Here is a 49899-nt window from a genome sequence, read left to right as displayed (position 1 = left end):
GCGTGCAACGCCAGCCCGAACGAATTCGCAAGTATTTCGAGCACGGCCCTGTTCGCTATGCAGCTTGATACAAGTTCACAGGGGCCGGATCAATAACAAGCGGCGCCGGTCCGTCGCCTGGTTCTAGTGAACCCTGATCCGTGGAACTGCTCATGACCAAGATCGACTCGATTTCATCCATCGCGCCCATCGACGGCGCGCCCGTGCGCCGCACGGCGGCCGAGGCGCCGCGGCCTTCCATGTCCTCGGCGGCGCTGGCGGGCCGGCCGGCGCGCACGGCGCCGCAGGGCGCCGGAGAATGGCTGATGAACGCGCGCGCCGCCATCGAATCGGTACCGCGCGTCGACGCCGTCAAGGTCGCGCGCCTGAAGGCGATGCTGGCCAATGGCGATTTGCCGTTCGATGGCGAGCGCGTGGCCGACTGCATTCTCGATCGTCACGGGATGGTGCGTTGAGCGCCGCCGAACACGAACGCCGCCGCGCCTGCGTCGCGCGCCTCGTGGCCGACGTCGACGCCGATCTTGCGGACTATCGGCGCCTGATCGCGGTGCTCGACGCGTTGCATCGCGCGCTCGCCGGCGAGCATCTCGATGCGCTGGCCCGAACGCACGAGGCGGCGCTGCAACTGGTGAGCCGGCTGCGCACGCGCGCGCGTCGGCGGGTGCAATGCCTCGAGCAGGCGTTCGGCGCAACGTCCGCGAACACGATGGCGCCCGTGATGCGCTGGCTGGCAACCGACGCCCCCGAAGCCTACGAGACGTTTGCATCGCGCTGGACGTCGCTTCAGACGATCGCGGCGCGCTGCAAGACGATCAACGCGCGCAATCTGCGCGACATCGGTGCGAGGCTGCAGGCGCTCGACGTCGTTCTCTCCCCTATGGCCGCCACCTACGCGCCGCAACGGTAACGCGTCCACGGTCTGCCGCGCGGCAGTCGTGTCCATGGCCAATGCACCTCGACGTCGGCACGTCACCATGGCAGGGCCACGTCGCATTGCGATTTCCGCCAGCCGCCTGCACCCATGCGTCGAGCAAATCGCCCAAAACGCTTCGGGGCGCTTGGGAAAATTGTCAATTTCCCGCGATTTTGCGTCGATTTCCGATAGCTGCGCCGACAATGGGACGGTCATGTCATCAGCCACCCACGGAGGCGAAATCTTGCAAACATTCTTTTCCCAGGCGGTCGGCGTTCATGCGGCCACCCTGCAGGCGCGTGAGGCGCGCACTCGCGTGCTGGCGGCGAATCTCGCGAACGAGGCGACGCCCGGCTATCAGGCGCGCGACCTTGATTTCGCCGAACAGGTGCGCTGGCATCTCGAGGCCGGCGCGCGCGCAGACGCGCTCGGCGCCGCCGGGCCGGCCGACGCCTTGCGCTATCGCGTGCCGATGCAGACGCGCGCCGACGGCAACACCGTCGAGCTTGGCGTCGAGCAGGCGCTCTTCGCGCAGAACCTGTCGGACTGGCAAGCCAGCCTGTCGTTTCTGAACCGGCGCCTCGCCGGCTTGCACAAGATCATCGAGGGAGGCCGTTGACGATGAGCTTCCGGGAGATCGCGGCCATCGCCGGCTCCGCGATGGCGGCACAGACCATCCGGCTAAACACTGTCGCGAGCAATCTCGCAAATGCCAGTGCCGTGGCCGCGGATGCGGACGCCGCCTATCGCGCGCGCAAGCCGGTGTTCGCGACCGTACTGGGCGCGGCGCAAGGTGCGCAGCACGTACAGGTCGTCGACATCTACGAAAGCGAGGACTTGCCTCGCGTGGCGCACGAGCCGGGCAATCCGCTGGCGGACGAGGACGGGAACGTCTTTTACGCGAACGTGAATGCGATCGAGGAGATGACCGACATGCTCGACGCCTCGCGGGCGTTCCAAACCAACCTTGAAGTGCTGGCCCGCGTGCGCGCGGCGCAGCAGGAACTGTTACGACTGGGAGAGCGCGGATGACGCCAATGATCGACAGCGGTGCGGGCGACGCGGCGCGCGCCGCGGCCCGCACGGGTACGGGAATCGGGGGAGTCGGGGGAATCGGGGGAATCGGGGGAATCGGGGGGGGGCCGGGCGATAGGGGCGCCGGCGCCCGGCGAGGCCGCCAGCGACACGCGCGACATGTTCACGAAGCTGCTGGTGGCGCAGATCCGCCACCAGGACCCGCTCAATCCGAGCGATCCGGCGCAGTTCGTCGCGCAGCTCACCCAGATGAGCCAGACCGACGCCATGCACGACGTGAGTCGCCGCGTGCTCGACCAGACCAAGGCGCTCGCGAGCATGCAGGCGTTCGCGCTCGGCGGCCACGTTGGCCGTGAAGTGAGCGTAGCGGTGGAGCGCGTGGTGCGCGCCGACGGCGGCGCGGTCCGTGGCGCTGTCGAGCTGCCCGAGCACACCCGACGCGCCGAGATCGTGCTGCGCGACAGTCGCGGCGTGTCCGTGCGCAAGGCGATCGTGCCGTCGCCCAACGCTCAGACGGCGTTCCATCTCGACGACGCGTGGTTTGCCGAGCACAGGCTCGGTGCGGGAACCTACGCGATTCACGCCGAGGCGGATGGCCAGCGGCTGCCGGTGCGGGTCACCGGACAACTGACGCGCGTGCACCTGGACGGCGGACAGGCGCGCGTGGATGTCGCGGGCGTCGACAGCCGCATCGACGCCGCGAGCCTGGTGGAACTATCGGGCGGCGCGTCGCCGCACGCGAGCTAATCAAGGAGTTCAGCATGAGTTTCGATATCGCCCTGTCGGGCATCAACGCCATCAATCAGTCGCTCGAGACGATTTCGCAAAACATCTCCAACGTCGGTACCCATGGCTACAAGTCGGGCACCACCAGTTTCGCGTCGGCCATGGCGGGCGCGCAGCCTGGAGGAGTACGCGCCAATGGCACACGTTATTCGCTGAACGCGAACGGCAGCCTTCGCACGTCCGCGGACCCATTGCATCAGGCGATTCAGGGCGGTGGCTTCTTCGTGCTCAAGGAGACGAACGGCCAACGTGTGTACTCGCGCGTGGGTGACTTCAGCGTGGACAAGGACAATCGCCTCGTGGACGGCGCCGGGCGCGTCGTGCAGGGGTTCGCCGGTGGCCAGTCGAATGTCTCGGACGTGACGATCGACAAGCGTCCGGTGCCTGCGCTGCCGAGCCGGAGCATTGCCATTGCGGGGCGGCTGCCCAGCCCGCTGCCCCCGGCGCCTACGCAAATCGGCGAGGCGTCCGTGACGTTCCGTGACGCTAACGGCGACGTCGCGGTGAGAACGCTGCGCTTCTCCTCGACGGCGACTCAGGGGGTCGTGCAGGTCTCCGAAGTCAACGGCGGCAACGAAACGGTGGTAGGCACCCTGGATACGGCGACGATGGGGTTCACATCGGCTAACGCCGGCACGCTGCCCGAACTCGACTTCAGCGGCATGACGCATCAGTTGGGCGCCTTCGCCGCCAACGCGACCGAAGTCGGCGGCCGCGAGGCCGGCGAGTTCGTCCGCGCGCGCATCGAGCAGGATGGCTCGGTGGTCGCGGAGTACAGCAACGGCACGACCCAGACGCAGTACCAGCTCGCGCTTGGGGAATTCGCCAACGTCGGCGGCCTGGCGCCGGCGGACGGCACTGTCTGGCGCGAAACCGGCACGTCGGGTCTCGCGCAACTGCGCCGTCCCGGCGAGGGCGCCACCGGCGTGCTCGTGGGGAAGTCGCTCGAAGGGTCCAACGTGAACGTGACGGACCAGCTCGTGGACCTGATGTCCGCGCAGCGCAATTACCAGGCGAACACCAAGGTCATCTCCACGCAGAACGAGATGATGCGCAACCTCATGCAATCGATCTGACGCCATGGACGCCCTCATCTATACGGCGATGTCCGGAGCCCAGCGCGCCCAGGACGCGCAACAGGTCGTGGCGCACAACCTCGCCAACGCGACGACCACGGGCTTTCGCGCCAAGCTGGCGGTCGCGCAGGCGGGCGAACTGCCCGGCGCGGGACTGCCCTCGCGCCACTTCGCCATGCAGGCGCGGGCCGGCATCGACACCACGCCCGGTGTGCTCGAGGCGACGGGTCGGGCGCTCGATGTCGCCATCGACGGCCAGGGCTATCTCGCGCTCGCGGCACTTCCGGGCGACGGCGTGGACGTCGTCTATTCGCGCGGCGGATCGCTCACGCTCGACGGCGACGGCACGTTGCGATTGCACGGACGGGCGGTACTGGGCGACGGCGGGCCGGTAGTCGTGCCCCCGCATCGGGAAGTCGATATCGACGCGGACGGCACGCTCGCCGTGGCGTTCGACGGCGACAGCGAACTCGTGCCCGTCGCGCGCCTGCGGCGCGTGCTTGCCATGCCGGGTGCCATGCGCGGCGTGGGCGGCGGCGTGCTCGTGGCCGACGGCGACACGTTGCCGGGCGACGGCGTGACGCTGCGCGGCGCGCATCTGGAGGCGAGCAACGTCTCGGCCGTCGGCGCCATGGTGCAGAGCATGAACGCAAGCCGCGACTTCGAGATGCAGATGCGCGTGCTAAAGGTCGCCGACGAACTCGCCGAAGGAGGCAACCGTCTCATGCGCGCCTGATACCGGTGCAGCGCGGCATGGCCCGCATCGCGGACCGTATGGGGCGCCACATGAGAGGCCTTTGAGATGTCTGTAGGAGGCCGCGTATGTCTGTATGTGGTCCACACTCGAGAATCGTCCGACGCCCCGACTTCAAAAACTCTCTTTTCCTGACATCCGATGAATCCCGCACTTCTCATCGCCCGCACGGCGGTCCATGCGCAGGACGCGCAATTGCAGGCCATCGCCAACAACCTGGCGAACGTCAACACCACGGGCTTCAAACGCGACCGGCTCGCGTTCGAGGACACGTTCTATCGCGCTGTGCGTCCAGCCGGCGCGCGCACCCAGGCCGACAGGACGCTGCCCGGCGGTACGTACTTCGGCACGGGCGTGCGGCTGGCCGGCACGCAGAAGCAGTTCACCAACGGCGCGGAAAAGGACACGCACAACGAGCTCGACGTCGCCATCACGGGGCGTGGCTTCCTCCAGGTCGAAATGCCCGACGGCGAAACCGCGTACACGCGTGCCGGCAATCTGCGCCTTGACGTGGAGGGGCGTCTCGTGACGCAGGCCGGTCATCCGCTCGTCGGCGACATCGTGGTGCCGCCCGGCGCCCGCGACGTGACGATCAGCGCGGACGGCGAAGTGAGCGCGGTGGAGGCGGGCGACACCGAACCCACCTCACTCGGCCGCCTGTTGCTGGCCGACTTCGTGAACCCGTCCGGCCTGCAGCCGCTCGGCGGCAACCTGTTTGCGCGCACGAGCGCGAGCGGCCCCGCCATCGAAGGCAGCCCGGGCGAGGAAAACCTCGGTCTGCTGCGACAGAAGGCGCTCGAAGGTTCGAACGTCGTCGCGGTCGAAGAGATGGTGAACATGATCACGGCGCAGCGCGCCTACGAGATGAGCACCAAGGTGCTGTCGGCGGCCGACAACATGATGCAAAGCCTCGCGCAAGTCGCGCGATAACGGGGGAATACGGCAATGACGCACGGAAATGGCGGTCGTGTGCGCGATGTCCTCCCGCGTCATCGCATGGCGGGCTTGCGCACGCGCCAGACGGCGCTGGTGCGGTGGGCGCCGGCAGCGCTGGCGCTCGCGCTGGCCGGCTGCGCGGGGTTCGTGCCGCCCACGCTCGAAGAAAGCGACGACTTGCCGAGCACGGCCGAGATGTCGTCGGCCGGACAGGCGGGCGGTCTGTTCTCGCCCGGGCACGCGCTGTCGCTCACCTCGGACCAGCGCGCCTTTCGCGCGGGCGACGTACTCACCATCGTGCTGCAGGAACAGACGCAGGCGAGCAAGCGTGCGGGCACGCGCATGGACAAGCGCAGCGAGATGTCCGTCGACGACGCCACGCTCATGGGGCGGCCGCTCGTCGGAGATACGTCGCTCGGCGCGAGCCGGAGATTTCGCGGCGACACTTCGAGCTCCGCACAGAACACGTTGCGCGGTGCCATCACGGTGGTCGTGCATCGCGTGCTGCCCGGCGGCCTGCTGCATGTGCGCGGCGAGAAGCGGCTGTTCCTGAACCAGGGCGAGGAGACGGTGCGCGTGGCCGGTTACGTGCGTGCCGGCGACATCGACACGACCAATCGCGTGTCGTCGCTGCGCGTGGCCAATGCGCGCATCCAGTACTTCGGTACCGGCGCACTGGCCGACAGCAACAACCCCGGCTGGCTGACGCGCTTTTTCAACAGCCAGTTCGCGCCGCTCTGAGGACATCGTCATGTTCAGAATGCTCGGCGCGCTCGCGCGCCCGGTCCGTGCGGGGCGGCTATCCTCGCTGATGTCGATGTCGATGTCGATGTCGATGTCGATGTCGATGTCGATGTCGCGGGGGCTGCCCGCCGTGGCGGCCGCCGCGCTCGTCGCCATTGTGCTCCTCGGCACGCTTGGCGCGCCGCTCGCGCATGCGCAGACGGTGCGCAACTACGTCAACGTCGAAGGCGTGCGCGACAACCAGCTCGTGGGCTATGGCCTCGTCGTCGGGCTCGCCGGCACCGGCGACGGCCCGCGCTCGCGGCATTCGAGTCAGTCGCTGGCCAATCTGCTCAAGCAATTCGGCGTGAGCATGCCGGATAACGTGCGACTGCGCTCGCGCAATGTCGCCGCGGTCATGGTAAGCGCGACATACCCGTCCGGTTTCCTGCGAGGGCAGACCATCGACGTCACGGTGTCGTCGATGGGCGACGCACGCAGTTTGCGAGGCGGCACGCTGCTGCTCACGCAATTGCGTGCGGTGGACGGCCAGACGTATGCGCTCGCGCAAGGCAATCTCGTGGTGAGCGCCATGCAGGCCGAGGGGCGCAGCGGGTCGCGCGTTCAGAAGAACACCCCCACGGCAGGGCGCATTCCCAACGGCGCGACCATCGAGCAGGAGATTCCCATGCCGGTGGGCGAGGGCGGCGCCATGCGTCTGAGCCTGAAACGTCCCGACTTTCAACTCGCGGCGAACATCGCGGACGCCATCAATGCGCGCTTCGGCGAGCGCACCGCGCAGGCCAGGAACGGCAGCACGATCGAAGTGGTCGCGCCCGACGACGCCGACGCGCGCGTGCGTTTTCTCGCGGATATCCACTCGCTGCCGGTGCCCGGTGTGAGCCGTGTGCCGCGCGCGGTGATCAACGCGCGCTCGGGGACCGTCGTGATCTCGCGGGGCGTGACCGTGCGCCCGGTAGCCGTATCGCATGGCTCGCTGCGCGTGACGGTGAGCGAGTCGCCGATGCTGTCGCAGCCGGCGCCGTTCTCGCGCGGGCGGACCGCGCTTGCGCCGCGATCGCGCATCGACGTCGAGGAGGACGGCGCGGACATCCACGTGTGGCCGGCCGGCGTGGACCTGCAGACCATCGTCGACAGTCTGCGGCGCTCCGGCGCGACACCGGACGACGTCATCGCGATCTTGCAGGCGCTCGACGAGGCAGGCGCGCTCGACGGCGAGCTGCACGTCATTTGATCGACCGGAGGACCCCATGACACTCGCCATGACACTCGCCATGACACCCCCCATGACACCCTATCACTTGCCAATTTCCGCGTCCGGGTCGCCTGAGTACGGTGCGGGCGCACCGATTCCGCGCCCCGGTGCGGAGCTCGAGGCGGCCGCCGAGCAGTTCGAGGCGATCTTCATCGCCCGGCTGCTGGGCGAGATGCGCCGCGCCACACAGGCCCTCAGGGACGACGGCGAGGGCGCCGGCGGGCTCGGCAGGCGCGAGCGCGCGGCGGACGGCCTGCACGAATGGGCCGACACGCAAGTGGCGCAGGCGCTCGCCGCACGCCGTGCGTTCGGCATTGCCGACACCATCGTGCGGCAGATGGCGCAGCGCTGACATCACCGGAACGGAACAGGCCACTTACGATGAATATGCTCAATATCGCCACGCAAGGCGTGAAAACTGCACAGTCGCTACTCGACAACGAGGCGCTCAACATCTCGCAGATGGGAAACCCGGCGTACACGCGTCGCGAAGTTCGCGTGACTTCGCGCGCCGATGGTACGGCGCAGGCCGGCGACGCGGCGCGCGCAGCGGGCCTGGCGCAACGCGAACGGCTATGGCGCGCGGTGTCGAACGCGAGCGAGCTCGAGGTGCAGAAACCGCACGCCGAGGCGTTGCTCACCCAACTGGGCGGCAGCGACGTGGCCAGCGATCCGCTGGGCTTGCGAGACTTCATCAAGGCGCTCGATCACGAAGCGCAGACCACGGGAGGCGACGTACACGCCGACGAGGTCTTCGCGGCGTTGGGGCGCGTGGCGGAGCGGACCAGCGCGATGTTCGCGTCGCTGGCGCGCCTGCGCGGCGACCTGAACTCGGTCCGGGCGGGCGAGGCGGAAAAGGTAAACCGGCTCACGGCCAGCGTGGCGGAACTGAATCGCCTGCATCGTCTTGCCCCGGATGCGGCCGGACGGCTCGCCATCGAGGATCAGCGCGATCAGGCGCTCGGCGAACTGGCCGCGCTGCTCGACCTCGACGTGCACGAGGACGCGAGCGGTGCGTACCACGTGCTCACGCGCGGTGGGCAGCCGCTCGTGCTGGGCGGGCGTGCCGCGCAGCTCGAGGCGCAGGCGGATGGCGGTTACACGCTGAGTGCGGGCGCGTCGCGCGTGAGCGTGCCGGCCGAGGGCCTTGGCGGCCGGCTGGGCGGGCTCGATCGCTTCCTCACGCGTGAGCTCGACCGGCGCATCGGGGAGGTGACTGAAGTCGCCCGCACCGTGGCCGAGCAGCTCAACCGCGCGCATGCCGACAGGGCGACGGGGCCTTTTGCCGGCACGCCGTTGCTCTCGCTCACGAGCGGTGCGGATGGTGTGCCCAGGATGCAACGCACCATCGGGCGCGCGGAGGACCTGGCGCTGCGCGTCGACAGCGCCCAGGGAAACGGCACGACGCTGCGTCGTCTGAGGGGCGCGCTCGATGCGAGCGTCGCGCTGTCCGGGCGCTCCGGCGTCACGCTCGTCGAGGCAATGAGTGCCCTGGCGGGCGAAACCGGCCGTCGCGCGAGCGAGATCGCCGCAAGCGCCGGCTCCGCGGAAGCCGTGCTCGTGTCCGCGCGCACGCAATTTCAGAAGCAGGCCGGCGTGGACGAGACCGAGGCCGGAGGATCGCTCATGGCGTACATGAAGCTGTACCGAGCCAACGCGCGTGTGGCCTCGGTCGCCAACGAACTGTTCGACGCCACGCTCGCGATGGTCTGAGCGGCGCGCGTCAAAGGAAGACATCATGCAAGTGACCCACCTCAGCCGCTTCGAACGCGAGTACGTCCTGCGCGAGATGAAGGAACGGCTCGACCGCGCGACGGAACAGTCCCGGGCGCAAAAGCGCGTATTGCGCGCGTCCGACGACCCGGTCGATTTCGAGCGCATCGCGCGCATCGACCGCGAGCAGCAGGCCATCGCGCGCCGCACGAAACTCATCGCCGGTCTCGACGCCGACCTCCGGCACGCCGGCGCGAGCCTGCGAAGCGCGTTCGACCGGTTGAGCGCGTTCAGGAGCGAGGTGTCGATGAAGGCCGACGCCCTGCAGGTGGGCGACGCGCAGGCGAGTGCCACCCGGATTCGCGAGCTCATGCGCGGCCTTGCCGATGCGTTCAACGCGCGGCGCCCGGACGGCAGCTACGTATTCGCCGGGAGCGGCGCGCCCGTGCACGACGCGGCGGCGCCGGGCGCCGGCGTCGCCGACTTCGTACTGAGCGGCACTGCCCGTCCACCGTTGGCCGTGGAGATCGGCGAGGGGGTGTATCAGGCCAATCCCCCGCGCGTTTGGCAGGGCGTGCCCGACCTGCTCAACCGGCTCGCGGCGGCGGCCGCCGACCTGACACACGCCGCGCCTGCCGATGCGACGACTGTCCTGCGCGGCCTCGTCGACCCGCTCGACGCCCAGATCCGGCAGATTGCCGAGGTGCAGTTCACGAACGACCACAGTGCGCGGCGGCTCGAGGCGTTGAAGACGGAACATGCATTGAAAGGCGAGGTGCTGGCGAAGACCCGCCTCGCGCTCGAGGGGCAGGACGCCGCCGAGGCCATGACGGCCTGGGTGACGCTGCTTACCGCCGTTTCGACCGCGCGACAGGCGCACATCCGGGTGGGCGAGCTTTCGTTCTTCGAGGTCGTCTGATGCCGGCACGATGCGTTTTCACTGGCTGAGTTCGTCGGAGACGGTTCATGGTTGAGGCTATCCGCGATATCCCGGGCAACCCGGCGCTCGGCGACGCGCGCGCTGCCGCACGTCCATCGTCCTTGCCGCATGGGCCGGGCGCGGAGCCCGGGATCGGCGCCGCGCGGCCGAAGCAGGTAGCGGCGGCTGACGCGCCCGGGCGCACACGTGGGGCGCGACGCACTGCGGCGCCGTCGTGGCCGGTGTCGCCCGCCCGGGCGTCCTTTGACAGGCCGGACGGACTCGACAAACGGCGCGCGGCCCGCACGGCCGACCTGATTTCGCACCATGCCGCGGCCAGTCGTGCCAGCGCGGCGCTCGACTGGCTTGCCAGGCTCCACGCCGCGGCCAATGCCGCGCTCGCGACCCTCGCACGCTGGCGTGATGGCGACGCGGCGTCGCACGAGCGCGCGCAGCGTGCGCTTGCCAGCCTGTGCGCGCAGTGGCAGGGGCGGGATCGGGAAAGTCTCGGAACCGTCGACGATCGTCTGCACTTCGATGCGCGCGGTGCGGCGCCCCGGCGTTTCACCATCGACGGCGTTGCGCCGCAGCAGTGGCGCGCTTCGATGCCGGAGCGGCTGACACTCTTTCCGACCGGTCCTGGCGGCGCGGGTGTGGAGATCGATGTGTCGAACGCGTTGTCCGCGGCGGGGTTGCGCCGTCACACGGCACGTGCGCTGGCAGCCTATGGCATTACGCTGGAAGCCCCCCCGCCCGAGCATATCTGGGTCATGCGCGCCGATGGTGCGCGTTGGCCGTCGATCGCCTCGAAGTTCGCGCTCGCACAGACGGGCGGGGCGAGCCCGCCGCAAGCAACCGGCGCCGAAGCGGATGTCACGGGCACGAGCACCGCCGCATTGGTCCGGGCGGGCGTTCCCGGCGCCGCGCGCCCGGCGATCCTTCGCGATGCGCCCGATGCCATCGCACCGCATACGTGGCGGATCGATGGACGGGACACCGTCGCGCAGGTGCGACAGGCGCTCGCCTCGATGGTGCGCGCGATCCGCGCGGCGCATGCCCAAGCGAGCCAGGCCGCGCGAGTTTCGGCGCAGTCGGTCAGCCAGTCAGTGGCGGACCGGGGCTTCGCCGCTGCGCAGGGCCTCGACTACGACGCGGCGATGGCCTGCGCGACGGCTTGGACGGCGCGGCTCGGCAAGCTGCCGCCCTTTGTTGCAATGGCCCGCGCGATGCCGGACGGCGTGCCCATGTCGCGAGCCAACGTCCGCGCGCTGCTGGCCGGCTGAAGCCGTGACGGGGAGCGCACCCATCGAGAGTTGGGAAGAATCACCGCGGTGATGCATTAACAAATCCTTCGCACAGACGCCTTGATACGGTGAGGCGGGCCACCCGGCCCGTCGTCGCTCACAACACAAAGGAGCCTGAGCAATGTTGACTCTGCACACCAACGTGGCGCAAATGTCGTCGCTGAACACGCAACGCACGACCGGCGGCAAGCTGAGCGCGATCATGCGCGATCTGTCCACTGGCAAGAAGAACGACCTGTACAAGAACGACCCGGCCGCGGCCCGCATCTCGGCCATGCTGAACATGCACGCCAGCGGCACCAAGTCGGCGATCAGCAACATGAAGTACGCGCAATCGAGCGCACGCGTGGCGCAAGGCGCGCTGGACAAGGCCAATGAACTGCTGGTCACGATGAAGGACCTGGCCACGCAAGCGAAGGACGGTCTGAAGGGCGATGCCGAAAAGGCCGCGCTCCAGCAGCAGTACACCAACAACGCCCAGGCACTCAAGGCGATCTTCGACAACACGACGTTCGCCGGCAAGAATCTCCTGAAGATGGAATTCGGCGGCACCGCGACAGGCATCCTGGCGCAAGGCCAGATCGACCTGCAGGTCGGCGCGGACCGCAGCGAGACCAAGGCGCTGGACATCAGCGCGGAGCTTCAGGGCCTTTTCGCGAGCGTGGGCGACGCGACCGGCAACTTCGGCACGCGGCAGACCCGCCCGTTCGACGGCTCGACGACGGCGTTTGCGGCCATGGGCGCGGCCGACGCGGCGTCTGCCGCCGGCGCGGTGATCTCGGCACTCAAGGCGAATTCGAAAATGGCAGGCATGCTGGCCTCCGTTCATACGGCAGCCTCGGGCGGTAACAGCGCCAAGACGTGGGAGGAAGCGCTCACGGATGCGTTGATTGTCGAGCTGAACAAAACCCCTGGCGATGAAACGGCTTTCGCCAGCAGCCTCGGCGACGCCATGGAAGGCCTGAAACCCGCTGGCGCGGCGGGCGGCGCTCATATCGAGCGCGCGGAACTCGTCATGGAAGTGCGAAACGTGCTGCAATCGAAGCTGACCGCGCAAACGCAACTGGGCGACGGGGCAAGCGCCGGCACCGCGATTCAGAATCTCGAGGCAGCCATTGAAAAACTCGCGACCGTTCAGGCCAGCATCGGTGCGGCCATGATGGACCTCGACGGCCGTGAGGAAGTGCAATCGACGCTGCTGCAGAACACCAGCGAAGCCAACTCGCGTCTGAACGAAGTCGACTTCGCCGAGTCCGTGTCGGAATTGACCAAACTGCAGACGCAGATGAACGTGAACCTGCAGATGCTGCAGAAGGCCGGCGAAATGCCGGGCATGATCCAGATGCTGCTGCGCTGATTCTCGTCGCCCTGGCCGGTCGGATACCGGCCAGGCAGATCCCGGATCGAAGAGAGCCAACGGAGTTTTTCGTTGGCTCTTTTTTGTTTCCCGTCAATGTCGCAGTACCGCAGTACCGCAGTACCGCGTTGTGCGGCGCCGCCTCAGCCCAACGTCCCTGCCACCTCGATCTCCTTCGTCTGCGGCACTTCGTTATAGGACAGTACATGCAAGCCGCTCGCGAACATGCGCGCGTAGCGCGCGAGCAACGGCCGGATCTGCGGCATGACGAGCAACACCGGAGTGCGTCCCGCCTGTTTCAGGTTCTCGCGCGCCTGCGACATGTGGAATTGCAATTGCTCGAGCAACTGTGGATCGAGCGGGAAGGCGTCGGCGCTCGTCTTGCCGGCCTGCTGCGCCGCCGTGAAAGCACCCAGCAGCAAATTCTCCAGATCCGTCGTCAACTGATAGACGTGCAATGTCGACTCGTCGCCGATGAGGTCGTGCACCAGGCGTCGCTTGAGTGCGGTGCGCACCTCCGCGCAGAGCGCGAGCGGATCCTTGGTCGTGCTCGCCGCGTGTACGAGCGCCGTGGCCACCACGTCGATGTCCTGCAACGACACTTCCTCGGCCAGCAACAGGCGGATCACGGCCAATTGCTGCTGATGCGTGAGCGCCTTGTCGAGCGCGTCGGCCAGCGACGGCGACAGTTCGCGCAGACGCTCGCCGAGCGAGGTCACGTCCTGGTACGTGAACAGCTCAGCCAGATGCGCCTTCATCGCCTGCTGCACGTGCGTGGCGATCACGCCGGCCGCATCGACGATCTGATATCCCAGTCCGAGCGCGTGCGAGCGCTGCTCCGGCTCGATCCAGACCACCGGCATGCCGAACGACGGATCGAGGGCCGGCATGCCGTCGAGTTCGCCATAGCAGTCCGGCGCGGGAATCGCCATCAACCGGTCGTGCGGCAGCGTCGCACCGGCCACGCGCACGCCACCGATGTCGATCGCATACTCGCTCGGACCGAGCCCGAGGCCCGTGTCGAGCCGCACCGCCGGTACGACGAACCCCATGGTCTGCGAGAGCGTCTGGCGCATGCCGTGGAGCCGCTGCAGGAGCGGCGCGCCCTCGCGCTTGTCGGCGAGACTCACGATCTGGTAGCCGAGAGTCACACTCACCGGACAGACGAACGGCAGTTGCTGCCACGTGAGCGCCGGCGGCTCGCTTGCCGAGAGCGCCGCTTCGAGGGTTTCGGCGTCGTCTGCCGCCGCAGGCGTGCGTCGCCCGTTCACACGCCACGCAACGAATCCCATGACGGCGGCGAACGCGAGGAACGGCGCCGTGGGCATGCCGGGAATCAAGGCTAGGACGAACATCAGCACCGCGACGCTCGCGAGCACCGCCGGCGAGGCGAGCAATTGGTCTCCGACCTGCTGCTCGAAGTCGCCGGCGTCGGACACGCGCGTGACGATGATCGCCGCGGCCGCCGAGAGCAGCAACGCCGGAATCTGCGCTACCAGTCCATCGCCGATCGTGAGCAGCGAATATTGGCGGAACGCATCGCCGGCGCTCATGCCGTGCATGGTCACGCCGATGGCCACGCCGCCAATCAGATTGATGAGCAGAATGAGAATGCCCGCGATGGCGTCACCGCGCACGAATTTCGACGCGCCGTCCATCGCGCCGTAGAAATCGGCTTCGGCGCTCACCTCGCGGCGGCGCGCCTGGGCCGCCTCCTGGTTGATGAGACCGGCGTTCAGATCGGCGTCGATCGCCATCTGCTTGCCGGGCAGGGCGTCGAGCGTGAAGCGTGCCGATACCTCCGAGATGCGCTCGGCGCCTTTGGTGACGACCACGAAGTTGATGATCATCAGAATCACGAACACCACGAGGCCGACGACGAAATTGCCGCCGATCACCACGTTCCCGAAGGACTCGATGACGCGTCCGGCGGCCTGCGTGCCCTCGTTGCCGTTGAGCAGTACCACGCGCGTGGACGCGACGTTCAGCGTGAGCCGCATGAGCGTCGTGGCGAGAATGACCGTGGGGAATACGGAAAAGTCGAGCGGCCGGCGCACCGACAGGCTCACGAGAATCACGACCATCGACAGGACGATGTTGAACGTGAAGAGTGTATCGAGCAGCAGCGGCGGCAGCGGCAGAATCACCATCGCGAGGATGGCGAAGACGAGAAGGGGCGTCAGGAATTTCTGGCGCCGCAGATCGAGCAGCAATCGGGACATGGAATCAGGCGCGCGGTGGCGGTGAGGGTGGATCGGAGAGCGAGGCCGGCACGCGCGGCGAGTCCGGTCGCTCGGGTTGCGTGGCGCGTTCGCCCGCGCGCCAGGCGCGCAGTTGAAGCACGTAAGCCAGCACCACCGCCACGGCGTCGTAGAGCGCGGCCGGGATCTGCTGGTTGACCTGGCTTGTGTGATACAGCGCCCGGGCCAGCGGCGGGGCGCTCACGACGTCGACGTCGTGCTCGCGGGCGATCCGGCGCAGCACTGCGGCCGTCTCGTCCAGACCGCGCGCCACGACGAAGGGCGCTTGCGCCCGGCCCGTGTCGTACTTGAGGGCAATGGCGTAGTGCGTCGGATTGACGATCACGACATCGGCCGTGGGCACCGTGCGGCGCAGGCTGCGCTCGGCCAGGCGGCGCTGAAGCTGGCGGATGCGCTGCTTGACCTCCGGCCGGCCCTCGGTCTGTTTGTGCTCCTGCTTCACTTCCTGCCGGGTCATGCGCTGATCGCGCAGAAAGAAAAAGCGCTGCAGCGGCAGGTCGAGCAGCGCGAACGCCACGAACGCGCCGCCGAGCACGAGCACTGCGTCGCGCACCAGATCCAGGCCGACGGCGATGGCCTCGCGCGGCGCGCCCGCCTGCAGCGCGAGCAGGGCCTCCCAGCGCGTGCGTACCACGAGCACCAGCACGCTCGCCACGAGCGCCACCTTGAGGACGGCGGTGCCGACCTGCGCGTAGTGCTTCGGCGAGGTGAGCCGGCCGAGGTTCGCCTTCGGCGAGAGGCGTTGCCATTTTGGCTTGAGCAGCGAGGCGCTCAGGACAGGTCCGCCGGGAAGCATCGCCGCTGCCGCAATGCACAAGGGGATCGCGGCGAGCGGGGCGAGGAGCTTCAGGAGCAGCCACATCGCGGCGGGCAGCAGCGCCGTCCAGGCACCGTCGAAGCCGACGCCCGCCAGATCGGCGAACGCGGCGGCGTAGAGCGAGCGAAAGGCGTCGAGTTGCGACGCAGCGCTCGCGGCAAGTACCGCCACGCTGGCCACGATGCCGACAGCCGTCGCGGTGTCGCGCGAGCGCGCCACTTGCCCCTGCTCGCGTGCACGGCGCAGCTTCTGTGCGGATGGGGCTTCCGACTTGTCGCCGGTGTCGTGTGCGGCCATGCGTCAGTGCCTTCGTGAAACGGGCCCGAGCGCGTCGAGCACGCGCTCGGTGAGGGAGAGGTAATGCGCGGGCAGCGCCGGCACCACGGCGGCGAGTACGACCAGGCCGACGAGCGTCGTGACGGCAAAGCCCAGCGAAAACAGGTTCAATGCCGGGGCGGCCCGGTTGAGCAGTCCCAGCCCGAACTGGACGATGAACGTGGTCAGGACCACCGGCAGGGCCAACGTCATCGCCGCGGCGAGCGTCCAGCCGAGCGAGCGCAGCAGCGCGCCCAGCGCATCGGGCGGCAAGCCCACGCCTATGGGCCACACGTCGAAACTTCGGGCGACGACGGCGAGCGCGATGAGATGCCCGTCCGCGATGAAGAACAGCAACATGCCGAGGCACACCATGAGCAGCGAGACGGGCTCGGTTGCCTCCCCGTTCATGGGATCGTTCATGGCCGCCATGGCCAATCCCATTTGTGACGCGCATAGATATCCGACGAGCGTGAGCAGGGCACGCACGACGAAGAACGCGAGGCCCAGCCCTGCGCCGATGAGTGCCTGTTGCGCGGCCAGCGCCACGCCGGCGAACGAGAACGGATCGGTGGCCGGCACGCCGCTGCGCGAGAGGACCGGCCACAGGGCCAGGCTCAACACCAGCGATGCCAGAATGCGCCAGCGCACCGGCACCGCGCCCTCGCCCACGAGCGGCAGCATGCTGAGCGCGGCGAGAAAGCGGCAGAACGGCCACCAGAGCAGCGCGAGCTGCGCGGGCCATTGGGCGAGCCAGCCTTCGAGGCCGGGCCAGGCGGCAATCGGGAGCGGGGACGGGAATGGCAGCGGAATCGACATGGCCGGACTGCGGCGCGCGCGACGGCGCTAGCCCGCGAGCGACGCCGCACGGGCGAAGATCTCGGCGGCGAAGTCGGTGAGCGAACCCGCCAGCCACGGCGCGGCAAGGCCAAGCGTGAGCAGCGTGACGATCAGCCGCGGCAGGAACGACAGCGTCTGTTCGTTGATCTGCGTGGCGGCCTGAAACAGCGCGACCACCAGGCCGGTGACGAGGCTCGGCACGATCAGCACGAGCACGATGACGATGACGAGGCGCAGGGCGTCGAGCCCGAGGTCGATGGCGATGTCGCTGGTGAGCATTGCGCCTCCTCAGACCGCCTGAACGCTCGTCACGAGCGTGCTGACGGTGAGCGTCCAGCCGTCGATCAGTACGAACAGCAGAAGCTTGAGCGGCAACGAGACGACCAGCGGCGAGAGCATCATCATGCCCATCGCCATGAGCACGGACGCGACCACCAGGTCGATCACGAGAAACGGAATGAACAGCATTGCGCCGACCTGGAACGCCGTCTTCAGCTCGCTTAGCAGGAACGCCGACGCCTTCACGAGGAAACTGTGCGCCTGCGGCTCGCCAACGTCCGTCTCGCCGGTGAGCCGCGCCATCAGGTCGAGCGACGTCTGGCGCGTTTGCGCGAGCATGAAGCGCGAGAGCGGCGCTTCGCCGGCGGCGAGCGCTTCGGTGAGCGTGATGCGGTTTTGGTCGTAAGGCACCACCGCCTGAGTCCAGATCGTCTCGCCCACCGGGCGCATCACGAGCAGGCTGAGCAGCAGCGCCATGCCGGTGAGCACACGCGAGGGCAGGCCCTGCTGGAGTCCCAGCGCTTGACGCAGCAGCGCGAGGATGATGGCAAAACGCACGAAGGTGGTCATCACCATGAGCAGCATCGGCAGCAGACCGAGCAGCGTCATCAGGATGAGCAACTGCGTCTTGACGGTGAAGTCGGTGCTCCCGCCCTGCGTGCGAATCTGCATCAGGGCGGCGGCGTCGTCCGCGCGTGCGCCGGTCGCGGCCAGCGCCAGGCCGGCCGCGACCAGTGCCAGCACGAATGTCCCGGAGGTGCGCGGCACGAGGCGGCGTTCTCGCTTGCGCGGTTGCCGCTGGGGCGCGAGATGGCGCGTGGTGTTCATTGCGCGAGCCGATCGAGCTCGATCGCGTCGAGAGTGAGGATCTTCAGTCCGTACTGGGTTCCCGAGACGACCACCTCGGCGAGCCCGACGGGCACGCCGTTGACCAGCACCGAGAGCGGTGCGCCGGCGGCCCGGTCGAGACTGAGCACGTCGTCGGCGCGCAACGCCGCGAGCTCGCCCAGTGTGAGGCGCGCGGCGCCCACTTCGAGCGTGAGCTTCACCGGCACGCGCCGAAGCGTCTCGCGCATGGCGAGCGGGGCGGGGGCGGCCTGCTCGCCGCCGGCCGCGCGCTGGCCGCCGCCGGCAGTATTTGCGTGGCTGGGAGCGGCGTCATCGAGCCAGTCGGCGCCGAGCTCGTCGGAGGCGCTGCCCAGGGTCGCGAGGTCGTCGTGGAGCGTATCGATGGCGGCGGCATCCGGCGCGTGGGCGTCGGATGCGTTCGGAAGGTCGGCGGACATGAGGGAAGTGGCAGACATGGCGGGGTCATTCAAGGGTTTGAAAGTGCGTGAGGCACAGATGCGCCTCACGCTCGACGATGTCGGCGCTCATCAGCGGATCGTTGTCGATGCATACGAGAGCGCGCGGCATGAAGCGGACCGGCAGCACGTCGCCCGCCCTGGCATCGAGCAGGACGCCCAGCGTCAGTTCGACGTCGAGCCAGTGCGCGCTCAGGCGCACCGGAATCGCGGCCAGCTCGCACGGCGGCGTGGTGCGTTGCGCGGCGCGCTCGCCGGCGTCGGGGCCGAGCTTCGACAGCCATTGGCGGGCGTCCTCGGCGGCGAGCCGATACGCGACAGCGCCCAGCGGCGCGCCGGCGGTATGCTCGTCAGGGCCCGCGCGATCCGTGATGCTCGCGACGATCCACAGCGAGGGCGGCGTGAGACGCGGATCGGCGTCGACGTTCTCGACGACGTCCGGCGGCATCGCAGGCGCCTGGGGCGAGAGCGCCTGGCGCAGCGCGTCGAGCATCTGCCGCGCGAACCGCACGACGAAGCGCTCGTAGGTCGCCGCACGCGGTGCGATGTGCAGCGCGGGCGGGCCGACGAAGTCGTCGGCGTCGTATCGAAGCCGGAAGGCGTCGCGCAGCAGGCCCGCATCGAGCGCCACGTCGATGGATTGATCAGCGACGCGAAAACGCTGCACGATGAGGTTGCCGCCCGCGGGCGCGTTCGCGCTTACCGACATGGCCGCCACGCGCCACGCCATAGCATGGCGATGGCGCACGTGCTGCGGCAATTGGACATCGAGCCGCGCGCGCAACCGCTCGGTGAGCGGATCGAGGTGTTGCGTGGGCTGGCCGAGCCGGCACGGATCGAGGGCCCGGATATCCGGGGGCGACGTAGGCGCGTGCATGGGATTCCTATGGTGGGAGACGGTTCGCAGCGCTCGTGAGCGCAGGGAAGTTCGCATCCTAATGGCCGCGCTGGGCCTTGTTGTTGGGGAATGCCCCAACCCGTCGCGCTTTGGGGGGATGCCTATTTATGGCGATAGTGGGCGTGCGTAAAGTGCGGGGTCTTTCAGGCGAAACCCATACGGGGGGACGCCGCGGCCAACGATGGAGAACTGAATGCCCGTCTCGATGACACAAGCGCTGACCAACGAGTTGCATCGCATGCACGCGACACAACGCGAGCTGGGCCGGGCGGCCGGTGCGAGCGAGTCCGATCTCGCGCACGCCGGCACGTCCGGCGCCCCCGATTTCGGTGCCATGCTGCGCGGCGTCGATGCCGCGCAGCGCGAAGCGGGCGAGCGCATGATGGCGGTCGACCTGGGGCACAGCAATGACCTGACCGGCGCCATGCTGGCAAGTGCGCAGGCCGAACTCTCGTTCTCGATGCTGATGAAGACGCGCGACAAGGTTGTCGGCGCCGTCGAGGAACTGGTGCGCATGCCGTTCTGAGCCGGTGCCGCACCGCAGGCCGCCCGGGTGCGGCCCCGACTGTGGTCCCGACTGCGGCCCGGCGGCGCAACGTCGACGCCGGATTCAGCGGTACAGCGCCGGCGATACAGCAATACAGTGCTGCGGCAGCGCGGGGCCGGCCGGCGGACCTCGCCGATGTCTGCCGCCGGCTAGCCGTTCGCCGCCCGGCCGGTCAGCTTCGAGGCCAGCGCGAGCAGCGTGCCGCTCACCGCCATCGACACCACGCCCATCGCCATGCCCTGCCCGATGGAACCCTGCTCGAACTGTCGCCACACGAAGATCGATACCGTCTGCACGCCGCTCGGGGCGAGCAACAGCGACGTGACGAGCTCGCGCGATGCGATCGCGAACACGATCATGAGCGATGCGCCGAGCGCCGGCATCACGAGCGGCAGCGTAATGCGCCGCAGGGCAACGCCGGAGGACGCGCCATGCACGCGCGCGGCCGCCTCGAGCGAGGCCGCCGTCTGACGCAGCGCCGCGCTCGTGTAACGCACCGGGTAGGGCAGCAGCAGGCAGCTATACGACAGCAGCAGAATGCCCCAGGTGTTGTATGGCGTGACGGGCCAGAACGGCAGGTTCCACGCGAGGATCAGCCCCACCCCCACGACGACGCCCGGCAACGCGTGCGGCATGAGCGACAGGCCGTCGATCGCCAGGCGCCCGCGCATCGTCGACTTCACGACGCACCACGCGCACAGAAATCCCAGCACCCCGGTGACGAGCGACGTGCCCAGCGCGAGCGACAGGCTCGTTGCCAGCGCATCGAGCCCTTCCGCGCCCTGGCCGAGCAGCGCCGCGAAGTGCGCCGTCGTGAGGTTGGTCAGCGAAAGCCCCCCGGAGAGCGTGCCCGAGAATGCCGTCGCGAGAATCGAGAAGAGCGGCGCCACGGTCGCGACGAGCGCCACCCCTCCGAAGCCGCACAACACCGGCACGCGCCAGCGTCCCAGCGCGCGCGGCGGCGAGGCGATCGGCTTGCCCGTCTGCGTCTCGAAGTCCTTGCCAGCGGCGAGCCGATGCTGCAGCACGAACGCGAGGAGCGCGATCGCGGCGAGCACCATCGACAGCAGGGACGCGCCCGGCAAGTCGATCGGCCAATCGGCGAAGCGGCCCTCGATGGCCGTGACCAGCACGTCGAAGCCCGCGCGCGCACCGAGCGCGGCCGGCGCACCGAACTCCTCGATCGCCATCGTGAACGCCAGCAGCAGGCTGGCCGCGAACGCGGGCAGCGCCAGCGGCAGGCTCACGCGCGCAAACGCCCGCCACGCCGACGCCCCATGTACCCGGGCCACGTCAGCGAGCCGCGCGCCGGTGGTGGCCAGCGCGCGCGACACGGCGAAGTACACGACCGGGAAGATGTTAAGCGTCATCACGAAGACGAGGCCCGGCAGCGAGAAGAGGAAGCGTCCGGCATCGAGCCCGGCGAGTTGCTGAGCGTAGCCGCCCGTTTGCAGCAGGAGCATCCAGCCCAGCGCCGCGAGGTATGGCGGCACGAGAAACGGCAACAGAAAGCACAGATCCCAGAGCCGCGCGCCCGGCACGTGGAACAGCCCGCGCACCGCGCCCAGCGCGCCGCCCACGAGCGCGGTGCCGAGCGCGACCGAGAGTCCCAGTCGCAAGGTGTTGGTCACCAACGGCCACGTGCTGGCGTGCGAGAGCGTGGGCCACACGGCGGAGAACGGCGCGCGCAACGCGTCGAGCGAGCCTTGCGCCAGGTGCGGAAACACCGCCTGCAGCACAACGAACGCGAGCGGCAACGCCACCACGACGGCGAGCGCCGCGAGCGTCGCCGCCGGCAGTAGTCGAAGCGATTTCACCGTCAGTGCTGGCCGTTGAGTCTGGCGAAGCGAGCCAGGACTTCGGCGCGCGACGCACCCGACGACCGGGCGTCGCCTTGCGGCAGCAGACGCAGGTCCTTGAACGATGCGCGTTTGATGGCGATGTCCTCGCGCGCGGGAATGAGCCACGCCTCGGCGACCATCTGCTGTCCTTCTTCCGAGAGCACGTAGTCGATGAACTGGCGCGCCTCGTTCTGCTGCCTGGAGGTGTTGAGGATCATCATCGGGCGCGGCGCGATGACCGTGCCGCTGGTCGGGAAGATCACCTTCACCGCTTCGCCGTTCGCCGCCGCCGCATACGCGACGTAATCGACCGCGCCGAACACGGCCGCCTTGGCGCCTTGGAGCACCGGGTTGAGCGCTTGCGCATTCGGACCGGAGACGACCATGCCGTTGCGCTTGAGCTCGTCGAAGAGCTTCCACGCCTCGCCGCCCAGACGCGCCTGCAAACCGAGCAGCAGATCAGCCGACGCACCCGAGAGCGCGGGGTCCGGCATGGTGACGAGATTGCGATAGCTCGGCTGGGTGAGGTCGCGCCAGTCGTGCGGCTCGGGCGTGCCGGACTTGGCGTTCCACACGATGCCGAGCGCGGACAAGCCTTGCGCAACGTAGTGCGTGGTTTTGAACGGTGCCGGCACGCGCGCGGCATTGGCGCTCTGGAACGGCGCGAGCCAGCCGCGCTTTTCCAGATCCTGAGCGGTGTCCCACGAGGCCGAGATGAGCACGTCGGCGCGCGGGTTGGCCTGCTCGGCTTCGATGCGGGCCATCACCTTGCCCGTCGTGGCCTGAAACACGTCGACCTTGATACCGGTCTTCTTCTCGAAACCTGCGGCGAGCTTCTTGCTCAGGTTGCCGGGGCCGGCGGTGTAGACGGTCAGCGCATGCGCATGTTGCACGCCGACGCTTGCAGCAAAGGCCATGGTGAGTGTCGCGATAATTTTGCGGTGGAGCATTATGGGCTACCTCGTAATACGTTTGTCAACGCGCCCGTGGGCGAGGATCACGATCTGGTCGGCCAGCGCCTCGGCTTCCTCACGATCGTGCGTCACGTAGACGGCCGTGGTGCCAAGGCGCGAGAGCAGCGCGCCGATGTCGGCGCACAAACGCGTGCGCAGATCGCGGTCGAGGTTCGATAGCGGTTCGTCAAAGAGCAGCAGGCGTGGCGCCGCGACGATCGCGCGCGCGAGTGCAACACGCTGTTGCTGACCGCCGGAGAGCGACTGCGGGCGGCGCGCGCCGAAACCGGCCAGGCCGACGAGCGCGAGCGCCGCTTCCACGCGCTCGGCGCGCTGTGCACGACTGATGTGGCCGCGCATCTCGAGCGGGAACGCCACGTTGGCGGCAACCGTCATGTGGGGCCACAGCGCGTAGTCCTGGAACACCATGCCCAGCGTTCGGCGCTCCGGCGCGAGGCAGACGGTGTCGCTTGCGACGAGCGTGTCGTCGAAGCGAATCTCGCCCGCGGTTGGCGCAAGCAGGCCGGCGAGCAGCCTGAGCAGCGTGCTCTTGCCGCAGCCCGACGGGCCGAGCAGCGCGGTGGTCGTGCCTGCCGGCACGTCGAGATCGACGCCGTCGAGCACGCGCACCGCACCGAAGTGCTGGTGCAGTGCGCGCACCGAGACGGCGACACCCGCTGACGCCCCATTCGGGGCCCCATTCGGAGCCCCATTCGACGTCCCATTCGGAGCCCCATTCGACGTCCCATTCGACGTCCCATTCGACGCGCCCGCCGATGCGCTCGCCGATGCGCCCGCCGATGCGGCCGGCAACGCCGCTTCCGGCACGTCGTTCGATTGCGCCGTCGGCGCGACGCGCCGAAGCGCGTGAGTGTCGCCTGTCATCAGAACGTGTGCTTGATGCCGGCCATCGTGCCGAACTGGTTCTTGCCGGCAACGACGTTGGCGCCGAAACCGTTCAGGCCGAGATCGGAGCCGTTGCGGTTCACGACGTAACCGAGATTCACGTAGACGTCGGTGCGTTTCGAGAAGTTGTAATCGGCGCTCACCTGGAACGACAGCGGATCGCGGTTGGTCCCGTAGAAGTCCTGGTACATCGCCGTCGCCGACAGGTCGAGCGCCGGCGTGGCGTGCCATGTCGTGCCGAGCCAGTAGTAGCTCGAGGCTTCGACCGGGCTCCTGTTCAGCGCCGAGAGGTGGATCGCCTTCGCATTCAGGTAGCGATAGCCGGCGTACAGGTCCACGCGTTGCAGCGAGACCTGTGCGGCCGCCGCAATGCGGCGATCGACGTTGCCTTCATAGCCGCCGACCTTCGCGGTCATGGCCGCATTAGGCAGCACCGAGCCTCCGTTCTTCTGGTCGTAGGCGAGCACGAACGACAGCGGGCCGCTGGCGTAGCGAATGCCGGCGTCGACGACTTGCGCGCGGCGGTTGTCGCCCGGCGTTGCGCTGCCGAAGCTCACGTCGTCATAGCCCTTCGAGTACTGGATCATCGCCTCGAACCCACCGAACTTGCCGGTGTAGCGCAGGCTGTTGTCGAGCCGGTCGGAGAACGCCGTGTCCTGCATCTTGATGGCGTACACGGCGTTGTTCAGCGGATTGAACTTGCTCACCCAGTCGAGGAACACGCCGCCCTGACGGCCGATGGTGAACGTGCCGATGGACTGGTTCGACAGCCCCACGTAGGCCAGACGGCCGAATTCGCGCCCACCTTGCAGCGACTGCCCGTTGCCGAGGTTGAAGCCGTTTTCGATCAGGAACAGCGCCTTGTTGCCGCCGCCGAGGTCTTCGGTGCCTTTCAGGCCCCAGCGCGAGCCGGCGAGGTTGCCCGAGGTGACGCGCGAGAGGCTGACGGTGTTGCCGGCGCTGTTCTTGTCGGCATTGGTGAGGAATTCGACGCCCGAATCGATCAGCCCGTAGAGCTGAACGTTGGACTGGGCCAGAGCGGGCATGGGCAGGCCGCCGGCGAGCGCCAGGCAGCACCCCGCCGCCGCGATGCGGAAGTTGGGTTTCATTACAGGGTCCTCTTTGGGATTAAATTGAGCCGCCAATGTAGGCGCCCAACATGTCGCGAGCATGACAATCGATCGCCATCCGAAATATCGGGTGAGGGCGGTGGTGAGAGCGGGGGGGAGAGCGATGGTCGGGGGCGAGGGTTGGGGGCGAGGACCAGGGCGGACGTGCCGTGAGGGCCGGGCGGCGCGGAACACGGCGAGGTCTCCACCCGCGGGAGAAGGCGCTGCAAACGCGAACGGCCGGCGCGTGGACGCCGGCCGTTCGCCGTCAGAAAGCCATGTGGCGCGCCCTGGCGCTACGCGGCGGGGGTGCCGGGCAGGGTAATGGTGAAGCGCGCGCCGCCGAGCGGCGAGGTGTCGACGCCCACGCGGGCGCCGTGCAGCAGCGCGATGCGGCGCACGATGGCGAGCCCCAGGCCGAAGCCGCCGGTGGCCCGGTTGCGGCTGCTGTCGAGCCGGTGGAACGGCTCGAAGATGCGCGTGCGTTCGGGCGGCGGCACGCCTTCGCCGTCGTCGTCGACGTAAATCATGATCTCGCCGCTTTCGCACGTTTTCGCACCGCAGACGATGCGCCGCGTGGTGTGGCGCATGGCGTTGTTGAGCAGGTTCTGTACGGCGCGCGCGAGCAGCTTCGGCTCGACCTGCACGCAGTCCGCGCCGGGTTCGGCGGCAATGTCGAGCGTGATCGAGCGCGCCGCCAGCACTTCGGTGCAATTCGCGGCAAGGCTGTCGAACATCAGGCGCAACGATACGGTATGGCGCGTGGGCGGCGCAGTGATCTGGTCGAGCCGCGCGAGCGAGAGCAGTTCGGTGACCAGTTCGTCGAGCTCGCGAATGTCGCCCTTGAGCGCGTTGATCCGCTCCTCGCCGTCGGGCAGGTGACGCCGCTGCTGCAGGATTTCCAGCCCGAAGTCGAGGCGCGCGATGGGGGTGCGAAGTTCATGCGAGACCGCGTTGATCATGTCCTTCTGCGTCTTGATGGAGTGCTCGATGCGGTCGGCCATCGTGTTGAAGACGCGCACGAGCGCACTGAGGTTCGAGAAACGCGACACGCGCGCGCGCGCGCTGAAGTCACCCTCGCCGAAGCGGCGCGCGGCGCGATTGAGCGCCTGCACGTCGGTCCAGTACCAGCGCACCCAAGTGAGCACCGCGATCAGCATGAGTAGCGCGAGCAGTGCATAGGCCAGGTAGTTGATCTGCTTGAGGCTCAGGTCGGTGCCGGTCGTGGAGGTGAGCACCCATTGCGAGTCGCGAAGCCGCATGGCGTAGTGATCGCCGTCGGTATCGTTGGCTACGGGCAGCCCGGCCTCGAGGTCTTTGCGCACGGACTCGCGCGGCAGCGGGAAATCCTTGAGCGGCCTGATCTCGAGCGTGTCGTTGCCGCGGGCGCCGAACTCGGCCACGAATGCCGGCCAGTCGGCCTCCGGGATCTGGCCCAGAGCGCGGTTGACCAGCCAGGCATAGCCGCCGAGCTGGGCTTGCGCGGCGCGGTTCATGGTGTCGTAGAAGACGGTGCCGAAGGTGTGCGTGATCAACAGGATGGCCGCGACCACCGAGACGCCGACCAGGGCATAGAGCTTCAGAAGAATGCGAAACATGATTCAACTCTCCCACGCGGACGGGCTGAACAGATAGCCCCGTCCCCACACGGTCTTGATGCGTTGCGGCTCGCCGTCCGTGTCTTCGAAGCGCTTGCGCAACCGATAGATGCCGACATCGACCGTGCGGTCGATGCCGTCGAATTCGATACCCCGCAACTGTTGCAGGATCTCGTCGCGGGTCACGACGCGGCCCGCGCCGCGCGCCAGAATCAGCAGCAGGCTGAATTCGTTGGACTTGAGCTCGACGGGGGCGCCGCGCCAGAACACGGTGCGATCGCGCGGCACGATACGCAGTTGGCCGAACGTGAGTGCGTCCTCGCCCTCGACCACCGGCTCGGCCGGCGGCAGCGATCGACGCAGCAGCGCGCGCAAACGCGCGAGCAGCAGTCGCGGCTCGACCGGTTTGACCACGTAGTCGTCGGCGCCGACTTCGAGGCCCGCGACCTGGTCGTAGGTGTCCTCCCGCGCGGTGAGAATGAGGATGGGCGTGGTGCTGAGCGCGCGCAGCTGGCGGCAGATCTCCATGCCGTCCATGCCGGGCAGCATGAGATCGAGGATCACGATATCCGGCGCAAACGCGCGAAAACGTTCGAGCGCCCGGGCCCCGTTGGCCACCACCATCACTTCGAAGCGGTACGCGTGCAGATATTCCGTGACCAGCGCGGCCAGGCGCGCATCGTCTTCGACCAGTAAGACACGGTACATGGCCGTATTCCTTTCCTGTTATGTGCCGTGCCGCCATCGCGGCGGCACTCCCGTGAGGCGCATTCTACTGCCCCGAAACCCTGCCGGGCGGGCGTTTCAAACCTGCGAACAAATGAAAACATTTGTTCACAAAGCTCCTAAATCGAATAACAGCCAAGGCGGCGCTTCGCGCCTACCATGCGCTCAACTTGCCGTCCCTGCGCAGGTTTCCCTTTCCCGGAAAAGACAGAAGTTCAACGGATCTTGTAGGAGTGCCATGAAAAGCCGTCACCATCGTCGCCACTGCCGCCCCCTGTCCCGCTTCGCCGCTGCGGGCGCCGCCGGGCTCGCGCTGGCCGGCGCCGCCTCGCAGGCGCATGCCGTCGATCCGGCGCGCTACAGCGGCATCCAGCCCGACCAGAGCCTGCCCGCGAACAAGCCGGAGAGCGGCTACGAGTTCACGATCGGCGGCGGTGTGGGCTACTCCCCCCGCTATATGGGCAGCGACGAGTACCGCGTCACGCCCGCGCTCAACCTTGCGCTGCAAACGCCGTTCGGCGTGTTCGTCGGCCTGGGCGGCGTCGGCTACCGCCTGACATTGCCCGCCGGGTTCTTCGTTTCGGCCGCGCTGTCTTACGACGAAGGCCGCAAGGACCGCAAGAAGAGCCTCGACACTGGCTCGGACAAACTGCGCGGCATGGGCGACGTCAAGGGCTCGGTGCTCACCACGCTGCAGGCCGGCTATGCGATCGGCGACGTGGCCGTGGTGAGCGTGGCCACCGACATTCCGCTGTCCCACCGCGATCGGGGCAACGTCTACCGCCTGGCCGTGGACGGCATCGTCTACAAGACGCCGACCGACTCCGTGGGCCTGGGTGCCACGGCGCACTTCGCGAGCGGCAAGTATGCGCAGACGTATTTCGGCGTGACGGCCGACCAGAGCCTGAATTCGGGCTTCCGGCAGTACGCGCCCGGCGGCGGCCTCTACGGCGTGAGCCTCACCGCGAACTGGACCCACAGGTTCACCAAGCACTGGAGCACCACGGTGGCCGGCGGCGTCATGCGCTATACCGGCAACGCCTCGAAGAGCCCGATCGTGTTCAACAAGACCAACTACCAGGCGGCGGCGACGCTCAACTACACGTTCTGACGAGCGCGTTCGCCGCGCGCCGTTTCTTCTCGTTCGATGTGTCCGATGCAGCGGATGCATCAGCGGCACCCTGATGTATAGCGAGGCCATTGCCATGCGAATTCTTGTGACCGGCAGCACCGGTTTTGTCGGCGGCGCCGTCGTCGCCCAGCTCCTCAAGGACGGGTTCGGCCCGTCGTTGCTACTCCTCGTGCGTGCGCGCACGACCGGCGACGGACTGGCGCGCGTGCGCGCAGCGATGGACCGCTTTCGCGTGCCGCCCGTGCATCGGCTCACGCTCACCGAGGCGAATATCGTCTGCGGCGACCTCGCACAGCCTGCGAGCTTCGAGGACGATGCCCGCATGCGGCGGGTAACCCATGTCATTCACGCCGGCGCCATCGCCAGTTTTTCACCGCACCCCCAGCTCGAATCGGTCAACGTCGCCGGCACGCTGGCCCTCGCGCGCGCCGTGGCGGCGTCGCCGGTGCTCGAACGGTTCGTTCACGTGGGCACTGCCATGGCATGCGGCGACGAGTGGGCGGGCGTCGCCGGCGTCGTCGGCGAATCGCACGAGCTCGCCCGTGCCGAACACCAACTGGTGCCGTACACGGCTTCCAAGGCGGAAGCGGAGCGGCGCCTGCGGCGCGAATGGCCCGGGCTGCCGCTGGTGATCGCGCGGCCATCGATCGTCGTGGGGCACACGCGGCTGGGCTGCGAGCCGTCCGGCAGCATCTTCTGGATGTTTCGCATGGTGCAGTTGCTGGGTGCGTTCACGTGCGCGCTGGACGATCGTCTCGACGTGGTGCCTGTGGATTTCTGCGCTGACGCGCTCATCGATCTTGCGTTTTTGCCGCATCTGCGGCACGACCTGTATCACGTGTCGGCGGGCGCGGCGAGCGCGCGCACGGTCGGCGAGATCGAGGCGGCGCTCGCGAAGGCGCGCGGCGTACCGCCGCTTGGCGAGCGTTTTCGCCGCATCGGCGAGCAGGACATCGAGCGGCTTACGCCCGCACTCGCGCATCAGCTCGGGCACGGCAACGGCCGGCTCATGGCCAAGGCGCTGCGCCGCTACGGCGCGTTCGCGGCGCTCGACTACGTGTTCGACAATCGGCGCCTGCTCGACGAGGGCGTGCGCGCGCCCACGCCCGTGACCGATTACCTGGAAGTGTGCGTGCGCTCGTCCGAGGCGACCCCGGTTGCCGAGCAGATGGCGTGGGATTTCAAATGAGGCCGTAGGAGATCGGCCTGACGCGCCGGTCCGGTGGGCCGTGCGACGAGTGCCGCGGGGCGTTCGATGGGGTCGCCCGCGCGTGTCACCGCACGGTCGCCGGATCGGCGGCGTCGCCCCGGAAACACTGCTCGAGAAAGCGCTCGGTCGGGCGCGACAGTGCGTCGGCATGCGGCACGAGCGCGGTCAGCAGCCGCTTGAGGCCGTGCGGCGGGTCGATGCGCACGGCCGCCAGCGCGGCGTCTTCGTGGCGCATCGACATGGCCGACACGAAGCCCACCCCCATGCCGGCCCGCACCGCTTCCTTGATACTCTCCACCCCGGCGAGCTCCAGCGCCACGCGCGGCGTGAGTCCCGCGACCGAAAACGCCCGCGCCACGAGGGCGCGCACGCCCGAACCCGGCTCACGCAGGATCAGCGGATAGTCCGCGATGCGCTGCAACGACGCGCCTTCCGGCTGCTGTGCGAGCGGATGATCGGCCCGCGCGATGGCGACGATCTCGTCGTCGCGCCACGGACGCACGGCGACCTCCGGCGACAGGCCGGGCGGCACCGCGCCCTCGATGAAAGCGACGTCGAGCCGCTCGAGCTGCGCCACGATCTCGCTGGTGTTGCCGTCGATGATATGCAGCGCCACGGCCGGATAGCGCTGGTGGAACGCGGCAATCACGTAGGGCAACAGATAGCTTGCCGGCGTGGTGCTCGCGCCGATACGCAGCGCACCCGTTTCCATGCCCCGCAAGCTGTCGCGCAGCGCCAGCGCCTGGCGATAGTCCTGGCGCAGTTTATTCGCGTATACGGCGACCTGCTCGCCTACGGGGGTGAGCCGGATGCCGCGCCCGTCGCGGCGGTACAGCGGCTCGCCGAACGACTCCTGCAGCAGCCGCAGTTGGCCCGAAACCGCGGGCTGCGAGAGGTGCAGCGCCTGCGCCGCGTGACTGATGTTGCCCAACTCGGCCACCGTCGCGAACGTCAGCAATTGATCCGGAGTCATGTCGAATGCATCGGCTAAGGTGATGGTTGGCTCTCATCATAGCGATTATTCGGATAATTGGCGCGCCGCGGGCGCGACAGACGCCGGACAGACGCCGGCAACGGGGCGCAACGGGTGACAACGAGTGGCAGCGGGTGGCAAGGCAGCGGGCGGCGTCAGCGCGCGGGCCGCTGCGAGGCAATCAGCGTTTGCACGTCATGCCACCGCGGAGCGTGGGCGCCCGTGCGCGTGCATGCGAGTGCGGCCGCTGCCGCGGCGCGGCGCAGATGCTCGGCCACGCTCGCCCGCGGCTCGCGCGACAGGCTCGCGAGCCAGCCGCCGATCGCGGCGTCGCCCGCGCCGACAGTGTCGGCCACTTCGACCCGGTAAGCGGGTTGATCGAGCGTGATGCCATCGGGCAGGCGCAGTTGCATGCCACGCTCGCCATCGGTCAACAGCACGCTGGCGCGCGGTGCGATGCGGTGCACTTCGACGAGTGCGTCGGCGTCCGCGCGGCCGGCAAAGAGCGCGCGCAGGTCCTCCACCGAAAGCTTGAGCCAGCGGGCAAGCCGGGCCATCCGCACAAAGGTCGCGAAGTAGCCAGGCCCCATGAGGTTGCGCAGATTCGGATCGAAGCTGATCGCAACGCCGCGCGCGTGCAGCGCCTCGGCCAGCCCGATGAGCCGCGAGGCCAGCGGCTCGCGAACCAGGCTGATACAGCCGAAATGCGCGATGCGCGCCGCAGCCTCCCAGCCGTGCGGGAGCGCTGCCGGATCGAACGCAAGGTCGGCCGCCCCCTCGCCCAGAAAAAAATACGCCGGTGGATCGTGGCGATGCACGACGGCGACGAGCGCGGGCGCGTCCACGGCCTGCCGGTAGCGCGCATCGAGTCCGGCCTCGTGCGAGAGCGCGAGCAGTTCGGCGCCGAACGGCGCGTGCGTGCTGATCGCGCCGCCGAAGCCCGTAGGCACGCCCATCGCGGCGCATACGCGTGCAACGTTCCAGCAGGCGCCGCCGGCGCGGCTCACCCACTGGCGGCCGTCGCCATCGGGCTGGCGAATCAGATCGGTGAGGGCTTCGCCGAAGACGACAAGGGCGGGCAGGGGCATGACAGGGCGCACAGGGCAATGACGGTCGTCAGCATACCCGTTGTGAGGCCGCGCGGCGACCGTCATGGTGCCGAGGTGCCGCCGTGCCCTCATGCGCTCCGGCCCTAGCGACCGCGCAGCAGCAGCGCGAGCCCGGCGGCCAGCACCACGAGATTCACCGCCTTCACGAACTGCTGGCGCGACAGGCGCAGCGTGATGTGCCTGCCCAGCCACATGCCGGCCGCCATCGCCGGGATCAGCGAGACGGCGTTCATCAGCATCGGCAGACTGGCATAGACCCCGGCGAGCAGGAACATGGCCGCGCGCACGAGGGTGCTCAGGCCGATGAGCGTGGCTTGCGTGACGCGCATCGCCTCCACGCGTTCGAGTCGGCTCGTCAGGTAGATCGCATAGAGGAAGCCGCCGCTGCCGAACATGGCGCCGAGCATGCCGCCGGCCGCGCCGAACGGAATCGCCCACGCCTGCGAGAGGCGGGATTTCGCGCGCGGCCCGACGAGTGAGAACACCGCGTAAGCGCAGATGAACCAAGCCAACGCACGCAACAGGACGTCCGGCCGCAGATGCAGCAGCAAGGTCGCGCCGGCCACGCTGCCCACGATGATTGCCGGCAACAGGCGACGCAGCTCGCCGGTGTCGGCCTCGCGCACGTTGCGCAAGACGCTGCCGGAGGCGGCGCCGAAGTCGAGCAGCGCGAGCATTGGCACGATCTGGGCGACCGGCATCGCACAGGCGAGCACGGGGCTTGCAACCAGCGCGGTGCCGAAACCGGCGATGCCGAAGATCACATAGGCGACGATGACGGCGGCGCTCATCAGCAGCCAGTCGCCGGCGGCGGGCAGTGCGCTGATGAATGTGTCGACGAGCGGAGCGGACAGCGAGACGGGCATGGCGAGCTACCGTAGCAAGGCAGGAAGGACGGAGGAGCCGCAAGCCGCATGGCGTGCGGGGCTGCCGTCAGCATAGGGCGGCCGGCGGGCGCGGCGCCAATATAGAATGTGGCGGTGTTCGATCTCGAAACGGCATGGTCATGGTGTCGCTGCGGCAGTTGCGGTATTTCCTCGAAGTCGTCGACGCGGGTGGATTCAGCGCGGCGGCCGAGCGTCTGTTCGTCGCCCAGTCGGCGCTGAGCCGGCAGATCTCGGAGCTTGAACGGGAATTGCAGGCCGTGCTGCTCGAGCGCTCGTCGAAGGGCGTGACGCTCACGCCGGCCGGGCGCACGTTCGTCGACGAGGCGCGGCGCGTGCTCACCGAACTCGAAAGCTCGGTCGCGCTCACCCGCAGCGTCGCGCGCGGCGAGCAGGGCACGGTGCGCCTTGCGCACTCCAGTTCCGTGCCGTTTGCCGGAGCGCTGGCTGCCGCCCTTCGCGCGCACCTGCAGGCCAACCCCGGTGTGAGCGTCGACATCTCGACGCTGTCGTCCGAACAACAGCAGGACGAAGTCGAGGCCGGGCGCATCGACCTCGGGCTGGTGCGGCTGCCCGTGCTGCGTCCTGCGCCGTCGCTCGTTTGCGAGACGATGGCACGCGAGCGGCTGCTGTTGGTCGTGCCGCCGGGGCATGCGCTGGCGCGGCAGACCTCGGTCAGTGTGGCGGCGCTCGCTTCGGAGCCGTTCGTCTCGCTGCCGCATCGCGAGCGTGGCGGCCTGAGCTACCGGGTGGCCCAGCTGTGTCAGCAACACGGATTCTTTCCGACGGCGGCGATGGCGACCTCGCGCAAGGTCACGCTCGTCAATCTCGTGGCCGCGGGCTTCGGCGTAGCCATCGTGCCCGAGAGTCTGGCGGCGCTCGTGCAGGCCGACGTGCGGCGCGTGGCACTGGAGGACGCGAACGCGCACAGCGAAGTCGCCTTGTTGCGCCGGCGCGATGCCGGCGCACTGGCCATTGCCGTGGGCGAGGCGCTCGCCAAGGCGCTGCGCGGCGCGGGCAGTTGCGCGCCAAGCCCGGCGAGCGCCGCCGTGGGTTCCATGTAAATCCGGTGTACTCCCGATCGGATTCGAGCGTAAGTCCAACGTAAGCCCCGCGTGAGAGGGTGCCCCGATAACGTCGGAAGGGGCGAGGAAACCCTCAAGTCGCCCGTTTTTTCTCCCGTTATACTTTTCGACACACCAGCGTGTGGCGCGAGCGCCCGAGCGGCATTTTCGCGGGCAAGCTCAAGGCTTTGGAGGCGATGGCCCTGCGAAGCTCGCGCACTCGTCATAACAAGCAGATCAGAGATGCGAGGAGACTGACGATGGGGCTTTTCACGCGCAATCGGGGTGCTGCGCAGACCGTCAACATCATGAACGAGGTGGCCAGGAGCGCCGGCACGCTCGGCATCGAGCTGTGCGACATTGCCGGTAACGTCGACGAAATCGCCGTCCGGACGAAGCGGCAGGCCGAGGTCTTCCAGGAACTGCGTCGCGCCGCTGCCGACACCAGCGAAGGGAACCAGCGCATCGCCGCGGCCGCTCGCGAGGCCCGCGACGTGGCCGATCGCGCCAGCGCCGAGATTGCCGCCTCGCGCAGCACGGCCGACGCATCACTTGCCTCCATTCATGGCCTCGTCGAAGGCGTGTCCGGCATGGCCGAGGAAATCGGCGGTCTGCGCGAGGCGCTCGCACATGTGGGCAAGGTGGCCGAGGGCATCTCGGTGATCGCCCGCCAGACCAATCTGCTCGCGCTGAACGCCGCCATCGAAGCGGCGCGCGCGGGCCAGGCCGGACGCAGCTTCGCCGTGGTGGCCACCGAAGTCAAACAACTCGCCAGCAAGACGGCCGAGGCAACGCAGCAGATCGAACAGACGCTTAGCGCACTCGCGGAGCGCACCGAGCGCCTCATGCGCGAGAGCAACGCGAACGTCTCGCGCGCGAACGACGCGCGCGAGGGTACGCGCGCGATTGCGAGCGTGATCGAGACCGCCGGCACCGCGCTCGACACGTTCGATCGGCAGGCGGGCCAGATCGCGCAGGCGAGCGAGGCCATCGAGCACGAGTGCGGCACGCTCGCCGCGCACGTCGACGAAATGGCCGACGGCGTGGCGCATTCGGCCGAGCACGTGGAGAGCGCGCGCGAGCGCATCAACGGTCTGCTGTCGGTCTCGGAGCAATTGATCGGCCTGATCGCCGAGGCGGACGTGGAAACCGAGGACACGCCGTTCATTCGCGCGGTGCGCCGTGCGGCCAAGCAGGTTGGCGAGGCTTTCGAGGCGGCGCTCGCCAAGGGCAGGATCACCGAGCAGGAGTTGTTCGACCGCCGTTATCAGCCGATTCCCGGCTCGAACCCGCAGCAATTGATGGCGAGCTTCACGCGCTTTACCGACGAGACGCTGCCTGCCATCCAGGAGCCCTTGCTCGCGCTCAACGACCGCATCGCGTTCTGCGCGGCCGTGGACGAGAACGGCTATTTGCCCACGCATAACCGCAAGTTTTCGCAGACGCCGACCAACGACCCGGTGTGGAACGCCGCCAACTGCCGCAACCGCCGGCTCTTCAACGACCGCACCGGCGCGGCGGCCGGGCGCAACACCAAACCGCTGCTGCTGCAAACCTATCGTCGCGACATGGGCGGCGGCCAGTTCGTGGTGATGAAGGACGCTTCCGCGCCGATCTATGTGAATGGCCGTCACTGGGGCGGCTTCCGGATTGCTTACCGGGTAGCCCGGTAGTCGGCCTGCGCCCCGGTTCGGCCCAATGAAAACGCGCCGCCGACAGCGATGTCGGCGGCGCGTTCGTTTTCCAGCACGGCGCGGCACGGCGCGCGCCGCGGGCGTCGATCAATAGGCGTACCAGCGGCCGTGGCGCCAGTAGCCGTGGCCGTAGCGGCCATAGTACGGGCGGCCGTAATACACCGGCGGCGGGCCGTAGTAGGCCGGGGCCGGCGCCACGTACACGGGCGGCGGCGCCACATAGACCGGCGCAGGCGGCGCCACGTAGACCGGCGCGGGCGCATAGACCGGTGCCGGTGCGATCAGCGGCACGCCAATGCCGATACCGACGGAGACGTGCGCCTGCGCCGTCCCGATCGCACCCGCCGCGAGCGCGATCCCGGCGACGGCAAGGGCGGCAAACTTGGTTTTCATGACATTTCTCCTGCGACTTGGCAGCGTACTGATGACAGCGCCCGGACCGGCACCATGCCGGCCGACGCGCCCGGTGCCCGCCGGCACCCTGGTTCGTCAGATTCCTTGGCTTAACTGTACTGAAGTTCCGAATCGCGAGCGTGGCGCAATTGTTGCAAAGTATGCGCGGTCCCGGACAGTGGGGAACGTTCGGGCGTAGAAAAGCGGCCGCCAAACGTGTGAATCAGGCCCCTATTCTATTCATAATCAACGATTTGCGTTCGTTTCGGTTGACACGATCGGGCGCGGCGGGAGGCCAGGGCGGGCCGGCGCCTCCCGCACTTGTTACATTCATTTACAAGGCGTGCCTGGCCCTGCCTTGGCGTGTGGCGTAAAAACAGCGGCGGATGCCGCCTCGCGCGACATCCGCCTGCTGCCGGCGCCCGCCCGGTCCGGGACCGGGAGCGCGGGCGCCTTCTCCTCCCCGCTAAAAGCTTGCGCCTGACTCGCTGGTTGAAGCGGCTTGCGCCTTATTGGTTGAAGCGGGCCTTGGCGTCGGCCACGCAGGTGTCCTTGCTGTCGCCCGAGAGCGAATCGCACCGTTCGAGTGCGGCCTTGTATCGGGCCTTGTTCGCATCGTCGTTCGCGTCCTGGCGCGCGGCGCGCGTGTCCTTGGAGGATTCACGGCTCGTGCGCATGACCTGGGCGTCGCCGTAGGCCTTCGTCTTGGCGGCCTCGGCGTCCTTCAGGCACACGTCCTTGTCATTGCCCTTCTTGTCGTCGCAGCGCAGCTTGGCGACGCGGTAGTCGGCGTCGGCCTTGGCGATAGCTGCGTCGTAGCGCGCTTTGGGGGTTTGCCTGTAATCCGCCTCGGCGTTGGCCTTGGCGATCTTCTCGTTGCCCTTGGCGTCCTCGATGCATACCTTTTTCGCGTTGTCCTTCAGGTCGTCGCAGCGCGCGGCGGCGGCCTTGTAGTCGGCTTCGGCCGACTTCTGCGCGGCGTCGTAACGGTCCTTGGCAGCGGCGTCGGCCGCGTTGGCCGAGGCGGTCCCCAGCAGGCCGGCAGCTCCCGTCGCGAGGCAGGCGCAGGTAAGCAGGTTCAAGGCAAGTCGTGACATCTCAATGTCCTCCTATCGGCTGGCGATCGTGGGAAGCGATGCCGGGGCATCGCGGATCGTGGGGGGCAATGAAATTACCGTCATTTGTTGCGATCTGCGGCGCCCTGGATGGCTTCGCCGCCGCGCTCGACGTCCTTGCCGGCGCCATGGACGGTGTTGCAGCCGGCCAGACCCAGCGCGAAGCCGCTCAGCAGTGCAATGGCGATCAGTCGTTTCATTTGGATTTCTCCTTTGAGAGGTGAGGTCGTCACAGGCGCGTGGCGGCAATGCGCTGCGCGGGGGCAGCGCCCGCCGCCGGGCGGGCCGGCGGCTCGGGGCTTACCAGAGCTTGTGCTGGTCGTTCCAGGTGTCCACTTCGCGCTCGGCGTCGGCCTTCGCCTTGCCGTAGCGCTCCTGGATCACGCCGACGAACTTGTCGCGATTGCCTTCGATCTTCAGCAGATCGTCGTCGGTCAGGTTGCCCCATTGCTTCTTGACTTCGCCCTTGAGTTGGTTCCACTTGCCCTTGATCAGATCCGAGTTCATGACCACTCCTCAATATTGGGTAGATGGGATTCTCGCGCGGCGGCGATGTCGCGCGCGGTGCCTCGCGCGTTGTTGCCGCGCCCGCAGGACGGCGGGTGATTCCATGTTAGGGAGTGCGAAATGCCCGCGCTGTCAGCCACATCACCGTCGCGGCGTAGGCGGAATCGGGTTGCGCTGTCGGCGTATTCCCACGAGCAGCGGGTTTCAGGCGGGGCGCTCGTGCTCGGCCACGTCGGCGCTCGAGTCGTCGGCCGGCGCTGCGGCGGCCGTCTCATGCGCCTCGGGGCGTGCGGGGCCGTGTACGGCGGGGGCGGTACTTTCAGTGACTTCCGTGGCGATCTCGGGGGCGTCGGCCGGGTTGCACAGCGGCAGCACGACCTGGATCTCCGTGCCCAGCCGCTGCGGCAACGAATGAATGTCGATGCGTCCGCCCTTGGCCGAGACGCGCTGGCGCATGCCGAACAGTCCGTGCGTCTTGGGTTTGTTGAACTGATCCGGCGTGAGCCCGATGCCGTTGTCGATCACTTCGAGCCGCACGCGCTGATCGTCGCACGCGAGCGCGACGCGCACGGCCGTCGCCCGCGCGTACTTCGCGGCATTGGTGAGCGCCTCCTGCGCCACGCGGAACAGCACGATGGCGGTGGACTCGGGCAACGCGAAGTCGTCTTCCGGCAGATCGAGATCGAGCTCCCAGTGCTGCTGGTCGGCGGTCTCTTCGGCGAGCGAGCGCAGCGCGGTGACGAGGCCGAAGTTGATCAGCACCGTCGGGCGCAGGTTCTCGATGATGCGCCGCTTGATCTGGATGCCCGAATCGAGATTGCGTTGCGCGCGCGCGAGCTTCTCCGCCACGACCGGATCGCTGCTGCGGAGCTTGTGGTGCGCCCAGGTGACGTCCATCTTGCACGCGGTGAGAATCGCGCCGAGCTCGTCGTGGAGTTCCCGCGAAAGACGCGTCTTCTCATCCTCGCTCACGTTTTGCAGGTGGGTGGCGAGCTCGTCGAGCTGCTCGGTGCGCTCGCGCACGAGCCGGTCCAGATGCGCCTGCTGCTCGTGCAGTTGGTCGCGTGCGAGCTGCTCCTGGCGCATCTGCCGCCCGAGCGTGCGAAACAGCAGGATGAACAGCACAATGGTGAGCACCGAGAGCGCGCCGGCGCTCACGGCCGAGATCACTTGATCGAAGCGGCCGTCGTCCTGCGCCACGCGCGCGCGCGCGAGTTCTCGGTTGTAGAGATCGGTGATGCCGTTTTGCACGCGCTCCATCGCGCCGATGCCGAGGTAGTCGGGCGAGAGCGCCTGCTCGAGCGTCATCGTGCCGGCGATCACGCCGGCACGCGCGGCCTCCATCGTGGCGATCCGATTGGAGAACAGTGTCATCACCGCGGCGAAGTCTTTCGTGGCCTGCGTGTCATGCACGTCTTCGTAATGCTGGATGACCAGCGCCGAGAGGTCGCGAATGCGCCGTACCGCCGACAGATAGGGGTCGAGATAGAGGGGATCCTTGGTGAGCAGATAGCCGCGCTGGCTCGAAACCACGGTCGACGTGCGCGCCATGATTTCGTTGAGCTCGTTGGCCGCCGTCATGGCCTGCAGCGCCGATTCGTAGGTGGAGGCGAGACGCCGGTGTGCCGACTCCAGCCCGACCAGGCTGCCGACCGTGATGACGATCGCGGCGATCATGGCGATGATCCAGCTGCGACGACGTAACCAGGACGTAAACAATCGAGGCATGAGGGCGTGTCGAGAAGGGTTGGGCGAAGACAATACCAATCCGCGCATATCCGCAGACTGCGTCATTTCGCTTTGATCATAAGTCGAAAATCGCCTGCACACGGGAATTGTCAGCCAATTCCTACGCAAAAACCAGAAGCGCCCGGGCAGTTCCGGAAAGCCCGTTTTTCTACCATACATTCAGCACCCGATGGATTGCGGGCCGTTCGCGCAAGCTCCGCGCGCAGGGCGAGCGAGACGTGGGGAGCGAAGAAAGTCTCCGGGAATTGAATCGACCAAGGAGAACGCTATGTTGAAGTGGGCTTTGTTGTTTGCACTGATCTCGATCGTGGCGGGCCTGTTGGGCTTCACCGGGATCGCCGCCGGTGCGGCCGGGATCGCGAAGATCCTGTTCGTGCTGTTCCTGGTGTTGTTCGTGATCTTCCTGCTGCTTGGCTTGACCGTCGCCAAGAAGATCGTCGACTAGACGGCGCGCCGCGGGGCGCGGCCGCGCGCCGTGCGCCGCAGTGACCGGGGCGGCGCGGTGTGCGTGTCGCCCGAAGCCCGTCCACAATCAAGGAGGTTGCGATGCTTCACTATGCCGTCGTGTTTTTCGTGATCGCGTTGATCGCCGCGGTTTTCGGTTTTACGGGAATCGCCGCGGGCGCGGCCGAGATCGCGAAGATCCTGTTCTTCATCTTCCTCGTGATCTTTCTGGTCACGCTGCTCTTCGGGGTGTTCCGGCGATAGCCGCCCGCACGTTGCCGTCGGGGGCGCCGGCATCGGGCGTCCCCGTTCCCGCCAATACTGACAGGAAGGAGGAATCGCACATGCATACCGCCAAGCACGCCAAGCACCATGCCTCGCAGTCGGTCGACACCGGCAAGCACGCGATGACGGGTAATGGGCACAGCAAGCCAGCGGGCGAGGACTTCCAGATCGACGTTCGCGCCTTGCGCGAGCGTGCACGCGAGCACCTCGACGACGGTGCCGTCACGGAGGACTACCGGGCCGATCGCGACGCGGTCGTCCAGATGCTCAATGAAGCGCTCGCCACCGAGCTGGTGTGCGTGCTGCGCTACAAGCGCCACCATTTCATGGCCACCGGCATTCACGCCGAGCCGGTCGCCGCGGAATTCGCCGAGCACGCGGCGCAGGAGCAGGAACACGCGGATCGCATCGCGGCGCGTATCGTGCAACTGGGCGGCGAGCCCGACTTCTCGCCCGACAGCCTGTCCTCGCGCAGCCATGCCGAATACGTGCCCGGCCAGAACCTGCGCGACATGATCCGGGAAGATCTCGTCGCCGAACGCATCGCGATTGAGAGTTATCGCGAGATGATTCATTATTTGGGCGACCGGGATACCACGACGCGGCGCATGCTCGAGGAAATCCTGGCCGTCGAGGAAGAGCACGCCGACGACATGCGTGACCTGCTCGACCGGGAGTGACGCCCATGCTGCGCGCGCACACGCCAGATAGATTCGGCCAGCCGGCCGAGGGGGAAAGTTTCTGGAGCTTAGATGTCACTGACAATAAAAATTCTGATCGCCGACGACCACGCGATCGTTCGCACCGGCTTCAAACAGTTCATCGCGGACGAATCGGACATGGAAGTGCTGGGCGAGGCGGCGAGCGGCGACGAAGTGATCCGCGCCGTGCGCGAGACGGCCTTTGATGTCGTGCTGCTGGATATCGCCATGCCTGACAAGAACGGAATCGACACGCTTCGCGTCATCAAGCAATTGCGCCCCGAGCAGGGCGTGCTGTTCTTGTCGACATATCCCGAGGCTCAGTACGCGGTCAACCTGCTGCGCGCCGGCGCCGACGGTTACCTGATGAAGGACGCCGCACCCGAGGAGATCATTCGGGCGATCCGCACGGTGGCGCGCGGCCACCGCTACGTAAGCGAAGTGACGGCCGACCTGCTCGCGCAGAAGCTCGACCAGCCGGTCGACGAGCCGATGCACGAGCAACTCTCGGAGCGCGAATTTCAGGTGTTCTGCAAGCTCGCGCAGGGCCGTACCCCCACGGAGATCGCCGACGAGCTGCACCTCTCGGTGAAGACCGTCAGCACGTACCGCGCGCGCGTGCTGGAAAAGATGCATTTGAAAACCAATGCCGATCTGACGCTCTACGCGCTCAAGAACGGTCTGATCAGTTGACGGAGAGGTTGTCATGCCAACCGGGAAAGCGGCCGCGCTCACGGGGTCCCGATTGCCCTTGAAAGTGCTGCTGATCGAAGACTCGGCGGTCATTCGCGAGAGTCTGTCCGAAGCGCTCGGATCCACGGGAATGCTTCAGGTGACAGGTGTGGCGGAGACGGCCGACGAGGCGGTCCGCACGCTCAAGGAGGACTCGTTCGACGCCGTGATCGTCGACATTCAGTTGCGGCGCGGCTCCGGCATGGACGTGCTGTCCTATCTGCATGACGCCGGCATGCTGCCCAACGTCATGGCGGTCGTCCTCACGAACTATGCGCTCGCGACGTATCGCAAACGCTGCCAGCAACTGGGCGTGCAGTATTTCTTCGACAAATCCCTCGAATTCGACCGGGTCATCGAGGTGCTCGACGACTTCGCGTCCAGCCGCCAGGCCTGAGGCGGGCCGGGGCGGCGCAGTTTCCCGTCGTTCCCATGAAATGGGAATCCACCCCTGCGTAGTGAAATCAACTCACGTTTTCTCGTTGGAGAGGGCGTGAGCCGCGCCGTTTGCGCGATTCTTGTTGCATTGCGGCACGCCGCGCGGCTTTCCCGCGTATCGACAACCCGCTTGCCGCATTTCAGGTGAATTCCAATATAAAGAGATCAAATTTTATTATTTTCAACTATTTAGGTGCATGGGCTAGAATGTCGCCTTTGTGCTAAATACCGAGTCCAGGCGGCGGCACTGCGAGTAATTTTCGGCAGTGGGGCTGCCATTTTTTTGCATGATCGAACTCCAGAACATCACCCAGCGATTTGCTGGGCCCAAGGGGCCGATCGACGCGCTCTCCAACATCAGCCTGTCGATCGAGCGCGGCGAAGTCTTCGGCATCATCGGCCGAAGCGGCGCCGGCAAGAGCACGCTCGTGCGCGTGATCAATCTGCTCAACCGCCCGAGCGACGGCACCGTGCGCGTCGACGGCCAGGACCTCACGGCAATGTCGACCGACGCGCTGCGCCAGGCGCGTCGTCGTATCGGCATGATCTTCCAGCACTTCAACCTGCTGAACTCGCGCACCGTCTACGACAATGTGGCGCTGCCGCTCGAGCTGGCCGGCACACCGGCGGCCGAGATTCGCGCGAAGGTGCTGCCGCTGCTCGAACTCGTCGGGCTGACGGCGCAGAAGGACCGCTACCCGTCGCAGATCTCCGGCGGCCAGAAGCAGCGCGTGGGGATTGCGCGGGCGCTTGCCAGCGAGCCGCAGGTGCTGCTCTCCGACGAAGCGACGTCCGCGCTCGATCCCGAGACCACGCGCTCGATTCTCGATCTGCTCAAGCGCATCAACCGTGAGCTGGGACTGACCGTCGTGCTGATCACGCACCAGATGGAAGTGATCAAGCAGGTGTGCGATCGCGTGGCGGTGCTCGACGCCGGCCGCGTGGTCGAGCAGGGCCGCGTGATCGACGTGTTCCTGCGTCCGCGCCACGAAGTCACGCGCGCCCTCATCGGCGACGTGATTTCGCAGGAGCTGCCCGCCGGCGTGCGCGAGCGCGTGGCCTCGCGCATCGGCAACGGCCACGATCATCTGTATCGTCTGGCGTTCTCGGGCGCGGGCGTGGATCAGCCGTTGCTCTCCGAGGCGATTCGCCGCTACGAGCTCGACTTCAACATCCTGCATGGCCAGATCGACGAGATTCAGGGCCAGGCGTTCGGCTCGCTTGCCGTGATGGCGGGCGGCACCCCGGCCCGTGTGGCCGAAGCCATGGCGTTCCTCGCCAGCCAAGGCGTCGTCGTTGAGGAGCTCAGCCATGTGGAGTGAAATGTTCGATCTGTTCGTCTCGTCGTTCTGGGAGACGCTGATCATGGTCGGGATCTCGGGCTTCATCGGCGCCGTGGTCGGTGTGCCGCTCGGCGTACTGCTCTATCTGACCGACCGCAATGGCGTGCTGCAGAACCTGCCGACCAATCGCATCATCGGCATCGTGGTCAACGCGGTGCGCTCGACGCCGTTCATCATCTTGCTGGTTGCCGTGATCCCGTTCACGCGACTGGTGGTGGGCTCGTCCATCGGCACGATGGCGGCCGTGGTGCCGCTCACCATCGCGGCCGCGCCGTTCGTCGCGCGCCTGGTGGAGACCGCGCTGCGCGAAGTCGATCGCGGCCTGATCGAGGCGGCGCAATCGATGGGCGCGACGACCGGCCAGATCGTGATGAAGGTGCTGCTGCCCGAGGCGCTGCCGGGCATCGTGGCCGGTCTCACCATCACGTTCGTGAGCCTGGTGGGCTACTCGGCCATGGCCGGCGCGATCGGCGGAGGCGGCCTGGGCGATCTGGGCATCCGCTACGGGTACCAGCGCTTCTTGCCCGAGGTCATGGTCACCGTGGTGCTGATCCTGATCGTCTTCGTGCAGCTCGTGCAGACGTTCGGCGACTGGCTGGTGCGCCGTCTGAGCCACAAATAACGTTTCGAATAACACCGTCGCCGGCGAGCCGGCACCCAACTCACACGCGAGGTTTTCTATGCAACGTCGTTCGATTTTCAAGCTGCTCGCCGGTGTCGGCGCCGCAACGGTTTTCGCCACGCAGTTGGCCGCGCCCGCATTCGCCGCGGACACCGTCAACCTGAAGGTCGGCGTGACGGGCGGCCCGCACGCCCAGATCTTCGATGAAGTGAAGAAGGTCGCCGCCAAGGAAGGGCTCAACATCAAGGTCATCGAGTTCAGCGACTACGTGCAGCCGAACGCGGCGCTCTCGTCGGGCGATCTCGACGTGAACAGCTACCAGCACCAGCCATACCTCGACGCGCAGGTGAAGGACCGCGGCTACAAGCTCGAGTCGATCGCCAAGACCGTGATCTTCCCGATGGGCGTCTACTCCAAGAAGATCAAGTCGCTGGCCGAGCTCAAGACGGGCGACAAGGTGTCGCTGCCGAACGACCCGACCAACGGCGGGCGCGCGCTGCTCCTGCTGCAGAAGAATGGCCTGATCAAGCTGCGCGCCGACGCCGGTCTGAAGGCCACGCCGATCGACGTCGTCGAGAACCCGAAGAAGCTGAAGTTCGTGGAACTCGACGCCGCGCAACTGCCGCGCTCGCTCGACGACGTGACGGTGGCCGTCATCAACACCAACTTCGCGATGGAAGCCGGTCTGAATCCGAAGAAGGATTCGATCGCCATCGAGGACGCCAACGGCCCGTATGCCAACGTGCTGGCAATCCGCACGGCCGACAGGAACAAGCCCTGGGTGGCCAAGCTGATCAAGGCCTATCACTCGCCGGAAGTCAAGGCGTTCATCGAGCAGAAGTTCGGCGGCTCGGTCGTCACGGCATGGTAAGGAGCCGGTGACGCCTTACCGAGGCGCCCATGAAAACGGCAACGCTTTGTGGCGTTGCCGTTTTTTTTCGTCCGAACGCCGCTGTCTTCGTCTGCTATTTCTGCGTGGTATTCCCGCGTCGTATTCCCGCGTGGTGCGACACCGGGCATTCGCGCCGCTCGCGCGCGTGTGGCAATTCCGACACTGTCACGGATTTGTCAAGGAACGGCGATAGCCTGAACGGCAACTAAAAAGGAGGGCGCCCGCGGGCGTCGTCAATGATATGCGGATATGGGCGCGAGCCGCGACCGCACGCGAAACACGGGGAAAGGGTGAGACATGCGCGGAGCATGCGGCTCGCCCGCGGTGCGTCTGAGCGCGCCCGACATCGGCCCGCACGTCGCAATGCTGTTGGCTCGATGGCGGCGCACCGCATCGACTTTCGGAGTACCTCTTGAATCCTCCCCCGTCTGTCGTCATCCGTCCGGAGCGCTTTGCCGCACCGACCGCCGGCGTTTCCGGTGCCGACCAGGCTCGTCATGCCGGCCACGGCGATGACGATGAGAGCGCGATCCTCGCGCAGCTTTGCGAGGGCATTGGCCTGAGCTGTGTCTTTCAGCCGATTCTCGACTTTCGGACGTCCGAGGTGGCGGGCTACGAAGGACTGGTGCGCGGTCCGGCGGGAACGTCGATCCATTCGCCCATGGCGCTCTTTGCCGCCGCGCGCCGCCACGGCCTTTGCGGGCCGCTCGAACTCGCCTGCCGGCGTGCCGTGCTGCGCGGCTTCGTCGAGCAGGACCTGCCGGAGCGGCTGTTTCTGAACATCGGTCCGGTCACGCGCGCGCAGCCCGGCGGCGGCGTGATCGAGTCGCTCGGCCTGGACGAAACGTTCGCCATGCTCCAGTCGTTGCGGCTCGCGCCCGAGCGCGTGGTGCTCGAACTCACGGAACACGCGCCGACACTCGATCTGGCCAGCACGCGCGCGTCGCTCACGGCCTATCGCGCGCTGGGCTTCGAGGTGGCGCTCGACGACATGGGCGAGGGCTACGCCAGCCTGCGGCTGTGGTCCGAGCTGCGCCCCGATTACGTGAAGATCGACCGGCATTTCGTCGACGGCATCGACACCGATACCGTCAAGCTGCAGTTCGTGCGCTCGATGCGGCAGATCGCCGAGACGAGCGGCACGCGCGTGATCGCCGAGGGCATCGAGCACGCCGAGGAACTGCAGGTCGTGCGCGACCTCGGCATCTTTCTCGGGCAGGGGTATTTCATTGCGCGTCCGCAGGCGCAGCCGCAGCGCGCGGTTACCGCGAACGTCAGGGAAGTCGTGAACGAGCGGCGCGCTTACGTGCACCAGCAACCGAGCCAGCTCGGGGCCGGCAATGTTACGCTCGAGCGCATTGCCTCGTTTGTCGCGCCTGTCTCGCCGGACACGCGCAGCGAAGACGTGGTGGCGCGCTTCGAGAGCGATCCGGCGCTCGAGGTGCTGCCGGTCGTGGAGCGGGACCGGCCCGTGGGACTGATCGGCCGGGCGTCGCTCATCGGACGCTTCGCGCGGCCGTTCACGCGCGAGCTGTACGGGCGCAAGCCGTGCTCGGCCGTGATGGAGCCGCGCCCGCTCACGTTCGACAAGGGCGCGCGGCTGGAGGACCTGAGCCGCATGATCGCCGAAGGCGCGAGCCGCCAGATCGCGGCCGGCTTCATCGTGACCGACCAGGGGCGGTATTTCGGCGTGGCGCAAGGCCATGCGCTCATGCGCCATATCACCGACATGCAGCTCGATGCGGCGCGCTACGCCAATCCGCTCACGCTGCTGCCGGGCAACGTGCCGATCGACGATTACATGGACCGCATGATCGGCGAGCGCCAGTCGTTTCACGCCTGCTATGTCGATCTGGACAACTTCAAGCCGTTCAACGACGTGTTCGGCTACCGGCGGGGCGATGATCTGATTCAGCTCGTCGCGCGCGTGCTCATGGCCGTGCGCAATCCGGAGTGCGACTTCCTCGGGCACATTGGCGGCGACGACTTTCTCATCCTGTTTCGCAGCCCCGACTGGGAAGCGCGCTGCCGCGAGGCGCTCGCCCGTTTCGGCGAGGCGGTGACGGAGTATTTCCATCCCGACCAGATCGCGGCGGGCGGCTTCGAGGCGGAGGACCGCCGCGGCATGGTCATTTTCCATCCGATCACGAGTCTGTCGATCGGTGTGGTGGCCGTCACGCCGGAGAGCTTTCCGTCGCACGTGGAAGTCTCCGCCGCGGCGGCCGACGCGAAGAAGATGGCCAAGCGCGCGCTGGGCAACAGCCTGTTCATCGAACGCCGTCGCGCCCATCGGTGAGGCGTCGATACCGCGATATGGGGATATGGTCCGGCGTGCGCAATGAAAAAGCCCGCCGGGCGGCGGGCTTGTCGTCGAGTGTCTGCGAGCTCAGTGCGACAGCGCGGGCATGCCTTCCATGCTGGCCGCGTCCTGTTCGCGTTCTTCCGACAGGTACGGCGTGCGCCACCCGGCCTTCACGCCCCAGTGATAGAACGCGAGCGAGAGCACGGCGACCACGCCCATGTCCCAGCCGTATGGCAGCAGGCCCGTGCCGCCGAATTCCTGGCTGCCGACATACGAGCACAGCGCCATGGCCGGCAGGTAGCCGATCAGCCACCACGAAGCCTTCAGATCGCGGCCGAAGCCGGCCCACTTGTCCTTCGCCTGATAGTAGAAGTACACCGGCAGGGCGACGATCACGAGCACGATGATCTGGCCGGTGAGCGGCCAGCGCGCCCAGTACAGGATCAGCGACGCGCACACGAACGCGATGGGGGCGATCACGGACAGACCCGGCAGGCGCAGCGGACGGTGCATGTCCGGCGCCGAATGGCGCAGCGCCATCACGCTGATCGGACCCGTCAGATACGAAATGACGGTGGCGACCGAGATCACGGCGGCGAGCGAGTCCCATCCGCGGAAGAAGAACATGAACAGGAACGATACGGCCAGGTTGAACCACATGGCCTGACGCGGCACGCCGTAGAGCGGGTGCACGCGACCGAAGATCGAGGGCAGCGTGCGGTTGCGCTCCATCGCGTAGATCATGCGGCTCGTGGTCGCCATGTAGGTGGTGCCGGTGCCGCTCGGGCTCAGGAAGGCGTCGAAGTACAGCACGATAGCGAGCCAGTTCAGGCCCAGTGCGATCGCCAGTTCCGCGAACGGGGAGCTGAAGCTCACCATGTGCCAGCCGCCGGCGAGTTGCTCGGGCGAGAGGGCGCCAATGTAGGCCACCTGCAGCAGCAGGTAGATGACGGTCGCGAGCAGGATCGAGCCGACCACCGCGAACGGAATGCTGCGGCCCGGGTCGCGCGCTTCGCCGGCCAGATTCACCGGACTCTGGAAGCCGTTGAACGCGAACACGATGCCCGACGTGGCGACCGCGGTCAGCACGGCCGACATGCCGTTCGGCGCGAAGCCTCCGTGCTCGGCGAGATTGAAGTTGCCCGGATGAAAGCCCGCAATGATCAGGCCGGCCACGGTCAGGGCCGGAATGGCGAACTTGAACAGCGTGATGGCCGTGTTCGCGCGGGCGAAGAGCTTCACGCCCCAGTAGTTCAGCATGAAGTAGACGATCACGAGCAGCGCCGAGAGCGTGAGGCCGCTCGTGGTAAGCGTGCCGTCGACGAAAAGGCCGTGGGTCCAGGCGTAGGGCCAGGTGCTCATGTACTGGATCGACGCCTCGGCCTCGATCGGAATGACCGACACGATGGCGATCCAGTTGGCCCACGCGGCAATGAAGCCCACGAGGCTGCCGTGCGAATAGCGCGAGTAGCGCACCATGCCGCCCGACTCGGGAAACATGGCGCCCAGTTCGGCGTAGGTCAGGGCGATGGCCAGAATCACAACGGCGCCGATGACCCAGGCGAGCAGGGCGGCGGGGCCGGCGATCTTGGCGGCTTTCCAGGCACCGAACAGCCAGCCGGAGCCGATGATCGAGCCAAGGCCGGTCAGCATCAGGGCGAACGGCCCGATGTTGCGCATGAGGGACGGGTGGTTATCCATTGATTGTCTTCTCCACGCCCGGGGGGGCAGGTGCCGGCCCCGCCCGGAGCGGAGCGGCCCTGCGCGAGGGCGGACAAACTACCGGCTGGCCGGTCGCCGTCTGCGCGAGCATGACGGCGCGGGGGCGGCGCTCACCGGTGCGACTTCGTTGATGGGTTTCTCGCGAATTTCGACGCGGTTCCGACGCTGCGGCGTCCGGATGAGGGACATCATCCGAATTGGGGTCGGAGTCGCCGTTCGCGAAAAAAGCGCGATTCTACCCGAGCCAGACGGCGTCTGTGGGACTTTGTAACACTTTTGCATTGGCTTGCGGATCGGCGACAAGCGGTCAAAACACGCCCGAACCAGCAAAGGCGCGGCTCGCGCAGGGCGACACACGCCTATGACGAACCGTTAAAGGGTCAGATCAAAGGTTCCCCTGCGGTTCCATGCGGTTCCATGCGGTTTCATGCCCCGGCAAGGCACAGGTATTTCAGTTCGAGATACTCGTCGATGCCGTATCTGGAGCCTTCGCGCCCGAGCCCGGAATGTTTGACGCCGCCAAACGGTGCGACCTCGTTCGAGATGAGGCCGGTATTGATGCCGACCATGCCGGCTTCGATGCCCTCGGCCACGCGCCAGACGCGGCCGACGTCGCGCGCGAAGAAGTACGAGGCCAGGCCGAAGTCGGTGGCGTTGGCGAGGCGCACGCCTTCTGCTTCGTCCTTGAAGCGAAAGACCGGCGCGAGCGGGCCGAACGTCTCTTCCTGCGCGACGAGCATGTCCGCGCTGGCGTCGGCCACCACGGTCGGCTCGAAGAAGCGTCCGTGCAGCACCTTGCCACCGACCGTCACGCGCCCGCCCTTGGCGACGGCATCTTGCACGTGGCGCTCGACCTTCTGCACGGCGGCGTCTTCGATCAGCGGACCGACCACGACGCCCGGCTCGAAGCCGTTGCCCACGCGCAGCTCGCCCACGGCGGCGGTCAATTTCTCGACGAAGGCGTCGTAGACGCCGTCCTGCGCATAGATGCGGTTCGCACAGACGCAGGTCTGGCCGGCATTGCGGAATTTGGAGGCGATGCAGCCCTGGACGGCGGCGTCCACATCGGCGTCGTCGAAAACCAGGAACGGCGCGAGCCCGCCCAGCTCCAGCGCGACTTTCTTGATGGTGGGCGCGCACTGCTCCATGAGCCTGGCGCCGACCGGCGTCGAGCCGGTAAACGACAAATGGCGCACGCGCGGGCTGGAGGTGAGCACGTCGCCCACGTCGGAGGAGTTTTTCGACGTCACCACATTGAACACGCCCTTGGGCAGGCCCGCGCGCGAGGCCAGCTCCGCGAGTGCGAGCGCGCAGAGCGGTGTGAGGCGGGCCGGCTTGACCACGATCGTGCAGCCCGCGGCGATGGCGGGGGCGATCTTGCGCGTGATCATCGCGATCGGGA

At 67.5% G+C, this 49899-nt stretch carries 52 protein-coding genes (1 of these 52 only partly in view); 29 read left to right on the top strand and 23 right to left on the bottom strand.

Features of this window, described 5'->3' with window-relative positions; genetic code table 11:
• Window positions 1-152: 152 nt before the first annotated feature.
• From CDN36_RS16785 to CDN36_RS16715, 15 genes are all read left to right on the top strand, one after another.
• Window positions 153-455: a flagellar biosynthesis anti-sigma factor FlgM gene (locus CDN36_RS16785; RefSeq protein ID WP_287497333.1), complete on the top strand. Its 303-nt coding sequence runs from the start codon at window positions 153-155 to the stop codon at window positions 453-455.
• Window positions 452-907 (top strand): flagellar export chaperone FlgN, encoded by a 456-nt coding sequence (flgN, locus tag CDN36_RS16780; protein ID WP_287497332.1) that lies wholly within the window; start codon window positions 452-454, stop codon window positions 905-907. The genes CDN36_RS16785 and flgN overlap by 4 nt, the downstream gene beginning before the upstream one ends.
• Before the next feature lie 34 nt (window positions 908-941).
• Window positions 942-1532 carry a flagellar basal body rod protein FlgB gene (flgB, locus tag CDN36_RS16775; protein ID WP_306345266.1) on the top strand — a complete coding sequence of 197 codons (591 nt, stop codon included), beginning with the start codon at window positions 942-944 and terminating at the stop codon, window positions 1530-1532.
• A 2-nt stretch (window positions 1533-1534) separates the two neighbouring features.
• On the top strand, window positions 1535-1945 hold the full coding sequence (flgC, locus tag CDN36_RS16770) for a flagellar basal body rod protein FlgC (RefSeq protein WP_150556608.1): 411 nt from the start codon (window positions 1535-1537) through the stop codon (window positions 1943-1945).
• Between the two features lie 18 nt (window positions 1946-1963).
• Entirely contained in the window at window positions 1964-2695 is a 732-nt protein-coding gene (locus tag CDN36_RS16765) for a flagellar hook assembly protein FlgD (protein WP_287497331.1), read from the top strand.
• Between the two features lie 14 nt (window positions 2696-2709).
• Complete coding sequence (locus CDN36_RS16760; protein ID WP_150556484.1) at window positions 2710-3810, top strand: flagellar hook protein FlgE; 1101 nt, start codon at window positions 2710-2712, stop codon at window positions 3808-3810.
• 4 nt (window positions 3811-3814) lie between these two features.
• Window positions 3815-4546: a flagellar basal body rod protein FlgF gene (locus CDN36_RS16755; RefSeq protein WP_287497330.1), complete on the top strand. Its 732-nt coding sequence runs from the start codon at window positions 3815-3817 to the stop codon at window positions 4544-4546.
• A gap of 159 nt (window positions 4547-4705) precedes the next feature.
• Complete coding sequence (gene flgG, locus CDN36_RS16750) at window positions 4706-5494, top strand: flagellar basal-body rod protein FlgG (RefSeq protein WP_287497329.1); 789 nt, start codon at window positions 4706-4708, stop codon at window positions 5492-5494.
• Between the two features lie 96 nt (window positions 5495-5590).
• A complete protein-coding gene (gene flgH / locus CDN36_RS16745) occupies window positions 5591-6241 on the top strand; it encodes a flagellar basal body L-ring protein FlgH (RefSeq protein WP_370750435.1) in 651 nt (216 codons plus the stop codon).
• Window positions 6242-6251: 10 nt separating this feature from the next.
• Window positions 6252-7478, top strand: coding sequence for a flagellar basal body P-ring protein FlgI (locus CDN36_RS16740; protein ID WP_287497328.1), 1227 nt, complete (start codon window positions 6252-6254; stop codon window positions 7476-7478).
• Between the two features lie 16 nt (window positions 7479-7494).
• Window positions 7495-7851, top strand: coding sequence for a peptidoglycan hydrolase (locus CDN36_RS16735; protein WP_287497327.1), 357 nt, complete (start codon window positions 7495-7497; stop codon window positions 7849-7851).
• Window positions 7852-7880: 29 nt separating this feature from the next.
• Window positions 7881-9212 carry a FlgK family flagellar hook-associated protein gene (locus tag CDN36_RS16730; RefSeq protein WP_150556488.1) on the top strand — a complete coding sequence of 444 codons (1332 nt, stop codon included), beginning with the start codon at window positions 7881-7883 and terminating at the stop codon, window positions 9210-9212.
• A gap of 25 nt (window positions 9213-9237) precedes the next feature.
• On the top strand, window positions 9238-10131 hold the full coding sequence (locus CDN36_RS16725; protein ID WP_287497326.1) for a flagellin family protein: 894 nt from the start codon (window positions 9238-9240) through the stop codon (window positions 10129-10131).
• 122 nt (window positions 10132-10253) lie between these two features.
• Window positions 10254-11414: a hypothetical protein gene (locus CDN36_RS16720; protein ID WP_287497325.1), complete on the top strand. Its 1161-nt coding sequence runs from the start codon at window positions 10254-10256 to the stop codon at window positions 11412-11414.
• Window positions 11415-11556: 142 nt separating this feature from the next.
• Window positions 11557-12792, top strand: a complete 1236-nt coding sequence (locus CDN36_RS16715; protein ID WP_150556491.1) for a flagellin N-terminal helical domain-containing protein — start codon at window positions 11557-11559, stop codon at window positions 12790-12792.
• A 143-nt stretch (window positions 12793-12935) separates the two neighbouring features.
• Here the strand turns inward: CDN36_RS16715 and CDN36_RS16710 are convergent, their stop codons facing one another.
• From CDN36_RS16710 to CDN36_RS16680, 7 genes are read right to left on the bottom strand one after another with little or no spacing between them, the layout of a single operon-like run.
• Window positions 12936-15014 carry a flagellar biosynthesis protein FlhA gene (locus CDN36_RS16710; RefSeq protein ID WP_287497324.1) on the bottom strand — a complete coding sequence of 693 codons (2079 nt, stop codon included), beginning with the start codon at window positions 15012-15014 and terminating at the stop codon, window positions 12936-12938.
• A 4-nt stretch (window positions 15015-15018) separates the two neighbouring features.
• Window positions 15019-16167, bottom strand: coding sequence for a flagellar type III secretion system protein FlhB (gene flhB / locus CDN36_RS16705; RefSeq protein ID WP_287497323.1), 1149 nt, complete (start codon window positions 16165-16167; stop codon window positions 15019-15021).
• A 3-nt stretch (window positions 16168-16170) separates the two neighbouring features.
• Window positions 16171-17004 carry a flagellar biosynthetic protein FliR gene (locus tag CDN36_RS16700; protein ID WP_287497322.1) on the bottom strand — a complete coding sequence of 278 codons (834 nt, stop codon included), beginning with the start codon at window positions 17002-17004 and terminating at the stop codon, window positions 16171-16173.
• Between the two features lie 27 nt (window positions 17005-17031).
• Window positions 17032-17304 (bottom strand): flagellar biosynthesis protein FliQ, encoded by a 273-nt coding sequence (gene fliQ / locus CDN36_RS16695; protein ID WP_150556495.1) that lies wholly within the window; start codon window positions 17302-17304, stop codon window positions 17032-17034.
• Window positions 17305-17313: 9 nt separating this feature from the next.
• Window positions 17314-18132, bottom strand: coding sequence for a flagellar type III secretion system pore protein FliP (locus tag CDN36_RS16690; RefSeq protein WP_287497321.1), 819 nt, complete (start codon window positions 18130-18132; stop codon window positions 17314-17316).
• A complete protein-coding gene (locus CDN36_RS16685; RefSeq protein WP_287497320.1) occupies window positions 18129-18608 on the bottom strand; it encodes a FliM/FliN family flagellar motor switch protein in 480 nt (159 codons plus the stop codon). Before CDN36_RS16685 ends, CDN36_RS16690 begins: the two co-directional genes overlap by 4 nt.
• Before the next feature lie 7 nt (window positions 18609-18615).
• Window positions 18616-19485 (bottom strand): flagellar motor switch protein FliM, encoded by an 870-nt coding sequence (locus CDN36_RS16680; protein WP_287497319.1) that lies wholly within the window; start codon window positions 19483-19485, stop codon window positions 18616-18618.
• Window positions 19486-19699: 214 nt separating this feature from the next.
• Here CDN36_RS16680 and fliE point away from each other — a divergent pair, with 214 nt between their 5' ends.
• Window positions 19700-20032 (top strand): flagellar hook-basal body complex protein FliE, encoded by a 333-nt coding sequence (gene fliE, locus CDN36_RS16675; RefSeq protein ID WP_241014275.1) that lies wholly within the window; start codon window positions 19700-19702, stop codon window positions 20030-20032.
• Between the two features lie 170 nt (window positions 20033-20202).
• On the opposite strand, the gene CDN36_RS16670 is transcribed toward fliE, so the two are convergent.
• From CDN36_RS16670 to CDN36_RS16645, 6 genes are all read right to left on the bottom strand, one after another.
• Complete coding sequence (locus CDN36_RS16670) at window positions 20203-21870, bottom strand: ABC transporter permease (RefSeq protein ID WP_287497318.1); 1668 nt, start codon at window positions 21868-21870, stop codon at window positions 20203-20205.
• A gap of 2 nt (window positions 21871-21872) precedes the next feature.
• Entirely contained in the window at window positions 21873-22811 is a 939-nt protein-coding gene (locus CDN36_RS16665) for an ABC transporter substrate-binding protein (protein ID WP_244958193.1), read from the bottom strand.
• Between the two features lie 39 nt (window positions 22812-22850).
• Window positions 22851-23507 (bottom strand): ABC transporter ATP-binding protein, encoded by a 657-nt coding sequence (locus CDN36_RS16660; protein WP_502920380.1) that lies wholly within the window; start codon window positions 23505-23507, stop codon window positions 22851-22853.
• Window positions 23508-23731: 224 nt separating this feature from the next.
• Entirely contained in the window at window positions 23732-24862 is a 1131-nt protein-coding gene (locus CDN36_RS16655) for a porin (RefSeq protein ID WP_287497317.1), read from the bottom strand.
• Between the two features lie 296 nt (window positions 24863-25158).
• Window positions 25159-26460 (bottom strand): ATP-binding protein, encoded by a 1302-nt coding sequence (locus CDN36_RS16650; protein ID WP_287497316.1) that lies wholly within the window; start codon window positions 26458-26460, stop codon window positions 25159-25161.
• 3 nt (window positions 26461-26463) lie between these two features.
• Window positions 26464-27168: a response regulator gene (locus CDN36_RS16645; RefSeq protein ID WP_287497315.1), complete on the bottom strand. Its 705-nt coding sequence runs from the start codon at window positions 27166-27168 to the stop codon at window positions 26464-26466.
• Window positions 27169-27424: 256 nt separating this feature from the next.
• Between CDN36_RS16645 and CDN36_RS16640 the strand changes: the two genes are divergently transcribed.
• Window positions 27425-28297 carry a MipA/OmpV family protein gene (locus CDN36_RS16640; RefSeq protein ID WP_287497314.1) on the top strand — a complete coding sequence of 291 codons (873 nt, stop codon included), beginning with the start codon at window positions 27425-27427 and terminating at the stop codon, window positions 28295-28297.
• Between the two features lie 94 nt (window positions 28298-28391).
• Window positions 28392-29507: an SDR family oxidoreductase gene (locus CDN36_RS16635; RefSeq protein WP_287497313.1), complete on the top strand. Its 1116-nt coding sequence runs from the start codon at window positions 28392-28394 to the stop codon at window positions 29505-29507.
• 85 nt (window positions 29508-29592) lie between these two features.
• Here CDN36_RS16635 and CDN36_RS16630 read toward each other — a convergent pair whose 3' ends face one another.
• The 3 genes from CDN36_RS16630 to CDN36_RS16620 all read right to left on the bottom strand — a co-directional run bounded on the left by CDN36_RS16630 (window position 29593) and on the right by CDN36_RS16620 (window position 32476).
• Complete coding sequence (locus tag CDN36_RS16630) at window positions 29593-30501, bottom strand: LysR family transcriptional regulator (protein WP_150556506.1); 909 nt, start codon at window positions 30499-30501, stop codon at window positions 29593-29595.
• Between the two features lie 155 nt (window positions 30502-30656).
• On the bottom strand, window positions 30657-31589 hold the full coding sequence (locus tag CDN36_RS16625; protein WP_287497312.1) for a carbohydrate kinase family protein: 933 nt from the start codon (window positions 31587-31589) through the stop codon (window positions 30657-30659).
• Window positions 31590-31693: 104 nt separating this feature from the next.
• A complete protein-coding gene (locus CDN36_RS16620; protein ID WP_150556508.1) occupies window positions 31694-32476 on the bottom strand; it encodes a sulfite exporter TauE/SafE family protein in 783 nt (260 codons plus the stop codon).
• 134 nt (window positions 32477-32610) lie between these two features.
• Between CDN36_RS16620 and CDN36_RS16615 the strand changes: the two genes are divergently transcribed.
• Together CDN36_RS16615 and CDN36_RS16610 are read left to right on the top strand one after the other, a co-directional pair.
• Complete coding sequence (locus CDN36_RS16615) at window positions 32611-33558, top strand: LysR family transcriptional regulator (RefSeq protein ID WP_287497311.1); 948 nt, start codon at window positions 32611-32613, stop codon at window positions 33556-33558.
• 260 nt (window positions 33559-33818) lie between these two features.
• Complete coding sequence (locus CDN36_RS16610; protein WP_150556509.1) at window positions 33819-35231, top strand: methyl-accepting chemotaxis protein; 1413 nt, start codon at window positions 33819-33821, stop codon at window positions 35229-35231.
• Between the two features lie 108 nt (window positions 35232-35339).
• On the opposite strand, the gene CDN36_RS16605 is transcribed toward CDN36_RS16610, so the two are convergent.
• The 5 genes from CDN36_RS16605 to CDN36_RS16585 form a co-directional block, all read right to left on the bottom strand.
• Window positions 35340-35645, bottom strand: a complete 306-nt coding sequence (locus tag CDN36_RS16605) for a hypothetical protein (protein WP_174966433.1) — start codon at window positions 35643-35645, stop codon at window positions 35340-35342.
• Between the two features lie 509 nt (window positions 35646-36154).
• Window positions 36155-36742, bottom strand: coding sequence for a hypothetical protein (locus CDN36_RS16600; protein ID WP_150556510.1), 588 nt, complete (start codon window positions 36740-36742; stop codon window positions 36155-36157).
• A gap of 80 nt (window positions 36743-36822) precedes the next feature.
• Window positions 36823-36960: an entericidin A/B family lipoprotein gene (locus CDN36_RS16595; RefSeq protein WP_150556511.1), complete on the bottom strand. Its 138-nt coding sequence runs from the start codon at window positions 36958-36960 to the stop codon at window positions 36823-36825.
• Window positions 36961-37060: 100 nt separating this feature from the next.
• Window positions 37061-37267, bottom strand: a complete 207-nt coding sequence (locus CDN36_RS16590) for a CsbD family protein (protein ID WP_150556512.1) — start codon at window positions 37265-37267, stop codon at window positions 37061-37063.
• A 204-nt stretch (window positions 37268-37471) separates the two neighbouring features.
• On the bottom strand, window positions 37472-38944 hold the full coding sequence (locus CDN36_RS16585) for a sensor histidine kinase (RefSeq protein ID WP_287497310.1): 1473 nt from the start codon (window positions 38942-38944) through the stop codon (window positions 37472-37474).
• Window positions 38945-39284: 340 nt separating this feature from the next.
• On the opposite strand from CDN36_RS16585, the gene CDN36_RS16580 reads away from it, so the two are divergent.
• The 9 genes from CDN36_RS16580 (at window position 39285) to CDN36_RS16540 (ending at window position 46769) form a co-directional block, all read left to right on the top strand.
• Window positions 39285-39461 (top strand): DUF1328 family protein, encoded by a 177-nt coding sequence (locus CDN36_RS16580; RefSeq protein ID WP_042114863.1) that lies wholly within the window; start codon window positions 39285-39287, stop codon window positions 39459-39461.
• Between the two features lie 101 nt (window positions 39462-39562).
• A complete protein-coding gene (locus CDN36_RS16575; protein ID WP_039414459.1) occupies window positions 39563-39724 on the top strand; it encodes a DUF1328 domain-containing protein in 162 nt (53 codons plus the stop codon).
• A gap of 143 nt (window positions 39725-39867) precedes the next feature.
• A complete protein-coding gene (locus CDN36_RS16570; RefSeq protein ID WP_287497337.1) occupies window positions 39868-40425 on the top strand; it encodes a ferritin-like domain-containing protein in 558 nt (185 codons plus the stop codon).
• A 72-nt stretch (window positions 40426-40497) separates the two neighbouring features.
• On the top strand, window positions 40498-41139 hold the full coding sequence (locus CDN36_RS16565; RefSeq protein WP_150556514.1) for a response regulator: 642 nt from the start codon (window positions 40498-40500) through the stop codon (window positions 41137-41139).
• A 13-nt stretch (window positions 41140-41152) separates the two neighbouring features.
• Window positions 41153-41575: a response regulator gene (locus CDN36_RS16560; RefSeq protein ID WP_150556515.1), complete on the top strand. Its 423-nt coding sequence runs from the start codon at window positions 41153-41155 to the stop codon at window positions 41573-41575.
• A gap of 328 nt (window positions 41576-41903) precedes the next feature.
• Complete coding sequence (locus CDN36_RS16555; RefSeq protein WP_150556516.1) at window positions 41904-42938, top strand: methionine ABC transporter ATP-binding protein; 1035 nt, start codon at window positions 41904-41906, stop codon at window positions 42936-42938.
• Window positions 42928-43581 (top strand): methionine ABC transporter permease, encoded by a 654-nt coding sequence (locus tag CDN36_RS16550; protein ID WP_150556517.1) that lies wholly within the window; start codon window positions 42928-42930, stop codon window positions 43579-43581. The genes CDN36_RS16555 and CDN36_RS16550 overlap by 11 nt, the downstream gene beginning before the upstream one ends.
• Before the next feature lie 58 nt (window positions 43582-43639).
• Window positions 43640-44452: a MetQ/NlpA family ABC transporter substrate-binding protein gene (locus CDN36_RS16545; RefSeq protein ID WP_287497309.1), complete on the top strand. Its 813-nt coding sequence runs from the start codon at window positions 43640-43642 to the stop codon at window positions 44450-44452.
• Between the two features lie 433 nt (window positions 44453-44885).
• Window positions 44886-46769 carry an EAL domain-containing protein gene (locus CDN36_RS16540; protein ID WP_150556519.1) on the top strand — a complete coding sequence of 628 codons (1884 nt, stop codon included), beginning with the start codon at window positions 44886-44888 and terminating at the stop codon, window positions 46767-46769.
• 90 nt (window positions 46770-46859) lie between these two features.
• Here CDN36_RS16540 and CDN36_RS16535 read toward each other — a convergent pair whose 3' ends face one another.
• Complete coding sequence (locus CDN36_RS16535) at window positions 46860-48476, bottom strand: APC family permease (protein ID WP_287497308.1); 1617 nt, start codon at window positions 48474-48476, stop codon at window positions 46860-46862.
• 446 nt (window positions 48477-48922) lie between these two features.
• Window positions 48923-49899, bottom strand: partial view of an NAD-dependent succinate-semialdehyde dehydrogenase gene (locus CDN36_RS16530; protein ID WP_287497336.1) — the 3' portion only. 475 nt of this gene lie beyond the right edge of the window; 977 of the gene's 1452 nt are visible here — the last part of the coding sequence; its start codon lies beyond the right edge, outside the window; it ends in the stop codon at window positions 48923-48925.

The sequence above is a fragment of the Pandoraea sp. CB10b_02 genome (genome assembly GCF_002216225.1).
Taxonomy (GTDB): Bacteria; Pseudomonadota; Gammaproteobacteria; order Burkholderiales; family Burkholderiaceae; genus Pandoraea; species Pandoraea nosoerga.
This window is presented reverse-complemented; position numbering and strand designations above follow the sequence as displayed.

Excerpts from the sequence above, each read along its gene's own strand:
- CDN36_RS16785 (WP_287497333.1), top strand. The coding sequence starts at position 153 with ATGACCAAGATCGACTCGATTTCATCCATCGCGCCCATCGACGGCGCG.
- flgB (WP_306345266.1), top strand. The coding sequence starts at position 942 with ATGGCCAATGCACCTCGACGTCGGCACGTCACCATGGCAGGGCCACGT.
- flgC (WP_150556608.1), top strand. The coding sequence starts at position 1,535 with ATGAGCTTCCGGGAGATCGCGGCCATCGCCGGCTCCGCGATGGCGGCA.
- CDN36_RS16760 (WP_150556484.1), top strand. The coding sequence starts at position 2,710 with ATGAGTTTCGATATCGCCCTGTCGGGCATCAACGCCATCAATCAGTCG.
- CDN36_RS16755 (WP_287497330.1), top strand. The coding sequence starts at position 3,815 with ATGGACGCCCTCATCTATACGGCGATGTCCGGAGCCCAGCGCGCCCAG.
- flgG (WP_287497329.1), top strand. The coding sequence starts at position 4,706 with ATGAATCCCGCACTTCTCATCGCCCGCACGGCGGTCCATGCGCAGGAC.
- CDN36_RS16740 (WP_287497328.1), top strand. The coding sequence starts at position 6,252 with ATGTTCAGAATGCTCGGCGCGCTCGCGCGCCCGGTCCGTGCGGGGCGG.
- CDN36_RS16735 (WP_287497327.1), top strand. The coding sequence starts at position 7,495 with ATGACACTCGCCATGACACTCGCCATGACACCCCCCATGACACCCTAT.
- CDN36_RS16730 (WP_150556488.1), top strand. The coding sequence starts at position 7,881 with ATGAATATGCTCAATATCGCCACGCAAGGCGTGAAAACTGCACAGTCG.
- CDN36_RS16725 (WP_287497326.1), top strand. The coding sequence starts at position 9,238 with ATGCAAGTGACCCACCTCAGCCGCTTCGAACGCGAGTACGTCCTGCGC.
- CDN36_RS16715 (WP_150556491.1), top strand. The coding sequence starts at position 11,557 with ATGTTGACTCTGCACACCAACGTGGCGCAAATGTCGTCGCTGAACACG.
- CDN36_RS16710 (WP_287497324.1), bottom strand. The coding sequence starts at position 15,014 with ATGTCCCGATTGCTGCTCGATCTGCGGCGCCAGAAATTCCTGACGCCC.
- flhB (WP_287497323.1), bottom strand. The coding sequence starts at position 16,167 with ATGGCCGCACACGACACCGGCGACAAGTCGGAAGCCCCATCCGCACAG.
- CDN36_RS16700 (WP_287497322.1), bottom strand. The coding sequence starts at position 17,004 with ATGTCGATTCCGCTGCCATTCCCGTCCCCGCTCCCGATTGCCGCCTGG.
- fliQ (WP_150556495.1), bottom strand. The coding sequence starts at position 17,304 with ATGCTCACCAGCGACATCGCCATCGACCTCGGGCTCGACGCCCTGCGC.
- CDN36_RS16690 (WP_287497321.1), bottom strand. The coding sequence starts at position 18,132 with ATGAACACCACGCGCCATCTCGCGCCCCAGCGGCAACCGCGCAAGCGA.
- CDN36_RS16685 (WP_287497320.1), bottom strand. The coding sequence starts at position 18,608 with ATGTCTGCCACTTCCCTCATGTCCGCCGACCTTCCGAACGCATCCGAC.
- CDN36_RS16680 (WP_287497319.1), bottom strand. The coding sequence starts at position 19,485 with ATGCACGCGCCTACGTCGCCCCCGGATATCCGGGCCCTCGATCCGTGC.
- fliE (WP_241014275.1), top strand. The coding sequence starts at position 19,700 with ATGCCCGTCTCGATGACACAAGCGCTGACCAACGAGTTGCATCGCATG.
- CDN36_RS16665 (WP_244958193.1), bottom strand. The coding sequence starts at position 22,811 with ATGGCCTTTGCTGCAAGCGTCGGCGTGCAACATGCGCATGCGCTGACC.
- CDN36_RS16655 (WP_287497317.1), bottom strand. The coding sequence starts at position 24,862 with ATGAAACCCAACTTCCGCATCGCGGCGGCGGGGTGCTGCCTGGCGCTC.
- CDN36_RS16650 (WP_287497316.1), bottom strand. The coding sequence starts at position 26,460 with ATGTTTCGCATTCTTCTGAAGCTCTATGCCCTGGTCGGCGTCTCGGTG.
- CDN36_RS16645 (WP_287497315.1), bottom strand. The coding sequence starts at position 27,168 with ATGTACCGTGTCTTACTGGTCGAAGACGATGCGCGCCTGGCCGCGCTG.
- CDN36_RS16640 (WP_287497314.1), top strand. The coding sequence starts at position 27,425 with ATGAAAAGCCGTCACCATCGTCGCCACTGCCGCCCCCTGTCCCGCTTC.
- CDN36_RS16635 (WP_287497313.1), top strand. The coding sequence starts at position 28,392 with ATGCGAATTCTTGTGACCGGCAGCACCGGTTTTGTCGGCGGCGCCGTC.
- CDN36_RS16630 (WP_150556506.1), bottom strand. The coding sequence starts at position 30,501 with ATGACTCCGGATCAATTGCTGACGTTCGCGACGGTGGCCGAGTTGGGC.
- CDN36_RS16625 (WP_287497312.1), bottom strand. The coding sequence starts at position 31,589 with ATGCCCCTGCCCGCCCTTGTCGTCTTCGGCGAAGCCCTCACCGATCTG.
- CDN36_RS16620 (WP_150556508.1), bottom strand. The coding sequence starts at position 32,476 with ATGCCCGTCTCGCTGTCCGCTCCGCTCGTCGACACATTCATCAGCGCA.
- CDN36_RS16615 (WP_287497311.1), top strand. The coding sequence starts at position 32,611 with ATGGTCATGGTGTCGCTGCGGCAGTTGCGGTATTTCCTCGAAGTCGTC.
- CDN36_RS16610 (WP_150556509.1), top strand. The coding sequence starts at position 33,819 with ATGGGGCTTTTCACGCGCAATCGGGGTGCTGCGCAGACCGTCAACATC.
- CDN36_RS16605 (WP_174966433.1), bottom strand. The coding sequence starts at position 35,645 with ATGAAAACCAAGTTTGCCGCCCTTGCCGTCGCCGGGATCGCGCTCGCG.
- CDN36_RS16600 (WP_150556510.1), bottom strand. The coding sequence starts at position 36,742 with ATGTCACGACTTGCCTTGAACCTGCTTACCTGCGCCTGCCTCGCGACG.
- CDN36_RS16595 (WP_150556511.1), bottom strand. The coding sequence starts at position 36,960 with ATGAAACGACTGATCGCCATTGCACTGCTGAGCGGCTTCGCGCTGGGT.
- CDN36_RS16590 (WP_150556512.1), bottom strand. The coding sequence starts at position 37,267 with ATGAACTCGGATCTGATCAAGGGCAAGTGGAACCAACTCAAGGGCGAA.
- CDN36_RS16585 (WP_287497310.1), bottom strand. The coding sequence starts at position 38,944 with ATGATCGCCGCGATCGTCATCACGGTCGGCAGCCTGGTCGGGCTGGAG.
- CDN36_RS16580 (WP_042114863.1), top strand. The coding sequence starts at position 39,285 with ATGTTGAAGTGGGCTTTGTTGTTTGCACTGATCTCGATCGTGGCGGGC.
- CDN36_RS16575 (WP_039414459.1), top strand. The coding sequence starts at position 39,563 with ATGCTTCACTATGCCGTCGTGTTTTTCGTGATCGCGTTGATCGCCGCG.
- CDN36_RS16570 (WP_287497337.1), top strand. The coding sequence starts at position 39,868 with ATGACGGGTAATGGGCACAGCAAGCCAGCGGGCGAGGACTTCCAGATC.
- CDN36_RS16565 (WP_150556514.1), top strand. The coding sequence starts at position 40,498 with ATGTCACTGACAATAAAAATTCTGATCGCCGACGACCACGCGATCGTT.
- CDN36_RS16560 (WP_150556515.1), top strand. The coding sequence starts at position 41,153 with ATGCCAACCGGGAAAGCGGCCGCGCTCACGGGGTCCCGATTGCCCTTG.
- CDN36_RS16555 (WP_150556516.1), top strand. The coding sequence starts at position 41,904 with ATGATCGAACTCCAGAACATCACCCAGCGATTTGCTGGGCCCAAGGGG.
- CDN36_RS16550 (WP_150556517.1), top strand. The coding sequence starts at position 42,928 with ATGTGGAGTGAAATGTTCGATCTGTTCGTCTCGTCGTTCTGGGAGACG.
- CDN36_RS16545 (WP_287497309.1), top strand. The coding sequence starts at position 43,640 with ATGCAACGTCGTTCGATTTTCAAGCTGCTCGCCGGTGTCGGCGCCGCA.
- CDN36_RS16535 (WP_287497308.1), bottom strand. The coding sequence starts at position 48,476 with ATGGATAACCACCCGTCCCTCATGCGCAACATCGGGCCGTTCGCCCTG.